Genomic DNA, 57671 nt, shown 5'->3' on the forward strand with positions numbered 1-57671 from the left:
CATAATCGTTTGAATCCGCACCAATTCCCATTTTGCGACGTGTACTTGAGAATCTGCTATCGGCTGCTACTAAAAGGCGAGAAGTGAGTTTTGTCCCATCTTCGAGTGTAACTACAGCTCCTTCGTAGTTAACCTTTACGTCTGCAACGCCTACTCCAAAACGCATCTCAACATTATCCTGCTCAAGAACGGCTTCGTATGAGGCTTTGCGTATGTGATTATTAGAAATAAAAAATCCTAACCCCTCACCAGTGTCGAGAGATTTTTTATCTTCAAAGTGTAATGTGTAGTCTGAAGTACCGTTAAAAACTTTAGCATCATACAAAGGATAAATATGTTCTGGCTTAACTCTACCCCAAATACCTAGTTTTTTCATTGAACTTCGGGATGCATGTGTCAATGCAATTTCACGTGCATCAAACTTTGGATTAGCGATAGATTCCTGGGAGTTTTTTTCAATTAGTAAAATCTTCAGGTTGCTAGCACTTAGAGTTCTACAAAATGCTAGACCTGCAGGTCCAGCTCCCACGACAATAATATCTGCATCCATCGCCATAACATTCCCCGTGTGATGAATAATGTTAAATTAAGAATTTTCATCTCATTGTAACAAAAGAGCTCTCATGTTTATAGACACGCATTGCCACCTTGACGCTTTGGATTTTAAGCAAGATTTACAAAATGTGATTTCTAGGGCACAAGATAATGGGGTTTTAAAAATAATTATCCCTGCCATAAACACTAGTAATTACGCCATTGTTGAGGAAATTGCTAGTGGCTTTGAGGGTGGATATTTTTGTCTAGGTATGCATCCTATGTACCTAGAGGGTGCTAGTATTAATGACCTGCAGTTTCTTGAGAAAATTTTGCGAGAAAATAAAAACCCTAAATTAATAGGAATAGGTGAAATTGGACTAGATTATTTTGTTGATTCACTCCAAGCTCCAGAGCAAATTGAAAAGCAAGAATTTTACTTTGTTGAACAGTTAAAACTTGCAAAAAAATTTAAACTTCCTGTAGTTTTACATGTTCGTAAGTCGGTAGATAGGGTGTATAAATTTCTTAATCAGATTGGGGGCCTTAAAGGGATAGCACACGCATTCAATGGAAGTGAACAGCAAGCAAAAAAGTTTATAGACTTGGGATTTTGTCTTGGCTTTGGGGGCAATATTACATATGAACGTGCCCTTCAGATTAGACGATTGGCTAAATTGGTACCTATTGAAAATATTGTTTTAGAAACAGATTCACCAGATATAGCACCTAGTTGGATTTATAAACAAAGAAATGAACCTTATCATTTGAGACAAATAGCTCAAGTACTTGCAGACTTAAGAGAAATTAATTTGGAAGAACTTGCTGAAGTAACTTCCGCTAACGCTGCGAGAATATTTAATTGCCCTCAATTCCAATACTATGCTCATTAGCTTCAATATTAGCATTTGTTATAGTCCAGCAATTAAGGGCATTGCCATCAAGTGAATGGTTTTACGTCGTAACGTTAATGCCATTTCTATGGCCTTATAAAACACCACTAAAAATCATTTATGCTTGTTTTTATTTAAGCTTTGTGTATTCAAGTTATCAAGCATATGACCGACTTCAGTCACAACTGCCATCTGCACTTGAAAGGAAAACAGTAGAGACTAAGTTCTTAGTCACAAGTATTTCTACTGAAACCGAATCTAATATACAGTTTGATGCCACAATTCTTGATGTAGGCGATTTAAAGATACCTAAAAAATTAAGGGTATATTGGAATATAACTAAAGGTTTTAATCTATATAAATTTGGACCGAAAATAAACCCATTGCCAAAGATAGAACCAGGTCAGATATGGTACGCAAATCTAAAATTACAATCGCCCTCAGGGCTAATGAATCCTGGAGGTTTCGATACACAGACCTATATGTTTCGTAAGGGCTATCGAGTAACTGGATCTATAAAAGGGCATCCGCAATTAATAAGTAGTAAAAACTTTAATTACACTACGCGGATAGAATTTATAAGGCACAAAGTTAGAGAGAGGCTTCTGTCATATGTAAATGATAAAAAATACGGAGGCATAATAATCGCTTTGGTAATGGGCGACCAGTCTGCTATACCTCAGAGTTATTGGCAACTATTTAATCGCACGGGAATTACGCATTTAGTTTCTATAAGCGGTTCTCACATCACCATGCTCTCAACTTTAGCGACTTTAGCTGTTTTATCGCTCGGCTCAAGAGTTCGACGAAAGGGTAAATTGTTAAATGATAAATTTAGCATTCAAAATTTAGGTTTGTTTGTAGGACTTGTAGTTGCCTTTGCTTACTGTCAGATGGCTGGATGGGGTGTGCCAGCCCAAAGAACATTTTTGATGTTGTTGGTAGTATTTCTATTCAAAATTTTCAATTTAAAAGCTACGTTTATTCAAAATTATTTACTTGTGGCTGTTGTGATTTTGATTTTTGATCCCTGGGCCATACATAGCGTTGGATTTTATCTGTCCTTTGCTGCTGTAGCCGTTCTTCAATACATTTTAAATTTTTATAAAGAGCTTCAATATGGTGATATGAGTAAGTGGAAAAAACTTAAATCGGCCATTTTTGAATGGACTAAATTACAACTGGGTATTACTTTTGCCATAACACCTTTTTTAATAATTTTTTTCAATCAAATTTCAATTGTCTCTCCCTTTGTCAATGCATACGCAATATTTCTTATAGGATCGATTATCACACCTGCATGCCTTCTGTTGGCAATGTTTACCTTTATCAACCCCTACCACGGGTTAAATCAACATTTTGCAGACTCCATTCATTGGTTGCTATATAAAGTTATGAAATTGACTGAATATATAAACGAATTCAGTTGGGCTAGCATTGATATTGCACACAGTCCCTTTATATGGTTGTCAGTTTTAGGAGTTGTTCTTTTTCTTGTAATCAAAAACAAAATTTTTAAGTTAATTGGTTTGGTTATGATTTTGCCTTCTGTGTTTGGCAGTGCATCATTGCCACAAAAAGGGGATTGGAAATTAATTGCATTTGATGTTGGACAAGGTGGAGGGGTTTTAATTTTTACAAAAAACAAAACTCTTTTGTTTGATACGGGCGTTAGAGTTTCTCCGAATAAAGAGGGCTTTAGCAGTGTTTTTTCTTCTAGTTTTAGATATTTAGGAGTTCACAAATTAGATTATTTAGTTGTGTCTCACGGAGATATAGACCATACAGGAGGTATGGCAGAACTAATACATAATGTAAAAGTCGGTCGGATGTTTGCCTCATTTAAAGTGGATAAATATATTGATTATGAGGAGCGTGAAACGGGAAAATTTTATAAGAGTAAAAATGAAAACCTACAATACGACGTTTGTCGAACTGGTGTTAGTTTTACAGCAGATGGAGTTAAATTCACTTTTTTATATCCTAAGAATAGGGAGCATTGGCCTATTAAGTCTAAAAATGAAGACAGTTGTGTATTGCTTGTGGAAGGGAGGAATCATTCAGCTCTTTTGACAGGTGATATTTTGGAAAAGCAGGAATTAGGGATATTGCCACAATTGAAGAATAAAAAAATTGATTTAATTATGGCTGCACATCATGGATCAAAATCTTCTTCTAACCAACAATTTGTGAACTTAACAAGACCTAAGATTGTTATTGCTCAGGCAGGATATATGAATATGTACGGTCATCCTCACAAAATTGTTAAAGATAGATGGACCGAGCGAGGTAGCGAATTTTTAGTAACCTTTAATCAAGGGGCTATTGAGGTTACGTCTGATACATATGGATTAAAATGGAAGTCGTATAAAAACAAAATAAAAAAATATTGGCATAGATTGAATAAATAAAAATACAAGGAGAATATATGCTAAATGTAGATCTACACTGTCATTCGACTGCATCTGACGGATCTTATTCTCCAGATGAATTAGCCGTAATTGCTAAATCGAAGAATGTAGATATATGGAGCCTAACTGATCATGATGTACTTTCAGGTCAAGAGAGAGCCTCAAAAAAAGCACAGGAATTAGGTATTAAATATGTTTCTGGTGTTGAGATTTCCGCTACATGGGCTGGGAAAACAGTTCATATAGTTGGACTAAATTTTGATATTCATAATATAGAGATATATCAAGGGCTTGAAAGCATAAGACGAGGTCGAGTAATACGTGCACAAGAGATGGCTTCTAAATTTGATGCACTTGGTATAAGTGGAACTTTTGAGGGTGCTATGAGATATTCTGATAAAGAGGAAAATTTATCTAGAACTCATTTTGCAAGATATTTAGTTGATGCTGGTGTGTGCTCACAGTTGCAAGAAGTTTTTGACCGTTACTTAACTCCAGGTAAGCCTGCATATGTAGCTGGAAATTGGGCTACTCTTGAAGATGCTGTTTCATGGATTGTTTCTGCCGGAGGTGTGCCTGTTATAGCCCATCCTGGGAGATATAAGTACTCAACTGATGAGTTTGTGAAATTTTTTAATCAATTTAAAGATTTTGGCGGGATGGCAATAGAGGTTGTGACGGGATCGCATTTTCCATCGCAATATGTAGAATACGAATTCATTGCCAAAAAATATGGGTTTTGGGCTTCTTGTGGATCTGATTTTCATGGGTTGGAAAAAGACAATATGCAACTAGGTGAAGTGCCTGCATTGCCAAAGGGCTTGGATCCTGTATGGGAGCATTTTAATGAGTAGAGCATTTGTTAAGGAAGATGCAAAAAAAGAAGAAGAATTAAATTTAGAGCCTGAGATTCCAAAGGGCATAAAAAACTATATGACTGTGACTGGATATAACAGTTTAAGAAAGGAATTATCGGATTTAGTCACTGTTGAAAGACCTGAAGTTGTCCAGGTTGTCTCATGGGCGGCTTCAAATGGGGATCGTTCTGAAAATGGTGATTATATATACGGGAAAAAAAGACTGCGAGAAATTGATAGACGCATCCGCTTTTTAACAAAACGTTTAGAAATAGCTGAAGTTATCGACCCATCCCAACAACCCAACAAGGACCGAGTGTATTTTGGAGCTACAGTAACTTACTTAAATCCAAATAATGATGAAGTTACTGTAACCATAGTTGGTATAGATGAGGCGGATCCATTAAATGGCAAAATAAGCTGGATTTCCCCAGTAGCCAAAGCCCTTATTAAGTCAGAAGAGGGGCAAATTGTCACTCTTAAAACACCAAACGGCAAGCAGGAAATCGAAGTTCTTGAAATAGTCTATCCAGACTAAAGTTGGGCAGAGTGTTCTAGTAGAAAACTTGATTCACCTTTAATTCCAAGATGTTGCTTAAGAGCTGGTAAATTTATTTCTAAGGAATTTAGAAGTGTGTATGGAGGGTTGATTACGAATACACCACTTCCATATAGTCCATATCCATCTTTTGGTGGTTTAGAGATTGTGAGTTGTGCATTAATCCATTTGGTTTCTGGCAAATTTTTTAAATGCCTTAACATATCATGAACCTCAGCTCTTTGAACTAATGGATACCAAATAAGATAGCAACCTGTTTTAAATCTTTTTAAGGATTCTTTTATGCTCCGTATAACCGATTTATAGTCGGTTTTGTCTTCATAAGACGGGTCTATCAGGACTATTGCTCTTTTTGTTGATGGTGGCAATAATCCTATAAGCCCCTGAAATCCATTTAAAAAATTAATCTGAATTTGCCTTTTAAGTTGGAGTTCATCAAAACTTAAATTATTTTTTAGAATATCTATCTCTGTAGGGTGCAATTCAAACAACTTTAGTTTATCGGTGTCTCTTATAAATTCTAAAGCAATCCATGGAGAACCTGGATAGGCGGTAAGTGATTCTGGACCTTTATTTGGTTCTACTTCATTAAAGTCTTTTATGTACTGGACATACTCTTTAAGTTCATACGGTAGATTTGCATTCCATAAAGCTTTAATACCAGTAACATACTCAGCCTTTGTGTTTGCCCATTCACTTGTTAAGTCATAAATGCCTGCACCAGCATGAGTATCTATAACCCAGTAGGGTGAATCTTTTTTATTAAAGTAATTGATAATATGAATAAGAGTGAAATGCTTAAGAACATCTGCATGGTTGCCTGCATGAAAAGCATGTCTGTAACTAAACATTGAAGTGCTCTATTGGACGGAAACCTCTATTATAAATCTGTTAAAATTTTCCTCTTATTTAAAACAATCTTATATGAGCATATATGTTAGAGTTTTTTCGCAAACATTCTAAATGGGTCCTATTCATAATAATAATTCTTATAGTTCCATCGTTTGTTTTCTTTGGAACGTCTAAATATTCAGGTATGAGTATTAGCGAAAAACCCCTAGTTAAGGTTAATAAAGAAAAAATTACTGAGAGACAGTTTAATAAATCTTGGACTGAGAGGCTAAATTCTTTACGTGACCAATTGGGTAATAATTTCAAAGTATCTGAAATTGATACGCCTGCAAATCGTAATCTTTGGTTAAATAAAATCGTAGATGACATTTTAATTACTCAAACTGCCAATAAAAATAAATTTTTCGGTTCTGATTCTATGGTCAGAAGTGCAATTGCTTTGGATCCTAAATTTGCGGTTGATGGAAAATTCTCAATGGAGAATTACAATGCATTTCTTACTAGTGCTAATATAACTTCTCAAGAGTATGAAAATTATCTAAGAGCAAACACTGGTATTAATTTGGTGGTTGAACCATTAATTAATAGCACCCTAGTGCCTCTTACAACTTTGGAGGAATTAAAAAAACACGTTACTAAAACTAGAGAAGTTCAAACAAAGATTTTTGCTAATGAAGATTTTATAAACGCAGTTTCTGTTGATGAGAAAGAGTTAGAGGATTGGTATAAGAAAAATTCAGAAGAAAAATATCGTGTCCCTGAGTATGTAAATGTTGAATATTTCTTACTAAATCAGAAAGCTGCTGTTGATCTTGTACCTCAGCCAAATGAAGATGCACTCAAAAGTTACTATGAAAATAATAAAAATAGATTCTCCACAGAAGAGAGAAGATTTGTAAGGCATATTCAGCTTGATTCAGAAGAGAGGGCTAAAGCCATCTATGAGGAACTAAAGACAACTCCAAACAAATTTGAGGAGTTTGTTTTATCCGACTCTCTTGATGCAGGTACAAAAAATAATAAAGGTGAATTAGGTTTTCTTAAAAAATCGGATATTCCTGGTATCGAAAATACTGTTTTTGCATTGGATAAGCCTGGCATAACAGGTCCTGTTAAATTAGGAAATTCATTTCATATATTCGATGTAGTTCAAATCGAAAAAGCGAAAGTTAAATCCTTCGAGGAACTTAAAGATACATTAGTTAATGAAGTAAAACTTCAAATAGCTTCTGATAAGTTTGCAGAACTTTCTACAAATCTTACTAATTTAGTGCATGACAGAAGTGATGATCTAAAAACTATCGCTGAAGACTTGCAGTTACAAGTTAGTCAAGTATTTGGTCTTTCTAAAAGCGGTTTAATTTCAGATGTTCCAAATCAAATGGTCCTTAGCGATGAATTAAAGAAAATTTTTAACTCTCCAAGAGTTATAGATACAGCTTATAGTTCTGAAGTTTATAACCAAGGACAAAACTCTGGTGTCATTGAAATTTCACCTTCAGAATTTTTAGTATTCAAAATTTTAGATAAGGTTGAATCAAAAGTACCAGAGTTAAAAGCGGTTAAAGCTAAAGTTACACGAGATTATCAGCTTGAAAAAGGGGCAGAACTAGCTAAAAAAGCAGGTGATGAGTTTATAAATATTTATAAAAATAATCCCTCAGAAGCACCTAAAGCATCAGATGGAAGTTCATTGCTAAGAGATCCTATTGAAACAAGTATATTTGCTAGCAATCTTCCAGAAAATTTGATGAGAGATGTTATGGCTATTCCTAACGATAAACTACCTACCTATGTAGCTGGAGAAGTACCAGATGGATATGCTGTAGTGAGGGTTATTAAGGATGCAATACCAGATGAACGTATGGTCAGGGTGTTTGAGCAACAATTTCCAATAATTGTTAAAAATGGTGTTTCCGCTCAAGTTGGTGATTCATATAAAGCTTCACTTAGAAAAACTAACAAAGTAATTTTTACTGATGTTGCACAAAAGACTATAGAAGCACCAACTAAATAAAAAAGTCTAGACTTTTTAATAACTTACTTATAAAATATACGTTTTTTAAAATAAAAAATATTAAGGATTAAGGGTTTTTGAAAGGTGCTACCATTAGTGCCTCCCGTATCTATGAAGGTAAAATTATGCCAAAAATGAAAACTAAAAAAAGCGCATCCAAGCGCTTTATTGTTCGCGGTAGCGGCTCAATTAAGCGTGGTCAGGCTTTTAAGCGCCACATCCTTACTAAAAAAACTACTAAAAATAAACGTCATCTTCGTGGAGCAACTCAGGTTCATGAGTCTGATGTTGCATCAGTTCGCGCTATGATGCCTTTCGCTTAATAGGAGATATATATGCCACGCGTAAAACGCGGTGTTACCGCACGTGCTCGTCACAAAAAAATAATTAAATTAGCAAAAGGTTTTCGTGGTCGTCGCGGAAACGTGTTCCGTGTAGCTAAGCAAGCTGTTATGCGTGCAGGTCAGTACGCATATCGTGACCGTAGAAACAAAAAGCGCTCATTCCGCTCTTTATGGATTGCCCGTATTAACGCAGCAGTTCGTGAGCAGGGCATGACATACAGTGCCTTCATAGCAGGTCTTAAAAAAGCAGCTATTTCCTTAGACAGAAAAGTTTTAGCTGATATGGCAGTAAACGATAAACCAGGCTTTGCTGTAATTGTGAAGCAAGCAAAAGTAGCCCTAGGTGCTTAACCTAAGCTTTCCCTTTGCTTTTCTTACACGGGGCTCTTTTTTGGGCTCCGTTTGTTTTTAAAACTACTTGATTTCCCTCATGCCTATAGATTTAGATGAATTAGTTAGAAAGGCTTCAATTGATTTTAAAGAAGCTAAAACGCCTGCATCACTAGAAGATAAAAAAGCTATATATCTCGGTAAAAATGGGTCAATCACTCTTCTTATGAAGAGTTTAGCTTCATTGCCACCAGAACAGAAAAAGACAGAGGGTGCTCGATTTTCAAAAGCTAAAAATGAAATAGAGACACTTCTAAGGGCTAGAAGAGATGAATTTTCTGAGATGGCATTGCAGGAAAAACTTTCAGCTGAAAAAATAGACATTACATTGCCAGGCAGGGGTAGGGGCTTAGGTGGAATTCATCCAGTTATAAAAACTTGGAAGAGGGTGGAAGACATATTTAAATCCATAGGATTTGATATTGCAGATGGTCCAGAGATTGAGGATGATTGGACTAATTTCACTTCACTTAATAATCCAGAGAACCATCCTGCTCGCTCCATGCAGGACACTTTTTATATTGATAAAAAGGATGCAAAAGGGCTTCCATATCTTCTTAGAACTCATACTAGTCCAATGCAAGTACGTTATGCACGTGCTCATAAACCTCCAATTAAAGTTATTGCTCCTGGTAGGACGTATAGAGTTGATTCGGATGCTACTCATTCCCCGATGTTTCATCAAGTAGAGGGTCTTTGGATTGCACAAGATATATCATTTGCACATCTTAAGGGTGTGTACACAAATTTTCTGCAAGAATTTTTTGAGACTAAGGATCTTACTGTTAGATTTAGACCATCCTTTTTTCCATTTACGGAACCGTCAGCAGAAGTTGATATGATGTTCACTTCGGGACCTAATAAGGGCAGGTGGTTAGAGATTAGTGGGTCAGGTCAGGTGCATCCTACAGTAATTAAAAATTTTGGTTTAGATCCAGAAAAATATATAGGGTTTGCCTTTGGATCTGGACTTGAAAGATTAACCATGCTTAGATATGGTGTTGATGACCTTAGATTGTTCTATGAGGGCGACTTAAGGTTTCTTAAACAATTTCACTCTTAGGATACAGATATGCTAGTTTTAGATTCATGGCTGCGAGAATTTGTAAATCCCCCAGTCTCAACTGAGGAATTGGCAGAATCCTTGACTATGGCTGGGCTTGAAGTTGAAAGCATTCAGAAAGTAGCTCCTGAATTTAGTGGAGTTGTTATAGCTGAAATTGTAAGTATTGTCCAGCATCCAAATGCCGATAAGCTAAGAATATGTCAGGTGGACTACGGAAAAGGTGAAACCATACAAATTGTTTGTGGTGCTCCTAATGCTAAAGAGGGTATAAAGGTGCCTTTGGCTACTATTGGTGCTGTATTGCCTGGTGATTTCAAAATTTCTAAAAGCAAACTTAGAGGTGAAGAGTCATTTGGTATGCTTTGCTCCGCTAAAGAGTTGGGTATAAGTGCTGATGCTAGCGGATTATTGGTATTGGACGAGAATCTAAGGACTGGTACTGATATTCGTGAAGCCCTGAATTTGGATGATGTAGTTTACGAAATTAAACTCACGCCTAATAGGGCTGATTGTCTTTCTGTATATGGAGTAGCTAGAGAGGTTTCAGCACTTTTTAAATTACCTTTAGAGCAAAATTCTACTTCAGAGAGTATTGCCACAAATACAAATATCAAAGTACCTAAAGTTAATATTAAATCTTCAGATTTATGCGGTAGATTTACTGCAAGAGTAATTACAGGGGTTGATGCAAAGTGTAGTACTCCTAAATGGATGGTTGATAGACTTGAAAGGTCTGGTCAGAGAAGCGTATCAGTTCTGGTTGACATTTCAAATTACGTCATGCTAGAACTTGGTAGGCCTACGCATATATTTGATTTGGATAAGATTCATGGAGATTTGACCGTATCTTGGGGTGCAGAGGGGCAGAAACTTAAACTGTTAAATGAAACTGATGTTGAATTGAGTTCTGATCTTGGTGTTATTTATTCGGATGCGGGTCCAGAGTGTCTTGCTGGTATTATGGGTGGGCATCAAACTGCTGTTGATCTTAATACAAAAAATATTTTTATTGAGGCAGCGTTTTGGTATCCCGATGCTATTGCAGGAAGGGCTAGAAAATTAAAAATTCCTTCTGAAGCAAGTCATAGATTTGAAAGGGGCGTAGACTATCAATCAAATATTGAGCATATTAACTACATAACAAAATTAATAATCGATATTTGTGGTGGCGAAGCTAGTGAAATTGATGATCAAAAAGTAAATCTACCAGCCCAAAAAACTGTTGATATGAGATTGAGTCGTTGTCAGAAAGTGTTGGGAGTACCTGTAACTTCCACTCAAGTTGAAGAAGTATTCAAAGGCTTAGGATTTGAATTTGATATTTCAGATTCTGAAGCTGACACTACATTTAAAGTGGTTTCTCCGTCATACAGATTTGATATTGAAATTGAAGAAGATTTAATCGAGGAAGTGGCTCGTATCTATGGGTACGACAATATTCCTGCCCTGTCACCTAAATCTGAAGCTGTGATGCACTTTTTAAGTGAATCAAAATTTGACTCTCATCAAATCAGAGAACTTATGGTGACTGAGGGCTTTCAAGAGGTAGTTAACTATAGCTTTGTAGATGCTAAATGGGAGGAGGATTTTTTAAAGAATCCTAATCCTGTAAAACTATTAAATCCTATTGCCTCAAATCTATCTGTTATGAGATCTAGTCTTATCTTAAGTCTAGTGAATAATATTGTCTACAACTCTAAAAGAAAGCAATCTTCCATAAAGTTATTTGAGATAGCCCGCGTTTTTGCCCATGATGAGGTTGTTCAAGATTCAGAGTTTGAAGTTAAGGGTATTTCCCAGTGTTTGAAACTTGCAGGAGCAGTTTGGGGCTTAGCCTTACCAACTCAATGGGGTATAAAAACCAGACCAGTAGATTTTTTCGATCTTAAAAAAGTAGTGGAAAATATTGTGTCAGACTATGAGGAGTTGAAGTTTAAGTCCTATTCTTCTGACTATGCTCATGTTGCATTGCATCCTGGTAGAAGTGCCTCCATTTTTTATAAAGGTTTGGAAGTGGGCTTTATAGGTGAGTTACATCCTAAATTAACTCAAATATTTTCATTAAACAGTTCACCAATTGTTTTTGAAATTGATTTAGAAGCTGTTAAAGAAAGATCCTTACCAAAAACAAAATCCCTATCAAAACAACAAATCTCTGAGAGGGACTTAGCTATATGGATAGCAAGTAATTTAGAATACGCACAAGTGGCAGATCACCTAAGTGCATTAGTTAATTTAGATGATGAACTCTCAGTAATAAGGAATTTTTATTTATTTGATGTTTGGACTGATGAGCAAAATCCAGAAGAAAAAAGCATTGCCATCAAATTTATTTTTCAAGGAAATGAAAGCAGTTTAGAAGATGCTCAAGTAGAATCAGCTATGGATAAGATATTGAGCAATTTAACTTCTAAATTTAATGCACGTTTGCGCTGATTGAGGAAAAAATGAATAACACAAACTTTGATTTACAAGAAGCGGATTCTGCGGACTTTGAGGAATTAGCGGATTCTGCAGGATTAGATGATTCAAAAACTAAAACACTTACAAAAGCTGAACTTGCGGAGATGCTTTTTGAATCTGTAGGTTTAAATAAGCGCGAGGCTAAAGAAATTGTTGACCAGTTTTTTAACCAAATTAGAGATGCCTTAGCTAATGGCGAACATGTTAAGCTATCAGGATTTGGTAATTTTCAAGTAAGAGACAAAGCTGCTAGACCTGGCAGAAATCCTAAGACTGGGGAAGTTATACCTATCGAAGCACGTCGAGTAGTTACATTTCATGCTAGTCAAAAACTTAAAAATGCTGTAGGCGAAACCTAATTCGAATTAGTGTAAAATTGCTTTTAATAGACTTTAAATGGCGGTTTTTTTGCGCCTACACTTTTAACTGATGATACAAACAGAAATATTACCTACAGACTCATTGCCAGCCATACCAGCAAAGCGATATTTCGGTATAGGCGAAGTCTCTGAACTTTGTAATGTTAAACCACATGTTATAAGGTATTGGGAGAAGGAATTCACTCAGCTTAATCCAGTTAAGCGTAGGGGTAATCGTAGGTATTATCAGCATCACGAGGTATTGTTGATTCGTAGAATTCGTGAGCTTTTATATGATCAGGGATTTACGATAAGTGGAGCACGCAATCGTTTGGCAGAGGGTAGAGATAATTCACTTATGCCAGGATCAGATGCCGCAGTTAGATTTAGTGCTAAAGAAATTGCATCTTTAAAGTCCTCACTAAATCAGATTCTAAAAGATATTGATAAACTCCTTAAATAAGGTGCTCTTATGGAAAATCTAAAAAAACTAGTTAAACCTATAGCGGTGTTTGATGCTGGTATTGGTAGTTATGCATGGGCTAGGGCCATAAGAGAAAAATTTCCTAAACAGGATATTATTTATTTTGCGGATAGGGCTAATTTTCCCTATGCATGGAAAACTAAAGATGAGCTTAAAGCTTGTATTAAGGGGGCTATAGAGCGCTTAGCTGATATGGGTGCTTGTTTGGTTGTTGTGACTTCTAATGCTCCCTCTATTACAGTTGTCAGTGAAATTAAGGAAGAGTGCTCTGTACCAGTAGTGGGTTCAATACCTCCTATTGCCTCTGGTGTGGCTACGTCCAAAACTGGAGAGATTATCAATCTAGGCGTTAAGATTTTGTCATCTTTACCTGAATTTCGTTTTTTTGTCGAATCTATATCGGATGATGCGAAAGTTCATTTGGTTAATGCTGAAGATCTAGTAACTACAGTTGAAAGTGGTCAATTTATCACTGAACATGAAAAAACTGTAGAGCAAGTCAAAAAGTTTATGGATGATGTGCGTCAAAAATATCCAAATGCGGATGTGTGTACACTTTCATCTACACATCTAACTTGGATTGTGGATATATTCCAAAAGGCAGCACCTGATATGCAATTCATAAATCCAGTTGACCGCACACTTAAAAAAATCGAGCCCTATACATCGGAAGGCTCGGGTACTACATTAAGTTATGCGACTTCAAGCGAAGAGTATCCACTGATTGGTCTTCAGCTTATGTTTGACAAATTAGGTATACCTATTAAGTTAGTAGAAGTTCCTGCTATCTGATTCTGCTATCTAATCTTACTGTCTGAACTAACTATCTGATTCTGCTATCTGAAATCATCAGGTATATACAAAATACTTTTGTTTGCTTGAGTTAGCTCAGTAATACCGCAAAATCCCATAGTCACGCTTAACTCTTTTTGCATAATATCTAGGGATTTCAAAACGCCGTCATATCCATAGGCTCCTAGGCCATAAATATATGGTCGACCTACCATAACGCCATCAGCTCCCATGGCGTAAGCACGCAATATGTCCTGTCCTGAACGTATCCCACCATCAAGCCAAACCTCACAATTGCTAGAAATTTTATCTACAGCCTCTAATATGGGTAGCAATGCTTTAATACTAGATAGTGCACCATCCAATTGACGTCCACCATGATTTGATACAACAAAAGCATCAGCTCCAGAGTTACATGCTTCGATTGCATCATCTGGGTCCATAATTCCTTTAAGAATAATTTTTTTGCCCCATTGGCTAGCAATCCAATCTAAGTCTTTCCAGTTTAATGAAGCATCAAACTGCCTTGCGGTCCATTCGGATAGTGCAGTGACATTTTCCATACCCTTAACATGACCTACAAGATTGCCGTAGAATCTTCTTTTTGTATGAAGCATCCCCCAACACCAATCTGGCTTTAAAGCTAGGTTTAAAAGATTAGTAATTGTAGGTTTAGGTGGGACGGTCATACCGTTTTTAACTTCGTTATGCCTTTGACCAAGAACTTGTAGATCAAGTGTTACAACTAAAGCGGAGCAGGCTTCCTTAGCTCTTTGAATCAAATCAGCCATAAACCCTCGATCTTTCATCATGTACAACTGAAACCAAAAGGGTTTTTTAGTGTTCTGGGCTACATCCTCTATAGAAGCACAACTTACAGTCGATAAAGTAAAAGGAACTCCAAATTTTTCAGCAGCTTGTGCAGATAAAATTTCACCATCGGCCCTCTGCATGCCACAAATTCCAACAGGAGCTAGTGCAAGTGGCATCGCATACTCATCACCTAATAAAGTCGCCCTAGTGGAACGATTTTCAATATCTACAGCTACTTTTTGTCTAAATTTAATTTTGTTTAAATCGCTTTCATTTGCTCTATAGGTTGATTCAGTATAGGAGCCATGATCAGCATACTGAAAGAACATTTTAGGGACTTTAATTTTAGCTACTTTTCTTAAGTCAGAAATACTTGTTATTTTTTTTAAATAGTCCATTTCTTGAAGGTTTAATAATACTAGGTTATAAGGATATTATTGAATATACAATTTATGTTGTTGTAAAGTTTTAATTTAACTTTTAATTTTTATACTGAGAGAACTTAATGTCAAGATATTTCGAAGATAATTCCCTCTCTATTGGGAATACACCGCTTATTAAGCTAAATCGTATTCTTAAAGGTGCTCATGCTGAAGTTTTAGTAAAAATAGAAGGTCGTAATCCAGGATATTCTGTAAAAGATCGTATTGCATACGCAATGATAGATGCAGCGATAAAAGATGGATCATTAAAAAATGAATCTTCATATAAGGAAATTGTTGAACCTACTAGCGGTAATACTGGTATAGGGTTGGCATTTGTAGCAGCATCAAAAGGTATAAAAATTACATTAGTTATGCCTGATACTATGAGTATTGAACGCAGAAAACTTTTAGTTGCATACGGAGCTAATATTATTTTGACAGAAGGCTCAAAGGGTATGAGCGGAGCCATTGCCAAAGCAAAAGAAATTTATGAATCTGACCCAAGTCGATACATTATTCTTCAGCAATTTGAAAATCCTGCTAATCCTGCGATTCACGAAAAAACAACTGGACCTGAAATTTGGAATGCTACTGCTGGTGAAGTTGATATATTTGTAGCAGGTGTAGGTACAGGTGGCACAATAACGGGAGTTAGCCGTTATTTCAAAAAGCAAAAAGGCAAAGCCCTGGTTTCCATAGCGGTTGAACCTAGTGCAAGTCCAGTAATTACACAAACTCTAACTGGTCAGGAAGTTAAAGCTGGACCTCATAAAATTCAAGGTATTGGTCCAGGATTTGTACCTAAAAACTTAGACCTAGGCTTGATTGATAGCGTAGCACAAGTTACTAACGAAGAAGCGATTGAATATGCCCGTAGATTGGCTAAAGAAGAGGGTATATTAACTGGTATTTCTGGGGGTGCCGCTGCAGCAGCCGCTATCGCATTAGCCTTTGATAAATCAAACGCAGGTAAAACTATAGTGGCCATCCTACCTGATTCAGGAGAGCGCTACTTAAGTACAGTCTTATTTGAGGGTATGTTTGATGAACAAGGGATAGCAATTTCAAATAATTAATACCATCCCTTAAATGTAGCCTATGTGAGTAACATAGGCTTTTTAATTAGCTGGGGTTGAAGTGGCACTGGTTATGGGTGCTACGTTTGAACTATTGTTTACTTGATTTTGTGGCAATGTATTAGAATTTGCACAAGTGAAGGTCATAAAATACCCATCATCTTTTGAGCCACTTCCGACGGGGTTCAGTTTCTTAACATTAACAACTCGAAGTGGCGCACAAATCCTTTTTGCACTGACCATGCATCCCTCCCAATTAGGTTGTGAATTAGGTCCAGCTGAACACTTTAAGCCATAATTCTCTTTATTGCTTAAATCAATACCAGTTCCAACTTGACATGCTGTTAAAAATCCAGCCAAGGCAATAATATAAATTTTTCTCATTAAACACACCTTAATTACATTTTTTAACAGACTTATTATAAGTGACTTATTTGTCCACCCCCCTATAAATCCCCTAGATTTATGTTCACAATAGTAAAAAAGGTTTTTCAATGAATATAGATCAACTAAAAAACAAATTAACCCAAAATCAATACAAAGCTGCGACCAGTAATTCGCAAAATATATTGGTATTAGCAGGTGCTGGCACAGGAAAAACAAGCACCATAATAGGAAGAGTTTCTTATTTGGCAATGCATCTGGGTATACCGCCAGAGCAAATACTTATGCTTGCTTTCGGAAAGGATGCTGCTAAAGAAATGCAGGAGAGGCTTGAAAGTGTAGATGCTCTTAAAAGCGTTGAAGTTAGGACATTTCACAGTTTGGGGTTAAATATAGTCTCTAAAGTAGAAAAGAAAATGCCCAAACTTACTAGTTTAAGTGAAGATCAAAATTTAGAAAAATACATAGAGACTATATGTACTTCTGACAGTAATAAACTTTATGAATACTTCACATTTTATGAAAATGATCTAAGCGTAAGTAATTCAAATATAACAATTTGGCGCTCACTTAGAGATGATTTTTTTGATCATCCCATAGCCCTGATAACCGCAAATATACTCTTTATGCGGGGTATTGATTACATATCGAATTGTTTATATGAAAAGGACATATATCTAATTAAAAAATACCAACCCTACGAAGTTGCCTTCTACTTACCAAAATATAAATGCTATCTAGGAATTTACGACACTGCAGAGCAAATAAATATACACAATGATTTTGGGACTAAATATATAAATTTGAATTCCATATTCGAATCACTAGATGTGTTTGAATATTCAGAACTCTCTCAATACGCAGATAAATTTAATAGATTGTGTTCATCACATCACTGGGGAAAAGAAAAGATTTTTAACATAAATAGCAAGGGTCGAATAAAAGATTTATCAAAACTCCTTTTAGATGTGTTTTTATTTGTGAAATCAAACCCCGATGCAGACTTTACTAGATGGCAATATAAGAAAAAATTTCTAGGTCTTTGGGCAAAAGAAATACTACATAAATATAACGAAGACTTAACTTATGCCCAAGAAATTGATTACGATAGGATGATAGTCAAATCTACTCAATACGTAGCAGAGAAAAAGTTTACTCATAATTGGAAGTGCATTTTAGTAGATGAATTTCAAGATATATCCAAATCACGTTTTGAATTATTGCAAGAACTTGTGAAGCAAGAAACAGATATAGGCTTATTTTGCGTAGGAGATGACTGGCAAACTATATATCAATTTGCAGGTAGTGAACTTAAATATATTAGAAATTTAGATCAATATGTGCAAGACTTAGAGATAATTCCTTTAGATAGAACTTTCAGGTTTCACAATGCACTTGCAAGTATAAGTTCAAAATTTGTTCAAAAAAATCCCAACCAATATAAGAAATCAATTAAAAGTCTTAGAGAGTATGATAGGGTATGTGTAAGTTTATTAGAGTATGAAATTGACTTGTGGTATGTGCTTAACCTTATAAACAAAAATCTAAGCCAAACTAAAACATGTCTGATATTAAGTAGGTTTAATTATCAGTTACCATTGCCAACTAAAATTGATTATCTAAATTCAAGTTTTAATAATCTTGAGATTAAAGCATCGACCATTCATAAATCCAAGGGTAGGGAAGCTGATTTTGTGATTATTCTAAATGTTGAAAGTGGTGAGATGGGCTTGCCTTCAGAAAAGGAAAGTGAAATTGAGCTCTATGCATCAGAAGAAAATTTTCCGCATGCCCAAGAAAGAAGAGTATTTTATGTAGCCCTTACTAGGGCTCGAGAGCATGTATTTATTTACTATTCAAAGGAGAAGCTCTCTTTATTTATAGAAGAACTTCTTTTGGAAGAAAAGTATGTGAAACCTTGGAATGAATCTGAGGTTTCACAATTGCTTACTGACCGTACAGGTGATTAGGCGGGTAGATACCTCGGTCCTAGTAAATATCGTTAGTTTACTGACCGTACAGGTGATTAGGCGGAGGAACATCCTTTGGTACTGCTGGGCGCTCATCTTTCATAGCACATGCAGATAGACACATAAATAATGCTATGAAGCTTAATTTCCTAAACATGAATTATCCTTGATTAATCTTATCTTTAATAATTGCTGATACACGTGACATATCAGCCCTCCCAGCAAGCTTAGGTTTTAATATGCCCATAGCCTTACCCATAGCTGGATTACCGCTAACACCCTCGGCCTTAAGTTGATTTACGACTTCTTCAACTAAGGATTGGATTTCTTCATCTGATGCTTGCTCAGGTAAAAATTCGCTTAAAACCGCTAATTCTGCTTTTTCCGATTCAGCGGATTCAGCACGTCCAGCTTGCTCGAAAGCAGCTATGGATTCACGTCTTTGCTTAATTTGTTTTTCAATAATGGCAACAATCTGGTCATCAGTTAGCTCAATTCTCTCATCGACTTCTTTTTGCTTTATGGCAGCTGAAAGAAACCTTAATGTAGAAAGTCTGTCTGTTTGTTTTGCTAGCATCGCTTCTTTAATACTGCTAGAGATGCGTGATTTTAGGGACATAATTAGACCTAATTTTGAGTAAAATTACATTTTAACAAAAAGAAATTTGGCAATGTTTCCCTCTAAGCAGCTCCTTTCTACTCCTGATGATTTAGAACAACCTTCTCAACTGTTTATTTTAGGTTTTCCAGATTTAGAAAATTTGCGAATGATGGAAGTAGTTTCTAATGCTTATAGAGAAGTATTTCCACAGGCTCAAATGTTTGGCATTGGCATACCAAGCGAAGAAGTAATCACAGAAACTTCAAAAATTGAAGAATTTGTTAGAAACCACAAAGTAAACCTTATCGAAACGATTAGACATATCCAAAAAGATACTAATACAGATGCTCAATTCACGGCACTAGTAGGTAGTGGTCCAATCGGCTCTGTTAATTTATCTTTATTGGGTCTTAGTTCACCCATAGCGGGCAGGGTAATTACTTTTAATTCTTATTTGCCTATTGAATCTGTAGGAAACAACATAAGCTTAGATTACACGGCACATCTTATATATACCGAAACTGAGTGTGAGTTTGGTAGGGAGAGGATTGAAAGCGATTTTAAATTTATAAAGGATTTAGGAGCCGATATAACTTTAGATTTGCTTGGCGGTCATGAAGACCCTATAGATACCTCAATAAACCGCCTAAAAACTTGTATACCACTAAAAATAATCAACCAAATTAATCAATAACTAAAATATAGGCGGAAATTCGTTTTGTACTATATGTCTGACACGTATCGCATCTGAGAATCTTGTAGTTCCGCCCTTAGCGTTCATAAGAACAACAGCCATATCTTTACCTTTAATTTTGGTAATCATAACGATACAACGTCCAGCTTCTTTGATATATCCAGTTTTAGAAATATGAATATCCCACTCATTATTTCTAATAAGTCTATTTGAATTTTTATAATCCTGTACTTTACCGCCATTTGTGGTCACACTGTAACCGTCACTTGTCGATAATTGATGTATGAGAGGTTCTTTATAAACCGCAGCCAGTAAAGTCGCTAAATCCTGTGCAGACGATACATTCATAGGAGATAAACCAGTAGGCTCTACATAACGTGTTCTAGTCATACCTAGACTTCTAGCAGTCGCATTCATTTCTTTTACAAATGCTTCTAAACCACCTGGGTAGTGACGACCAAGTGCATTTGCCGCTCTATTTTCCGATGACATAAGAGCAAGTAATAAAGCTTCTTTGCGTGTTAGTTGAGTTCCGATTGTTAATCGTGAACCTGTCCCTTTAAGATGATCAACATCCTCCTCGGATATAGTTATGATTTCATCCAAAGGTTGACCGCTTTTAATAACTACATAAGCAGTCATAAGTTTAGAAATTGAAGCTATGGGTTGCACTACGTTTATGTTTTTTTGATATTGAATTTGTCTATCATCTAGAGACATCACTAATGCAATCTCTGAATTAATAACATCACCATTATCTGCAAATCCAACGATTTCTACATCTGATAATGAGTTTTTCAATTCTTCATTTGGCAAAGAATTATTTAAATTAGTAGTGGCAATAAGTGCTGGCTTAATTGATGATTTTGATACTAATTTTCTAGGTGTTTTAGGTTTTACTCTTGTACCAGCCACAACTTTAGATTTTTTAGTTTTGGTTTTCGTGGCAATGGATTTTTTTGAATTTTTACTAGATTTAGATTTACTTCTAGCTACTTGAGCTTTAGACGTTGACTTTGATGTTTTGTATATTACAGTTTTTTTAGTTGTCTTTTTTATAGTTTTAGACGTTTTTTGCTTTGTGGCAGCATGAACTTCCTGATTAAAGGAAGATGAAATAAAAAATACCAAAGCAAAACTTAAAATTGCTGATTTTAAAAATCCAATCACTATAGCTCCCGACCCCGATTTGTTTTAATAATTATACATAAAAATTAATGAGTTACGTAAATTATGTATAAAAAACTTTAACTTCGCAAGTCCATTAAATAACTATTTAAAAATTCTATAAATTAATTGAATTTAAAACTTGTAAAATATAGGTTTTTAAGCCCAAAAACGGATTAAAGAAGTGTCAACTCATTACTACATTGAGGGTTCATCAGCCCTATCTCAATTCCAATCAGAAAAGATTATAGAAAAACTAAAAAAACTTAATGTTCCTGTTTCTAATCTATATGCTCAATATGTGCATTTTGTATTTAGTGAACGAGAATTAGATCCAAGTGAACAACATAAACTTAAATCTCTATTAACTTACGGCAAAGAATTCTTAACTGATCAAGCCCAAGAAAATTCTCTTATTTTGCATGTGGTTCCTCGAATTGGGACTATTTCTCCTTGGGCCTCTAAAAGTACAGATATTGCCAAAAATTGTGGTTTATCGAAGGTTAACAGAATAGAGCGTGGGATTAAATTTTATTTTGTTTGCGAGCGTGGGCTACTTGGATTAAAAAAACTAAGTGATACTCAAATCTCAAGTATTGCACAAGTCATCCATGACAGGATGACTGAGCAAGTGTTTGAGGATGGCTTTGATCCGCAGATATTGAATAATGAATTACCTCCCAAAGCTCTCAATTACATAGATATAAGAACAAACGGAGAAAACGCACTGCTAGAAGCTAATGATTCTTTAGGTTTGGCATTAAGTAAAGTTGAGATTGAATATTTGCTTAAATCTTTTAATGAGATTGGTCGCAATCCAACTGATGTGGAACTGATGATGTTTGCACAGGCAAATAGTGAACACTGCAGGCATAAGATTTTTAATGCATCGTGGACCATAGACGGAGAATCAAAAGAAAAGTCGCTTTTCAGTATGATTCGAGACACCCATAAAGCTCATCCCGATGGTATGATAGTTGCTTATTCGGATAATGCCGCTATTTTTAGCGGTCATGAAATCTCTCGCTTTTTCCCAGATTCTGATAGCAATTTTAAGTACAAATCACAAAATCGTTTAACTCACACCCTAATTAAAGTTGAGACACACAATCACCCAACTGCAATAGCTCCATTTCAGGGTGCATCTACAGGTGCTGGTGGTGAAATTCGTGATGAAGGGGCAACTGGAAGGGGTGGTAAACCTAAAGCAGGACTTGTTGGATTTACAGTATCAAATTTACATCTAAATGATTTAGATGAGATATGGGAGAAAGACTCACATGCGATGCCAGATCGCATTGCCAACCCAAAGGAGATTATGACTCAGGGTCCAATAGGAGCGGCAAATTTTAATAATGAATTTGGCCGCCCAAATCTTACGGGGTACTTCAGGGTTTATGAGCAAACAGTTGATGGTGTTAGATGGGGATATCATAAGCCCATCATGATTGCTGGTGGGCTAGGTTCTATTGATGACTCATTAACCCACAAAAAAGTTTTTTCTGATGGAACCTTATTGATACAACTTGGTGGTCCTGGCTTTCGTATTGGTATGGGGGGCGGTGCCGCATCGAGCATGGGTGTTGGCTCTAATTCGGAATCTTTAGATTTTGATTCAGTTCAGCGCGGAAACCCAGAAATTCAGAGACGAGCACAAGAAGTTATAGATACTTGTTGGAGGATGCTTGATAAAAACCCGATACTTTCTATTCATGACGTAGGCGCAGGTGGATTGTCAAATGCATTTCCCGAGATGGTACACGATGCAGATATGGGAGCGTTATTTGATTTAAATAAAATTAATCTTGAAGAGTCTGGCATGTCTCCTGCGGAAGTTTGGTGTAATGAATCGCAAGAGAGGTATGTGCTTGCTATAGCACCTGAAAGTCTGGAAGCTTTTAGTGAAATTTGTGCACGTGAAAGATGTCCATTTAGCGTTGTTGGTATTGCTAAAGACGATAAGGATTTGCGTGTTACTGATGCTCCAAATGATGATGCTGTAAGTTTACCTATGGATGTAATTTTGGGGTCTCTTCCAAAAGTGCATAAGCAAGTGACTACATTGGAGTTTACTTCTGTTCCGCTCGATTATGTAGAGGCTAGTATTGAGGATCTAGCTTTAAAAGTCATGCGACACCCCACCGTTGCAAGCAAACTGTTTTTAATTACGATTGGAGACAGAAGTGTGGGCGGTCTAACTGCACGAGATCAGATGGTTGGTCCTTGGCAGGTGCCAGTGGCTGATTGCTCTGTAACATTAGATGATTATGAGGGCTATTCAGGAGAGGCAATGTCTATGGGAGAACGTTCTCCACTTGCAATTATAAATCCCGCATCCGCCTCGAGAATGGCTATAACTGAAGCTATCACAAACATTGCCAGTGCAGATATTAAAAGAATTGAAGACATTAAACTATCAGCTAATTGGATGGCATCTTCAGGTTCTGATGGTCAGGATGTTGCATTATATAAAGCTGTTGAGGCATGTAGTAAATTTTGTATAGATTTGGGATTATCAATTCCTGTTGGAAAAGATTCACTTTCCATGAAAACAAAAGTGGCTGATGGGGGAGATGAGCAACTTGTAATTTCTCCTGTCTCGTTAATCGTAAGTGCATTTGCAAATGTTGATGATGTTCGTAAATCTTTGACACCTCAGTTAATGCAGGGTAAGGAAGATAGCTCCGTTCTAATACTAATAGACTTAGGAGAAGGTCGACAAAGGCTTGCTGGCTCTGTACTGTCGCACGTTTTAAATCAATATGGCGACCAAACACCTGACTTAGATAATCCAGAGTTACTCAAAGCCTTTTTTAATGCTATTAGATTTTTATCAGCTCAGAATTTAATTCAAAGCTACCATGACAGGTCTGATGGAGGTTTGTTTGCAACCGTTGCTGAGATGGCATTTGCTGGTCATGTAGGTGTCTCTATAAATGTGGATATGCTTGTATATGATGAGCAAAGTAGTGACTTTGGTGATTACAAAATTAGACCTGATCAAGTGGAAATTCAGCGCAATGAAAGTACGATACGTGCTTTGTTTAACGAGGAGGCTGGTGCCGTAATTCAGGTTGCTAGAGCAAATAGAGATAAAGTTTTAAATATTCTTAAAGACTTTGGATTATCAAAGGTCACCTATGTAGTAGGTTCTTTAAATAGTACTGACACTATTGAAATATTACGTGATGCTAAAACTGTAGCCTCTTTTGAGCGATCTCTACTAGGTAAAGAATGGTCTAAAGTAGGTTATAACATTTCGAAAAATAGAGAAAATCCTAAAACTTCTTTAGCTGAATTTAAGCGTTGGGATGATCTAAAAGATCCCGGTATGCAACCAAAAGTTGACTTTAATCCGCAAGAGGATATATGTGCACCATTTGTTGGAAAAGGCTCAAAACCCTCTATTGCAGTACTCAGAGAGCAAGGATGTAACAGTCATATCGAAATGGCCTGGGCTTTTGATAAAGCTGGTTTTCAAGCACATGATGTGCACATGACAGATTTGCTATCGGGTCGTAGAAAACTGTCTGATTTTCAGGCCATAGTTGCAGTGGGTGGATTTAGTTATGGAGATGTACTTGGAGCTGGCCAAGGATGGGCAAAGACGATATTGTTTAATGAAATTTTAGCCACTCAATTTACTGAGTTTTTTGATAGTCAAAATACTATCGCACTTGGTGTATGTAACGGGTGTCAAATGATGGCTCACCTTGCTGGTTCTGGCATGATAAAAGGGGCGGAGCATTGGCCTGCATTCACTAATAATGTTTCTTCTAAGTTTGAGGCACGTTTATGTATGGTTGAGGTCATGGAATCGCCTTCTATCTTCTTCAAAGGGATGGAAGGTATGCAAGCACCAGTCGTAGTTTCACATGGTGAAGGCTATGCTAACTTTGGCTCTCAAGGTGATAAAGGCTTGGTCAATAGAGCATTGCGATACGTAAATAATGTTGGGCAACCTACGGAATCGTATCCTTTTAATCCGAATGGTAGTATAGATGGGATTACTGGGGTTACTAGTGTTGATGGACGTTTTATGATTATGATGCCACATCCAGAACGTGTCACGAGAAATGCCATGATGTCGTGGCATCCAGAAAACTGGGGACCTAAGGATACAGGCGGGGATTACTCTCCTTGGATGCGCATGTTTATGAATGCACGTGTGTTTTTTAATTAAAAATTTTATAATCTATCTTTGTGTAGGAGTAATTCATGCGATTAACCAAAAAAGCACTCACATTTGATGATGTACTATTGGTACCTGCTTATTCAAATATCCTCCCAAAGGATACTAGTCTTAAAACAAAACTAACTCGTAATATAAATCTTAATATCCCTATTGTTTCTGCCGCTATGGATACGGTGACGGAATCAAGTCTAGCCATTGCTATGGCACAAGAAGGTGGGATTGGAATTATCCATAAAAACATGACTGCAGATCAGCAAGCCAAAGAAGTGTCTCGCGTAAAGAGGCATGAATTTGGTATTGTTATAGATCCAGTTACGGTGTCTCCTCAAACCACTGTACGTGAAGCGATAGAACTTCAAAAATCTCATGGTTTCTCTGGTTTGCCAGTAGTAGAAGACGGTAAGTTAGTCGGTATAGTTACGAATCGTGATTTGCGATTTGAGGATAGATATTCTGAGCTAATTGCAAATGTCATGACTCCTAAAGATAGACTAGTAACCATGAAAGAGTCACAAACTTTAGAAGATGCACAAGCTCTTATGCATAAACATAGACTTGAGCGAGTTCTAATCGTTAATGATAATTTTGAGTTGCGCGGTCTCGCTACTGTAAAAGATATAGTTAAAAATCATGAACATCCAGTGGCTAATAAGGATTCGAAAGGTCAATTGCGTGTTGGTGCTGCTGTTGGAGTTGGTGCTGGGACTGAAGAACGAGTAGAGAAATTGGTGGTAGCTGGAGTGGATGTAATTGTAGTCGATACAGCCCACGGTCACTCACAGGGTGTTATTGATCGTATTAAATGGGTGAAACAAAATTATCCTCAAATTGATGTGATAGGCGGAAATATAGCGACCGCAGCCGCTGCTCTTGCACTTGTAGAAGCTGGTGCTGATGGCGTTAAAGTTGGAATCGGTCCAGGTTCTATTTGTACTACACGCATTGTTGCTGGAGTGGGGGTTCCTCAGATTACTGCCATTCATGATGTGTCTTCTGCCCTTGAGGGGACTGGTGTACCTATGATAGCTGACGGTGGAATTAGGTATTCTGGTGACGTATCCAAAGCATTAGCAGCTGGTGCACATGCTTGCATGATGGGTAGTATGTTTGCTGGTACTGAGGAGGCCCCAGGCGAAGTTATCCTATTTCAAGGTCGTTCTTATAAATCCTATCGCGGTATGGGTTCTCTCGGTGCTATGGAAAAAGGTTCTGCTGACCGTTATTTCCAAGAGTCGGGATCTGGTACGGAAAAATTAGTTCCTGAAGGGATTGAAGGTCGAGTTCCTTATAAAGGTAGTGTTTTAGCGATTATTTATCAATTGATAGGCGGGATTAGAGCCTCTATGGGGTACTGCGGTTGTCCTACTATTGAAGATATGCGTACTAAAGCTGAGTTCGTTGAGATTACATCTGCGGGTATGCGAGAGTCCCACGTACATGATGTTCAAATTACGAAGGAATCTCCTAATTATCGTCAAGGATAATTAAGTTAAAAAAGGTGTCATATGAAGGTGGGGATGCTGAATCTTGAGAGAGGCATTGCCCCTTTATTTTTTAGGGTGAAATCGATCTGCACGAGGTTTTGTTAAAAGAGGTGTGAAACGATATAAAAAAAGCCCAAAAGCGATAATCCAAAACAGAGCTGCCGTGTGCCAAAAAGCTATAATCACATTACTTGGATAGAGACCAGCCATGCGGATTACAAAAGCGATGAGTACACAAATATACATCCACACCATCCATTTATCCGCTCTTAGAGCTTGTCCAGTGTGACCGAGCGAAGTTCGAGTTATCATACCGATAATCATTACGGCAAACCCTCCCATACCTATGATATGCAGGTGGAATGCGGGTTTTGAAAGCATAAACGTTAAATCGTTCTGAGATCCCCATCCTTCGATAAGTGCGACATATGATGGCGAAAGCAGAAAATAAATGCCCGAAAAAATAAGCCCCACACCCAAGAAAAAATATGAAATATAGAGAACCCACAGCAGAGGAATATGTATAACTTTATGAGGTTTCCATTGCAAAAGTTGATAAATTGATATGATGCCCGTTGCGATTAAACATAACGCTGCAATGATATGTAAATCTAGCAAGGAAGCCATGAAAGTTATAACCATAAGCGACAACTGCATGGATCCTGACTTTTGATGATTTGGAATTTCGATGCTAGCTCCACGTGATGCAAAAAATGGCAATACCCTCCGAGCTATCAGCAAAGCTATATACGCCATGCCTATAAAACCAAAATCCACATATCGCGAAACACCCAAATAATCACCTTCTAGAACTGAATATAAATAGCCTAGATCTAGAAAAGCGAGTATTAAAAGCACAAATGGCAGAATGTAATTACGTTTATTTTTTGTACTCCATAGGACGGACCACAGTCTGTAAGCTGACAAGGCGAAAAATGAAAACTCAGTTATCATGCCGATTTTGAAGGCAATAATACTCGGAACAACCAGTAAAATTCGTGAAATCCACCAGAGCAAAACTATGTACATTAATATGGAACCTTGTGCAGGGGTTCGACCTGTCCAAGTGGCACTTGCTGTAAGTAGGAATGCTACGGCAATCGTAATTACAAAACCCCACAACATTTCGTGAGCATGCCAATAGCTAGCAGTCATCGGTCCTTTAAGAGATGCTGGTACGTAAATCCAAAGAATAATAGAAACAATAGTCCAAATTGCAGCCGATAAATAAAGCGGACGAAAGCCTAATGAAAAAAGGGCTTTTAGGCTAGGTTTATCTGATTGTGATTCGCTTGTATTTTGAATATTAATTAACATAGGCTTTCGGTATCAGTTGCGTAACGATTTGGTTGCAGATAAAAATAATTCTCAATAATAGCAAAGCTACTTTTAAAAAATAATAATGACACTAGAATTTAAGTGGGTAAAATCATGTTAGCCTATGCAGTAATCTCTTATAATTTTGAAATATTTAATACTTAGGTTATTTAAATGCACCAAAAAATTCTTATTCTTGATTTTGGCTCTCAAGTTACACAACTAATTGCAAGACGTGTTCGCGAGACGGGCGTATACTGCGAAATTCACGCAGGTGATGTATCTGCTGAGTTCTTACGTGAAGAGCAAGCAAAGGGCTTAAAGGGAATTATTCTTTCAGGTAGCCACTCATCGGTTTATGGAGAAGAATCGGATAAGGTAAGTGATGAAGTTTTCAATTTAGGTGTGCCTGTTTTAGGAATTTGTTATGGCATGCAGCTTATGGCTACACAACTTGGTGGACGGGTAACATGGGCAAGTCATCGTGAGTTTGGGCATGCGGAGATTGAGTTACATGGCCATTCTCAATGGTTCGAAGGCTTAAAAGATGGTGAAGTGGCAGGGGATAAGTCTCGCCCTACGTTGCATGTATGGATGAGTCATGGCGATCAAGTAGAAATTATGCCGGCTGGGTTCGTTTGCATTGCCTCCACAGGTAGTTGTCCTATCGCTGCTATGGCAGATGAGAGTCGTGGATTCTATGCAGTTCAATTTCACCCTGAAGTAACTCATACTAAGCAAGGGGCTGAGCTTTTGCGTCGCTTTGTTTGCGATATATGCGGATGTGAGGGCGATTGGAATATGCCTGATTACATTGATGAGGCTGTGGCTTATATCAAAAAGACTGTGGGCGAAGATGAAGTTATATTGGGTCTCTCAGGAGGGGTAGATTCATCAGTTGCTGCGGCTTTAATTCACCGTGCTATAGGCGATAAGTTGACTTGTGTTTTTGTTGACCATGGATTGCTTCGCGAGCATGAAGGCGATCAAGTAATGCAAGCTTTGAATGAAAACCTAGGCGTTAAAATTATCCGTGTAGATGCTACCAATCAGTTTTTAGGCAAACTTGAAGGTGTGTCCGATCCAGAGCAAAAACGTAAGATTATAGGACGTGAGTTTGTTGAAGTTTTCCAAGCAGAAGCTGCAAAACTTCCAAATGCTAAGTGGCTAGCTCAAGGCACTATCTACCCTGATGTGATTGAATCTGCTGGTTCCAAAACAGGTAAGGCCGTAACCATTAAATCGCATCATAATGTGGGCGGATTGCCAGAGACATTAAATTTAAAATTACTTGAACCATTGCGTGAATTGTTCAAAGATGAAGTGCGTAAACTTGGGCTGGCTCTAGGTATTCCACAATCATTAATCTTTAGACATCCATTTCCAGGCCCAGGGCTTGGGGTACGTATTTTAGGTGAAATTAAGCCTGAGTATGTTGGCTTAATTCAAAAAGCTGACACAATTTTTATGCAAGAGTTGCATAATTTTATTGACGAAGAGACGGGTAAGTCTTGGTATGACCTGACTTCGCAAGCATTTACAGTGTTTTTGCCTGTTAAAAGTGTAGGAGTTATGGGAGATGGTCGCACTTACGATTATGTAGTTGCTTTGCGTGCAGTGCAGACATCTGACTTTATGACGGCTGATTGGGCACCACTACCATACGCATTACTTGCGAAAGTGTCTTCACGCATAATTAATGAGGTTCGGGGGATTAATAGGGTGACTTATGATATTAGCTCTAAACCCCCAAGTACTATAGAGTGGGAGTAAGGGGGCTTCGTTTGTCTTCGGGGCTGACAATGCCCCTCTGACTCACTCCGCCTGGGGACCATGTTGTTAGTGTGTTGTTGGTTCGTCAGGTTGTGGTGTATTGAACCTGGGGTAGAAGGGGTGTAGTGAACATTAGATGCATTCGTAATCGTGACAGGGAATGACCCTATTACTCACTCTAAGCATTTTTAATAGACATAAATTTTAAAATTGAATTTATTCATTTTTATACGAGTAATAATTTCCGTCTGCAAATTGTCTAAAAAACATTTTTTCACTTTCTTTATACTTCATTTTCATAAATCTAAATTGTGTATTAGCTAGGGATTTATTTAGAATTCATTTCCCGACATTTGAATTGTCATAATCTATGTATGCAATTAAATCATCTCTCATAACTTCGATTTTTTCAATTTTCTTTATAGGGTTTGCCAGCACATATATCAAAAACAAAATCTCCAAAATATTCACCTAAATGAGCATCTACACCCTCATTAAGAGCAACTTTTGTATAACCTTTCCTTTTAGGCGGTACTGCCTTAAGAATTCCTAATTTAAGCAATTCACGTTGACCTTCATTTTTTGATAAATTTATTAGTTAGAGGAGAGCATATGTCTTCAGTTTTTTTAAGTATTTGTTAAAGGTGGTCGGTAATTGAGAAATAACCCCTCTTAGAATCAGCAATCGAAAATTGACCCCTTCGTACTATAGGGGAAATACAGTTTCTCAATACTTGAACACACCCGATAAATGATACGTAATCATTTTCGTTGCCCTTTTTCGTATCATTTGCAACGAATAAAATATGATTTTGCAACGCAAAAATGTTACGTAAACGTTTCCGTTGCAATTTTTCGTTCTAATTGAAACGCCTTATCATGGAGGGGAATCAATTTAGTTATGAGGACATGCCTTCAAAGGATCAAAATTTAACTTTTAACGAATTAGAGAAATATTTAATTAAAAAACTATCGATTGAAGATCTGGATCAGGATATTCTTAAGACTTTGGGTTTGTTAGAGGCAAAAATTGGTTTTAATCATGCAGCTCAACTATTTGCAGATAAAAACAGTTTTAAATTAGTAGATTTAGTTAGATATGGCGTTGATATAAATGAGTTTAAAGAAAGGTTAACGGTTGAAAATGAGTCTATTCTTATTGCTTATGCCAAATCACTTGAAATGTATAGAAGGTATTATCAAGTTGAAAGAATTGAGGGGGATGAAAGGCAGAAAATTGAACTTATTCCTGAAAATGCATTTAGAGAGGCTATCGCTAATGCATTAGTTCATAGAGATTGGAGCATTAATTCTTTTATAAAAGTCGAGATGTTTGAAAATTATATAGATATCTCGTCGCCAGGTGTATTGCCAAAGGGTATAAGTGAAGAGGAATATATTAACGGTAAATTTTAATTACTCAGAAATGAAAAAGTCGGTACTTTATTTTATAGGCTTGGGATTATTGAAAAGTTTGGAACTGGAATTAAGAGGATCAAACATCAATATAAAGGCAAGTTGAAAAAGCCCATTTTTAAAGTTGGTCCTAATTCGATATATGTGCGACTACCAGTTTTGATTGATGATATGGATGATTTGAGCAAGAACTCCTCAATAATCTATCAGAAAATGCCGAAATCAGTAGAAATGAGTAGGGATGCTATTGAAAAGATAACAGGATTCGATAAAAGTAAGGTTCTTAGAGGTTTAGAGCAGTTAATCGCCGACAATCTAGTATCTAGGGTAGGTAGGGGTAGAGGTGTGCGATACATTAAATACTGAGCCTTTCATAGATTATTGAAATTTAAAATACAATTTAAAAAATTACTTTTCTCGACGCACTATGAATAGAATTACAAAATCACTCCTTATTGGCTTGGTTACGATAATTTCTGCTTGTTCTGATGAAAAATCTTCTACAAAACAGAAAGCATCAACTGAGAGTACCGCTCAATCTTCAGACTCGTCCAAGGCTACAGAAAATAAATTGCAGACTAAATTTGTGACTATTGCCACAGGTGGGGCTTCGGGGCCTACCAATATATATGCGACGACATTGGCAAATGAATATGCAAGAGTGTATGGAGTGAATTCTAAAACTCAGACGACGGGTGCATCGATAGAGAATCTCAATTTATTCAAACTTAAGAAGGTTGAGATGGCGTTTCTGATGTCGGATACTTTGATTGAGGCGGTTGAGGGGAAGCGCAATTTTTCAGAGCCTATTAAGTCGATACGGCAAATTGCGACGCTTTATCCAAATTTTGTGCATATTGTGGTGAGGGCTGATTCTGATATTAAGGAAGTGTCAGACCTTAGAGGAAAGCGTGTATCGGTGGGTGCTCAGAATTCTGCAACTGAAATGAACACTCGTGCGATTTTGAAGTTTTTCGATATTTCATATGATGATATTTATGAGGATTATTTAGGTTATGCAGAATCGGCTGAAGCATTGCGAGCAGGGCGTGTGGACGCGGCTTTTTTAACTACAGGGATTCCGAATTCTTCATTGATGGATTTGAATCAGACGATGCCGTTTAGATTGTTAGCATTGCCACCAGAGAAGGTGGAAGAAATTGTTAAGGAAGAGACATACTTTCAAAAGAATACGATACCTGCAGGCACCTATGGATCGAGCCCAGATGTGCCAACGATTGCGATTTTAAATGCGATGATTGTTCAGGAATCGCTTAGCGAAGATGATGTGTATAAACTTACGAAAACGTTTTTTGAGAGCCTTCCAAAGCTTCGAGCTTCGCATCAATCCATCAAGGATGTAAATGTTATGGATGCACAAAAAGGACACGTAGCACCGATGCATCCAGGAGCTAAGCGTTACTATGATGAAGTAAATGCGAGGGGCTCTGCTGAAGGAGGTGACTCTGGGGGTGCTTCGGGAGGTGCTACTTCGTATGTGCCTGGAAGTACCCCTGCGGAGGTGCCAGGAAGCACCTCTTCGGAGGCGACTAGGTCTTAAATGCGACTAGGTCTTAAACTGGATAGGATTTATAGATCCAGAACACTCCTATGTAGGAAACTGGGTATAAGACGTAACTTAGTATCCCAGACGTACCTTAGTATCACGTAGCAACTTAGAAAAACTACTGCAGTTCTTTTAACTTATTACAACTATCTTGATCATCTAAATCACAAGCTTTTTTGTACCACATCTTTGCAGTGTCTATATCTTTCTTAACGCCCCTGCCAGCTTCATAAAGTAGCCCAATATTATACATAGCAGCAAGATCTCCTTGATTAGCAGCTGCCTTATACCAATTCATGGCGGCGTCAAAATCTTGCTTTGTGCCAGTCCCCGTATCATACAGAAACCCCAAATTTGTCTGAGCAGCTCTGTAACCATGATTAGCAGCTTTAGAATACAATTCAAATGCCTTCTCGGGATTTTTTTCTACTCCCTTCCCGAATTCGTAAGCCTCGCCCAACTTAAATTGTGAGCGTGCATCGCCTTCAGCAGCATTTTGTTCCAAAGTGGCAATATCCAAGTCCTCAGCCCAACTTAGATTGGAAAATGCCAAAGCAATTGTGGTAGCAAATATAATTTTTTTAATCATCACTTTCTCTCCTTTAGTGAATTTTTAATTTTAATCACCTCAGGTTACAGGTTTCGTACTAGTAGTTGATTTTCAGTTTTTTGTTATTTCAAGGGATTTACAATGTGGTATGTGTGTTAGTACTAACAGTAGTGAAGATGAAGGGTGTTTCAATTGGTTAGATTGGTTTACTTGAGATGATTGTAGTCTGCGACAGGTGATTGGAGTTTAATCAAGGTCAAACTTAAACTTGAGATAATTTTATTGTTTAGTTCAATTTTGGACTACCGTTGACAAAGATCTTAAATTGATGAAATCAAGTAATAAAATTAAGCAATGCTGTCGACAATTTAAATTTGTTAAGTTTATATAATTTATTTGTACAAATTGAATATAAATAAAATTTTAAATAATATTCAAAGACACCTTAATATTCTTCTGAGTTTTTGAAATGAAAAATGTACTTGACGCCATAGACAAATTCAATACCGAAAGGAATTGGAAAAAATTTCACTCTCCTGAAAATCTTGCTAAATCAATTTCAATCGAAGCAGCAGAATTATTAGAGATTTTCCAATGGAATACTAAAGATATTGACAAAGAGCATTTAAAAGAGGAACTAGCTGATGTTCTTATTTATTGTTTAGATATGACATTAAGTTTAAATATCGATCCCGAAAGAATAATATTAGATAAATTAAATAAAAATTCAATCAAATACCCCTTAGAGGATGTTCACCTATGATTGTTTATACAGCAGATAAAAATAAATTCCGTTAGGATATTTTAAATGGCAAGCTTATATCAAGTATTCAAAGTGCACTTAAGAATAATGGGATAGGTTATGGGTCTTCTGAAATTTGTTCATGGAATTCTTCATTAAGTTATATGGATAGGGTAATTGAAGATAAAGATATTCCGAATAACGCTGGTGTAGCTATTGAATACGTTATTCCTGGAAATTCCAAAAGATTGGACTTTCTTATTTCTGGATATGACCAAACAAATGAGTCTAATTTAGTAATTATTGAGCTCAAACAGTGGCAAAAAGCAAATGTAGATCCTAACAAGAAGGATGTAATTACTACATACGTTGGTGGTGGAGAAAGACAGGTAGCACACCCTTCATATCAAGCTTACAGTTATGGAAGATTGCTTTATGATTTTTGCGAAGTTGTTAGAAACAAACCAGTAAATATAAAAACTTGTGCTTTTCTACATAATTACCTGCTTGAAGAAGATGACCCTATTATAAATCCAAAATATTCAGATGTAATAAAATCATCTCCTTTATACGGTTCTCAAGATGCTCAGAATTTAAGAAACTTTATAAAAGATAGTATAAAAAAAGGAGATGATATACAAATAATACATGATATTGATTCTGGAAAAATACGTCCTTCAAAATCTCTTCAAGATTCTATTTCGAGTATGCTTGATGGTAATGAGGAATTTGTTCTAATTGATGAACAAAAAGTTGTTTTTGAAAGAGCAATCAACTTAGCTGAAAAATGTATTGAAGATGGAAAAAAAAGAACTTTAATTGTTCAGGGAGGTCCTGGGACTGGAAAATCAGTAGTAGCTATAAGATTATTGGCTGAGCTCATTAAAAAAGAACTTAATACGAGATACATTACTAAGACTTCTGCTACAAGAAATGTATACCAATCAAAATTAATGGGTTCTAACAAAGACATTGGTGTTATAAATTTGTTCGTGTCTTCTGAAACATTTCACAGTAAAGTTAAAGATTTTTTGGATGTTGCAATAGTTGATGAATCACACAGGTTGGTATTGAGGTCTGGGTATTATCAAAACATGGGTGAGAATCAAGTTCAAGAAATTATCAGAGCATCAAAATTTAGTGTGTTTTTTATAGACGAAAATCAAATTGTTCATGCTAAAGATGTCGGGACAATTGAAGAAATAAAAGCCTCATGCCAAAGAGAAAAATCAGATATTTATTATGATGAATTACCAACTCAATTTAGGTGTAATGGATCTGATGGCTATTTGTCATGGTTGGATGATTTATTGCAGATTAAGAAAACTGCAAATCCACTTTTTGAAGCTGATTACAACTATGATTTTGATGTTGTTGATAGTCCAAGTGAATTATTTGAATGGGTAAAACAAAAAAACGAAGGAAGAAACCGTTCAAGGTTGCTTGCAGGTTATTGCTGGGAATGGAATTCAAAGTCAGATTATAGGGTTAACGATATTAATATTAATGATTTCTCCATGCAGTGGAACTTTAAAAATACCAAAACATGGGCTATAGACTTTGATTCTATAAATCAAATTGGATGTGTACATACCTCACAGGGGTTGGAATTCGATTACGTTGGAGTGATTATTGGAGATGATTTAAGATTTGAAGATAATGTTGTTAAAACAGATTTTAAAAAGAGAGCTAAGTCTGATAGATCGCTTTATGGGTTAAAAACAAAAGCTCACGAGGAAATCAGAAATTTAACTTTTGGTGAGGCTTCAAAAAAAATAGATTTAATTATTAGAAATACTTATAGAACTCTTATGACGAGGGGGATGAAAGGTTGCAGGGTCTACTGCACTAACAAAAATCTTGCTCAATACTTTAAATTAAGGTTGGGTAAATATAAAGCCACGAGCCAAGATGTTTATGAAACACTCAAAGTGGCTGAATCTAAAACTTCAACATATATTATTGATGAGTAACTAAGCTCAAACGATAAGGAGAAGTGGTAGTTCACCACTTCGGAGCCACTACTTTCTTTTCCTCATTCTTCTTCCGCCTCAACAGTCCCCAAAAATAACTCAAAATGTCGTTTGATGACTTCGCTTTTGACAGGTTTGGTGAATAGGTTTGAGGTTATTGCTACCGCCATTTCTAGTAGCCATGATGTAATTAGTGAATCGTGGCCAAGGGCTAGTGCTGTACCTTCTAATTTATTTATTTTGAGGTATATGTAATAGATTCGGCTATAAAAATTCCGCTTAGGATTCCTGCGAAAGGATCGTGTAATAATAATGACAGAGGCAAAAGGTTCTGTAAATAAACGGGTTTTAGGTCTTTTACCAAAGTTAAAAACTAAAAAATTAATAGTTTGTGTACTCTTTAGAGCTACAGTATGAAGTTAGTTGTTGTAAACATTACATAAGCAATAGGAGGTTTTTATAAATGTCTACGATGAAAAAGGACACTATTGAAGCAAAATGATTTTCAATCCAAATATATACTCAGGACTTTAAAAATGACTTTATAAGTCTTACAGATATAGCAAAGTATAGAAATAGTGATGATCCACGATTTGTTATTCAAAACTGGATGAGAAATAGAAATACATTAGAGTTTATAGGATTGTGGGAAGTTCTTAATAACGAAAATTTTAACCGTGTGCAATTCGACACGTTTAGAAATGAATCAGGACTTAACAGATTTACGATGACTCCACAAAAATGGATAGATTCTACTAAAGCAATTGGAATTATCGCTAAGGCAGGAAGATATGGTGGCACATATGCCCATTATGATATAGCTATGGAATTTGCATCATGGCTATCTCCTGAATTTAAGCTATGTATTATTCAAGACTATAAGAGGCTTAAATCAGATGAAAATTCAAGATTATCTCTTGGTTGGAATCTTAATCGAGAAATATCAAAGATTAACTACAAAATTCATACACATGCCATCAAGGAATATCTACCATCCGATTTGACAAGTGAACAATTATCCTATAAGTAAGCAAGTGAGGGAGATATATTAAATGTTGCCCTATTCAATAAAAGGGCAAAACAGTGGCGAGAAGAAAATCCAGAACTAAAAGGGAATATGCGAGATTATGCAAGCCTGAATGAGTTATTGGTACTTGCCAATATGGAAAGCTACAATGCTGTTTTAATTAGTAAAGGTATGAGGCAAAAGGATAGAATGATAGAACTTAGAAAATTTGCCAGAGCACAACTTCTATCCTTAGAAAAACTAAACTATACAGGACTTAAAAGTTTAGAGGGTAAGACTAAGAGATAAATGTGAATAAACTATGAGATGGCTACCCCAAATATGGCTTTCCACTTTATAAAGCCGCCCCCTCGGAGGGGTTCTCTGCTTTCTCAAGGAGGTTCCACTTCTCCCGCCTCAACAGTCCCCAAAAAATCACTCAAAATGTCTTTGGATCACTTCATCGTTTACGGGTTTGGTGAATAGGCTTACGGTTATTGCTACCGCCATTCCTAGTAGCCATGATGTTATTAGTGAATCGAGTCCAAGAGCAAGTGTTGTGCCATCTAATTTGTTTATTTTGAGGTATATGTAATAGATTTCTGCAACGAATATTCCGCTTAGGATTCCTGCGGTGGTTGTGTGTTTCCAGTACATTCCTAATATTACGGCGATTGCCCAGACGCCCATCCCTCCAAATGCAAATCTGACTATTTCAAATATGCTTGATGGTTTGCATATACCAATTGTTATTCCACTTAGTCCTATTAGTATAGTGATTATTCTTGAAAGCTTAAGAATCCTTTCGTTAGTAGATTTGGGGTTGATTATGTTTTGATAAATATCTCTTGTGATGCTTCCTGTGGCTACCACCATAAGTGCTGAGACAGTTGACATGCCAGCAGATACTATGCCTGCGATTAATATTGAGGAGATGATACTTGAGAAGTTTTGTTGAATCAAAATGGGGACGATGAAATCGGCTTCATTGCCACGTAGGCCTGTTATTGAAATGGAGGCATTGACTCCTGACCATTCAATAAGGGTAGCGGATATAAACATCCCAATTGTTCCAAGCAGTATTGCTTTAAACATAACTGCGTAATTTTTCATAGTGAAAAATTTAGTAAATAGTGTGGGTTGTGCGATGCTAAAAAAGCTCCATAAAAGTATCATCGAAACGTAGACACCGTAACCGTATCCGCCTTCGGCACCTGGGTGCGAAAGTAGTTTGCTATTTGTTTCTAGCATTGATTTCGTGATGTTTTCTAAGCCACCGCCAATTCTAATAGACATGATAAAAGTTGCGATAGCAGTGATAACCATGAGCAACCCTTGTAAAACGTCGGTTAGCATCGCTCCTCTCATACCGCTAAACATGCAGTAGAGGATGACTATTGTGCCTGTAAGTACTACGCCCGTCCACTCAGGGAATCCTGTAAATGTTTTAAAAATAACCCCAGCTCCAACCATCTGTGCACCCATAACAGCCACGAGGAAAACAACTATCATTAGTGCATGAGAAATGCGGACTACGTTAGATTGAAATCTGTCTGCTAGATAGTCTGTCATAGTGAGGAACTGATTCTTTTTAGAGAGTTTCAATATTTTCATACCGACAACAAGTGCTGGAATAATCATAGAAAATGCAATGCCTGGTACTGATATACTTAGTCCTGCAAATCCCTCTCTATAAGCGATTGCAGGTACACCCATAAAAGTGCTGAAGCTATATTGAGTGGCGAAATAGGCCACGCCCGAAACTATAGCACCAGCTCTGCCTCCCATGATTAGATACTCTTTTAAATCTTTAGTTTGCTTTGCAGCTATATAACCTATGAAGGCTAGAAGCAGGAAATAGACTGCCATAATCAAGAAAAATGAAAGTGGCATAGGGTTGATGAGGGACTCAATCATTGCCACTTACCTCATCATTTTGGCCGAATTTTTTTAGAAATTTACTTGCGTATAGTGCTATGAGTAAGATTACGAATGTGCCATAAATTAACCATCCATATACGAATGTAGGGACACCGAACCAACCTGGGTTGTATTTTGTGCTGTAAAAGAAGGGGAAGGGAAGCATTATAAAAATATAAGCAATCCCAAAGATAATTTTCCAGGTTCTATTGAATTTATCTATTTTTTTCATTTTTCTTATTAGCAAAATAAATTCTTCGAAGTATATTTGATTTGTATGGGGGTAAACCTAGCAATTTGTATCTACTATTTTCAGATTCTTAAGTTTCGTGTAGATATAAGACTAATCTGTGATTAATAGAGAGTGATGAAATTAAATTAAGAAATAAATTTTTACATTAAGTAGAACCTCGATTTTTTGGGGTTCCAAAGTTTCTAAATACTTTAAAATCTCGTCCTATCAATCTTGAAAAAGAGGGGTAGGCTTTTTTGTTAACTAGAAATTATTTTTTTACTTCTTAATTTTTTTTAACTTAATTGAATGAATAAATTTCTTAATTTCATTGAAAGAACTGGTAATAAACTACCTCATCCATTTTTCCTCTTCGTCTATTTATCAATTTTTGTAATTATTACGACGGCATTTATGGCTCAGATGGATGCCTCAGCCGTAAATCCAAAGACTAATGCGGTAGTTGCTATAAAAAGCCTTCTGTCGGATTCGGGCATTCAATTTATGTTTACAAGTATGGTTGAGAATTTCGTGAAATTCCCACCTCTTGGTATCATTATTATTGCTATGTTCGGATTCGGTTTGGCCGATCGAGTAGGGTTACTTCCTATTTTGATACACAGTATTTTTAGTTGCGTTCCAAAACGTCTCTTAACATTTACTGTATTCGTGATTGGTATTTCAAGCAATATTGCACCTGATGCAAATATTATTTTGGTGCCACTTGTTGCTATGATTTATCACTCCTTGGGTCGTCATCCCATTGCTGGTGCGGCGGCTGCATACGGAGCCTCTGGTGCTGGTTATGATGTGAGTGTGCTCATTACGACAAGTGATATAGGCTTTGCAGGTATCACTACAGAAGCCTCCCGTTTTATCGACCCTAATTTTTACGTAAGTCCTATTGATAACTATTTTTTTGCAGTTTCGTCTGTAGTTCTTTTGGCTATCATTGGTACTATTCTTATCGATAAATTTATAGAGCCTCGTTTGAATCGCACCCTTAAAATTGATTCAAATATTCATATCACGCCCGTGATAGCATTAAGTGATCTTGAAAAGAAGGGGCTTCGCAAAACAATGTGGGCTGCCTTAATCTATATCGCAATTATGGTGGCAATACTCCTGCCTTCGACATCCCCTTTACGTAATCCCGACGGTGGTCTTGTTCCATCGCCATTTCTTAAGTCATTCGTACCGATACTTTTTGGGTTTTTCATGACCGTTGGTATCACTTTCGGTAGGACAGTTGGTCGCATTAAGAAAAGTGCAGACATACCAGCCCTTATGGTAGATGCCGTAAAAGAGATGGCAGTTACACTTGTCTTGTTTTTTATTATTGCTCAATTTATCGCTTACTTTAAGTGGTCCAATCTTGGGCAATATATTGCAATTCAAGGGTCTATATTCCTCGAGGAGGCTGGGTTTACGGGCTTTTCAATGATGATTGCTTTTATTTTGATGAGTGCACTATTGAATATTTTCATAAGTAGTGGCTCAGCTCAGTGGTCACTTATGGCTCCCATCTTTGTCCCAATGTTAATGTTAGTAGACTATCACCCCGCATTTACATTGGCCATGTACAAAATCGGCGACTCTTCTACAAACATTATCTCGCCTATGAGTCCTTATTTCTCTGTATGCCTCGTATACATGCAAAGATATAAAAAGGATCTTGGGATGGGTTCTTTGCTATCTATTATGCTTCCAATTACTATAGCATTTCTCTTCTTTTGGACTATACTGATTCTAGCTTGGGTTGGGCTAGGATGGGAGTTAGGTCCAGGTATATTGCCCCATTTATAGCTAGTGTTTCCCCTGAGTTTTCAGGGATATTATTGCTACTGTAAAACAAGTATTATTTATTTTATTTTGGAGATTTATTTGAGAATAAATTTAAAAATAGCATTTTCAATTCTTTCTACTTCATTTATGCTTACGTCTGTTGCGTATTCTGCTGTTATCCCAGTTGGTACTGAACTTGCGGATAAGCAAGAAATTACTATTAATAACGGGAATGAGCCTACGAGTATCGACCCTCATAAAATTGAAGGATATCCTGAAGCTGAAGTTGTGTATCAGCTTTTTGAAGGTCTTGTGACAAAGGATGAAGAGGGTAAAGCAATCCCTGGCATTGCAGAGTCATGGAAAAGTTCAGAGGATTTCAAAACATGGACTTTTACTTTGCGTGAGGGTGCGAAGTGGTCTAATGATGAACCTGTTACCTCTTATGATTTTGAGTTTTCATTTAGAAGGCTTGCAGATCCTAAAACCGCCTCTCCCTATGCAAGTTATTTAGAGTATTTGCAAATTCAAAATGCAAAAGATGTTATTGCTGCAAGAAAGCCTGTTACTGAGCTTGGTGTTCGTGCGGTAGATGATAGGACTTTGGAATTTACATTAAGCAGTCCAATTCCTTATCTTGTAGATATGATGACGCATTTTGCTGTATTGCCAGTTAATAAATCATTTGTAGAAAAGTACTCTGATGATTGGGTTAAGCAAAAGGATTTCCCTGTAAATGGGGCTTATGCATTAGCTGATCATGTAGTAAATGAAAAGATGGTTTTTGTACGTAATAAAAAATATTGGAACGATAAAGAAACTGTTATTGAAAAGGCAACTTTTTTGCCGATTGAAAGTGCAAATACTGATGTTTTGCGTTATCGTGCAGGCGACCTTCAGATTACTAATTATCAAATTCCGCCAGAGCAGTTCAAGACACTTAAAAGAGAACTTCCTAATGAGTTAAGAATTGTCCGTATGCTTGGTACTTATATGTATCAAATTAATAATTCCAAGTCTCCTTTGACTGATGTACGCATACGTAAGGCTTTGAATTTATCCTTAGACCGAAATATCCTAACAGATAAGGTACTTGCTCAAGGGCAGACTCCAACGTATGTGTTTACACCGCCTTATATTACGGACGGAGAGTTAATTAAGCAACCTGAGTATTCTAAACAGGATATGGCTAGTAGAAATGCTGAAGCTGTGAAATTACTTAATGAGGCTGGTTACAGCAAGTCAAATCCATTGAAGTTAACCGTTCTTTATTTCACAAACGATGAAAACAAGAAAATTGCTGTTGCGGTTCAATCTATTTGGAAGAAAAACACTGATGGTATTTTGGATATTAAATTACAAAGTCAAGAGTGGAAGACGTATTTAAATACTTTGCGTGAGAAAAAATATGACATTGCCAGAGCGGGATGGACAGCTGATTATAATCAGGCGTCAACCTTTGGCAGTTATTTTCTTTCAGACTCTAGTAATAATACAGCTTTCTATATGAGTGAGGCTTATGATAGCAAGTTTAATGAGTCGTACAAGTCAAGCACTGCGAAGGGGAGGGCTGAAGCTTATGCTGCCGCTGAGGCACAGCTGGCTGAAGATTATGGGACAATTCCATTTTTTAATCGAGTAAATATCCGTCTTGTTAAACCAACTGTAGGTGGTTACACAGGAAAGGATCCTCAGGACGTATTGTTCTTACGCAACTTTTATATTAAAAAGTAGTCGCTCATTGGGATTAAACTAAATATAGGGAGATTATATTTAGGAGGATCCCAAATGAAAAAATTACTCGTAGTAGTTGATTTTCAGAAGGACTTTGTGGATGGTGCTCTTGGATTTGAAGGGGCTTCCATCCTAGAGCCAGTTATCGTCAATAAAATAAAAGAGTATGAAGCTGCTGGATACGATATTGTATTTACTCTTGATACGCATGGGGCAAATTATTTAGAAACAATGGAAGGTAAGTGGTTGCCCGTGCCTCATGTTATTAAGGGTTCTGAGGGTCATCAGATTTATGGACGAGTTCGAGAATTATCTAAAAAGCACACCTGTATCGAAAAGCCAGCATTTGGGTCCTTGTGTTTGGTTGACTATATACAAGAACACGGGTTTTACGATGAGATTGAGTTATGTGGACTTGTGAGTACTATTTGCGTTTTTTGTAATGCAATTATTGTTAAAGCGGCAAGTCCTGAAAGTAGAATTTTTATTGATTCTAAGGCTACTGATTCTTTTGATAAGGAGATGCAAGTGAAGTGTTATGATTTATTACGCCATAATCATATTGAAGTTGTGTAACTCTTAATGGGTGCTTTATCGATGAAGATTTGTAGGGGCTTTTTTCTTAATTTCTAAGTGTTTTTTACACGTAATTTATTGTTTTTATAAATATTTCTTTATAATTTTTTCGCTTATAGTTCTTTGGAGAATTAATGCTAAAACTTTCACCTATCCAACTTCGTGTGTTTCTACTTACATTCTTCATTGCGTTTTTCGACGGATATGATACGGCTGCGATTGGGTATATTGCACCTAGCTTATTGGCAGAATGGGGATTAGCAAAATCTGCTTTGGCACCAGTTTTAAGTGCGGCTTTGTTTGGGCTTGCTTTGGGTGCGGTGTCTTTTGGACCTGTAGCTGACCGTTTTGGACGCAAAATTACCTTAATTGTTTCTGTAGCTATTTTTGCTATAGGGGCTATTGTTTCTTCTTACGCAGGATCATTGAGAGAACTTGAGATTTTGCGATTTATCACAGGTATAGGTTTAGGGGCTGCTATGCCTAATGCAGTAACGATCCTATCTGAGTATGCACCATCAGAAAAACGATCTTTTATCGTAAACACCATGTTTTGTGGGTTTCCACTTGGTATTGCGATTGGAGGGTTTATTGCTGCATGGCTAATTCCGAATTATGGATGGCAGTCTACATTGTTGTTCGGAGGGGTATTGCCACTTATACTTGTTTTCTTGATGACGTTTTTACTTCCTGAATCACATGATTTTATGCGTATACGTGAGCAAAAAGACATTGAAGTTCGGGGTGTGCGTGTGGTTTTATCTCCTGAATATATAGCTGGATCTATTCTTTTATGGATTACTTACTTTATGGGACTTGTTCTGTTCTATGGGGTGATTAACTGGATGCCTACACTATTTCATGAGATCAATATGTCTCAAGGTACTGCTTCTATTGTTACGGGTTTGTTTGCTATAGGTACTTTGGGGGCTATTGGAAGCGGGTGGCTTATGGATAAATGGAACCCAGCACGTTTGATTTCTATTCTATGTTTGCTTGCATGCATTGGAGTGGCTTTAATTGGTGCTGTGGTTGAGCAGAACCTATGGGTGTTAATAGTTGTGATTTTAATATCCGGTGTGTTTATGAATACGGCTCAGAGCTCATTGCCAGCATATGCTGCGGGGTTTTTTCCGACAGAAGGGCGTACTACAGGTGTTTCTTGGATGCTTGGGATAGGTAGATTCGGCGGTATTGCAGGCTCGTTCTTAGTTGCTCAGTTGGTTGATTGGGATTTTTCCGTATCGCATATTTTTTATGTTCTTGCTATACCAGCATTAATTCAGGCTATTTGTTTGTGGCTTAAAGATATGTTATATCGATAGGGAAAGATGCTTCATGTGTGATGAAGAAGATTTTTATAAATTAGCTGCTCATGAATTGTATTATGCCCAAAAGGTTTCTAGAACAATAGATTCATAAGTACGACATATTTGCTTGATTGGGATGCATTAGGGGAATACAGAAGTGAAAGCATTGCCTTCTTGCGTGAAGCACCAGTCCACATAATAAGTTAAAACTTTACTATACTCATTAACGCTCGATTGGGCTGGGTGCAAGAGCTGGATATTTAGTATATATTCTAGCAAATACGGGTATATAAATGATAAATGCTAGTGATATGCATATGGCTGGTAGATACCATGCTAAAAATGTGTAATTTAAGGACCATCTATTGCTAATTATTCCAGCAAATGCTCTGCTTAAAGTTGCAAGCAAAATAAAAAATAAACTTATTCTACTTGTATTTGGATATGGTAAATCAAGGCTACTATGTACAGTACCAGCAATACTAAAAGCTTGCATAACCATCATCAAGAAACCTCCAATCATTATTAAATGAAAGGGATAAATGGTGTTTCCATCACCAAGTAATACCGTATAACCCTGCCAGCAATACCCGATGCCAATACACAAAAGTGTGACATAGTACCATCGTACGAATGGCTGTTTTAAAAGAACAAAATAATGCCAATCTCTAAGCCTTCCAATAATTGCTAGTCCAATTGCAAGGCTTATCCATGCAATCGTCATTGGATTTTCTCCAGCTAGATTACTCACTATATATAAATAGAGACATATAACTGATATGTTTCGATAAAAAGGATTTGGGACGAAATTGCAATGTGATAGTTTTGATAATTCTAATGCCTTACTACCAAGTGCCTTTCCTATTCTAAAGATAACTAAAGATACTGCAATAATGTATGAATGTGCTAATTGTTTAATTATTAGAATACTTGGTTCAAAAGCGTAAAAAGCATTCAAAAAACATAAAACTATTAATAAGACGATAATATTAATGTGTCTATTGTCTTTTGCCTTGATACTTAAATTTATAGAAAATAAAGTAAAAAGCAACCAAAAAATCGATGCAAAAATCGCACTGATGCTAGTGTCGATAAAAGCACATAGGATTATTAATAACCAGACAATTAGGCTTAAGAGGCATATTTTGCTGAGGTCCTTAGTATAGTGTGTCCACTCAGGTACTGCAGTAAATAAAAATCCACCAAAAGCAGCCGTACCAAAAACGTTTATAAATCCCCAACTGTGAAATGAGATAGGATCAGAAATCCATAACCAGAAGCCTTCTCCAATCATTAGCCAAGTACAAGAAATAGGAATGATGATAAAACTAGCTACTAGAAAATAAAATCGGAAAGGGTTACGAATCCAATCTTTCAAAATGCTAATCATGATAAGCACTCCAAAAACTTTCTTTTAAGTATTTATTAATAAAGCTTTCGTCTCTTTGAGAATATGGTGTTTCGATATTAAGAATTTGCCTACATGATGTTGGCTTATCTTTTAATAAGTAAATAGTATTTGCTAATTTAAGAGATTCAAATCTGTCATGCGAAACCATTACGATTGCACAGTCATCTTTAACATACTCATGCAAAAACTCATACAACTCTAGTTTTAGCTCGTAGTCTAAAGCGGTAAAAGGTTCATCTAAAAGAAGTAGATCTGGATTACCTATAAGTGCTCTGGCAATGGATGTGCGTTGCTTCATTCCACCAGATAATTCAGAAGGATATTTTTCTAAATCTTTCTGAGTAAGATGTAATTTTCTAAGTAGTGCTTTGGCACGTTCTATATTCTGTGGATCTTTTGGGTTTTTCGTGACTAAGAGTACATTATCAAGCACTGTTCTCCATTGGAGTAATCTATGTTCTTGAAATAGGTAAGAGCATACTTTTGTATTTCTATAAATGTGTCCACTATCGCAATCAATTAGACCTGCAATAATACGTAAAATAGTGGTTTTTCCGCAGCCCGAAGGTCCATACAGACAGGCAATTTCACCTTTTTTTATTTTCATTGAAAATAGATTTATTACTTCCTGACCCATTAGGCTATGATTTAGATTTTTTATTTCAAGTTTAAATTTTTCACAAGTACTTGATGATGGTTTCATCATTTCTCCCAAGGCATCAATAAGATGCGAAGCGGTTCAACTATTAGGTACTCAATAATAAAAATCATTGCTAGAATTAAAATAACAAAAGCCAGGACAGTTTGAGTTTCAAGCATGGCACGAGCACTTGCAATCTGAGCTCCAATGCCCTGGTTTGCTCCTAAAAGCTCCGCCATAATCGTAATCTTAATCCCCATACCAACAGCTACAGTAATTGCAGGAAGAACAAAATTTAGAAGATGAGGAATATAAAGATTTTTTATTGTTCTGTAACAGGGTATTTTGTAAACCTGAAACATCTCTTTTAGATTGTTATCCAGTGTCATCATCCCACGCATGGCGGAGGCAAACGTTAGAGGGATAACCGTAACTATTGTAGTGAAAATAGTACTTGTGGAACCTAATCCAAACCAAAACAATGCTAATACAACCCATATAATAGGTGGCATACCAAGCAATATGCTTATTACTGGTTTAAACATTATCGCTATGGTTTTGTACGATCCAGCAATAAGTCCAAGTGTCATTCCGATAAAGATTGATGCTGTTATTCCAATAATCGATCTAAAAATAGTTATGTGTACATCATGAACTGAATAGTTTTTAACAATTTCTATAGCTTCTCGAAAAACCGAAAGGGGTTCTGGTAGTACTAAGTCACCTAAAGCAATTGATGCTATTTGCCATAAAGCACAAAATAGAGCAATTATCGCTGCGGAACTAAAAGCACTCCATAAGAAAAACAATATTTCAGATAATCTACCTCTTTTAATAGGACGACCGTCTTCGAGAATCATTTTTTGCTAAATAGAAAATAGACTCTCTGATGGCATTTGACCTCCAAGAATTTTTGGATTTAATTTATATAATTCTTCAAAAAAAACCATAATATCTTTGCTGATAGTTTCGGCTTTTATAGCCACTAAGTTTGCGTATGGCAATGCTCTTTTAATTGCAGGACTTGGAATTTTTAATAAAGAAGACCCTATTGATATAGCCTCACTCTTATGATCTTCTGATTGTGCCCAAATCACGGCTTTTTCTATGTCACTTTGAAGTGTATTTACAAATTCTGGATATGATTTGTAAAAGGATTCTGTAACCATTAATCCTGCTTGTGGGATGCCTCCACTAACTCCCATAGTTTGTGTCCAAAGTTTATTTATATCTAGAACTCTAGAAACATCACTACCGCCCTTAACGGTAGCCATACTAGCTAAGGGTTCGGGTAATATAGCAAAATCTACTATTTCCTTTAAAAATAGACTCATAGCTTCAGGAGGGGTGCTAGTGTAGGTGATTTCAATGGAATTAAGGTCAATATTCAATTTTGAGCATAATGCTTGGAAAATTAGATCAGGCATATCATTTTTGAAAGGAATAACTAGCTTTTTTCCTTCAATTTCAGATAAGTTATTTAAATTGCCACCTCGTCCAACAATTTGCACAAGACCAAAAGTCATAATATTTATTAATTTAACGGGAATTCCTCTATTTGAGAAATTAGCTGCCACATAACTTGGAACAATACTTAAATTAATTGATTGATTAACAATTCCTGCTCTAAGTACATCAACAGTTCTCCAAATTTCGGCTTCTATCTCATATTTATCTTTTAAATCCCCATATTTTTGTACCACACCAAGCAACAGGGTAGGCATAGCAGGGGGGCCGTAGAGAGTTGTCTGTCCCAATGCTGGATTTTTTATAGCTTGTGCTAAAACTTCAGGATTCTTAACCATAAAAGGTATGAGTGATAGCATTTTTAACATTGAGCGTCGATTCATATTCATCTCTCCCTATTGATAATGATTATTATTTTCAATTTCTCTTGTTTCAAAGTCAAATAATTTACAAAAAAATCACACAAACCCATAAAACCTTTAGGGTTTTATTTGAGTTGATGAATAGCCAATCTTGAATGTGAATCCAAAAATTGCACAGATTAATGACACGAAGTTAATTGAAAATGATAATAATTATCATTTACTATGTAATGAATCGTAACTTATTTTACTCACTCTTAAAAATGAAAATAAAACAAAGAAAATTATCGGTACTTTATCTTTTGATATCTAATATAACTTTTGTTAACCCTATAGTTGCTCAAGAAAAAGATGTCGCACTAAAAAACGTAGAAGTCATAGCTGATCCCATAACTGTGGATGAAAGAGGAAAGTTCGACGAATTTAACAAAAGCGTGTCTAACCTTTATATGACTAGAGGAGAAATAGAAAATTATCGAGTTAATGCAACTGGTGATCTATTAAAAGGATTAAATGGTGTTTATAACATGTCCACACGTACAGCTGGATCAGCTATTTCACCAAATATTCGTGGGGTTGCAGGAAAGGGTAGAATTCCAGTAACTATAGATGGTACAGAACAAACAGTTGATGTGTGGCTAAATAACTATGGGATTGCTGATAGAAACTATATAGATCCTTCAATGATAAGAAGTATTGCCGTAGAAAAAAGTCCTGGCTTAACTAGAGGTCTAAAGACAGGCGTTGGGGGTGGTATATCATTTAGAACTATAGAAGCTGATGATATTATCAAGGGTAATAAAAATTGGGGATTTCAATTTTCTTTAGAAGGTGCAAATAACGCCAATCAACCTAGAACTAGACTAGAGGAGATGCTTGGAAAAGACTATAGAACACTAGGTGCTGTTTCTGGTGGTGTTTTCCTCCCAGATGCAGATAACTTGCATGCAATTATCCCCGTTGTTATTGATTCTGAGGGTAATGAAGTCTTTCAGCCAAATAAGAAAGAAAATGATAAATTATTTAAATTTAAAAATGACTATAACCTTTTTGTTGCAGGTGCTTTTAAGAACAAAATGTTTGATGTGCTTGCAGCTTATGGATATAGAGAAAAAGGGAACTACTTCTCTGGTAGAAAAGGAGGTGATAGATATTTAAATAATCCACTATATAACTGGGAACCAGAAAAACCAATTGAAACTAAGCTTTCTTCAACATTTATACCAAACATAGCTAAACAGTTTAAACCTGGTCTTGAAGTGCTAAATTCTAATACATCAACTGAAAGTTTATTAATTAAAAATAATTGGTATCTACCAAACGATCAAAAATTGGGTTTTCAATTCATGAGAACTGACGTTAAGTTTGGTGAGATAAATCCTATTTATTCAATGTGGATACTCAATTACACTGAGCAAGATGATTACACATTTAAAGGGGGTGATGCACCTTTTCAAGTGCAAAATTTGGTTTCTGATGTAAAAACAGATTTGTATAAACTGAGTTATTCATGGAAGCCTCAAAATAATCCATATATAGACCTTAAAGCTAATTTGTGGCGGTTAAAAACTAAAAGTAATCGCCATCAAAGCGGAGGGTTTTCTTTAGCTACTGGTATTATGGATTCAGAGTGGGATTTTTGGTACACATGTCATATCAAAAAAAAAGAAGAAGTGGTTATATGGGGCAATTATTCTAAGTGTTCTGACGAGATTCCAAATTATCCAGATATAAACGAAAATACCACCGTAGATGAAATGTTAAAAAGAAACCCAAATGTAAATGGAAAATTTAACGTTTTATCTGGGGCCAAACAGCACACAGAAGTTACTAGAAATGGATTTGATATAAGTAACGTTGCGACTTTTAATGATAAGTTACAACTGCTCGTGGGAGTAGATTATCAAAGAGAATATGTCGATGAAAAAAATAACATAGTAAATAGCGGTGACATGTTTAATGTTGTTGGCATGATAACCTCTTTAACTAAATTGGGTGGTCCTAGAGAAGGAAAAAGAAGTGAATGGGGCGTTAATCTTGCATTAAATTACAAACCTATTGAAAGATTAAAAATTGAAGCTGGTGTTCGAATTCATGGATACGAGGCCGAAGATATTACCTTAAAAAAAGAAAGAGAAAAAAGAAATCCTTTATACGCTATCACCCCTGGGCAATATGAGAAAAATGATGAAGGTACAGATTGGAAAAGAGATGAAAATGGTAATCCTATTGCTACATTCCCTATAAACCAAATTCTAAACCACGTGGTAATTCCATATTATGAGTTGGTCACTTCAAAAGAAGAACACGACGAAATTAAGGCACTGATAAAGGAAAATTATAAATATGTAGATGTGCCTTTAAATACTTCAGAAGCAAAACAAGGGTATGAAAGATATATTGAAAGGGCTAAAAACTTTTATAGAAAATACGGACACGATTTTGCCGAGGTTGTTCCATATTCTAATAATTTTAAGAAAAAAAATAAAGACGAAGATTCAATATATTATAGATTTGATGAGGATAATTACGTATTTTATAAAACTAAATACACAGTCTTTGATATTAAAAATAATTTACCGCAATTAAGACCAGGTTTTAACAATTATATTGCCTTTTCGGATTCTAAACTTAATGAGGAAGTGAGTAATTTAAGTTGGATTGACGGGGAATTTCGAAGGTATTATGGAGAATTTGCTAATACAAAATTTCTAAATAGTTTAGAAGGCAAACACTGGTGGAGGTTTTACCAAGCTATTTATGACAGTTATTCGTATGGTGATATTGCTTACGATTTAAGTGAGAAGTCTGCAGGAAAAAAAAGATTTATATCAAGAGATGGTATAGATGAAGAATCTGAATTCTCTGGATCACTAGAACGTTATAACAAACGTGGAGAACATTATTATTGTGTTGGGACTAGAGAAACGGATTTTTCGGGTTATGCTTGTCCTGGGGCAAAATTTACATATGTGACAAAAATCAATCCCGATGATTATGAAACATTATTTGCACCGCCAGGTAAATGGAAGGGGACCGCAATCTCTCCTATGATTGCATTGACTTTTGATACAACTGACAGATTTAAGCTCTTTACTAGATATTCCATTTCTCACAGATTTCCAAGTTTATATGAAATTTCTGGGACATCTTTCGTAGGATATATTGATAATAATATAACTGATATTAACATGAGATTGGATCCAGAAAAGAGCATCAACTACGAATTTGGTGCCTCGTACGACTTTTCTAATCTATCACCCTCACTAAGACAAGCCGATATTAGGCTTACCTACTTTAGTAATACTATTGAAAATGTAATAGATACTCTTGAGAATCGTAGGGTTGTTCAATTTGAAAAAAAAATAACTAAAGGCTTCGAATTGTTGACTAGATTTGATGCTGGTACTGTTTTTGGTTCTTTAGGTTTAAGTTATAGAACTAAGCAATTGATGTGTGACTCTAAGGTATCTCTTTTAATTAATATGCAAGGTAAAGTACCCGAATGTTTTGAAGGAGGTTTTGGTGCAACGAAATTCTATCAAGCATTGCAACCCAAATACTCATTAAATTTTGAAGTAGGAACTAGATTATTTAAAGAGAAACTTGAAATGGGTTTGCGTGGTATATATCACAGCAATGTTGACTTAAGAAAATATGACGATTTTGTCAAATCTACAGGTATAGATGTATATAACTGGAGTCAGAGACCATATCACTGGAAATCAGAATTAACAATGGATTTTTACGCTAAATACAAGCCAATTGAAAATTTAGAGTTGAATCTTGGTGTAACTAATATTACGGATAGATACTATTTGGATCCTATGTCTACGGTTCCAGTACCTGGTCCTGGAAGAACATTTAAACTTGGCCTAAAAGCTAGGTTTTAATGTAGGGCGTTTTGCCAATTTTTGTTTTTTTATAAGGATATTTTTATGAAAAATTTATTAAAATTTTTATTAGTAGCTTCTGCTACTTATTCTTCAATTACGTATGCAGGTGTATTAGGAAATTCCAATGATCGCAGTAAAATTAAACCTGGACCTTCAACTGCAAAACCTTTTGGTGCTGGTAAACCTGGTATCCAAATAAAAGGAACCAACATATCAATTAATCTTGAGGATGGTCCAATTAAACACATAGGCAAAAAATATAATCAAACACCTATAATTAGTGGTCCTAACGCTGCTACTACTGATGTTAAGCTTACGGCCTCTGATGTTATCCCTGTAATAGGTTGGTTTATCAAGGATCCTTTAGGGCAAGTTTGGTTTGAAAAGCCAGCAGATAAAGATACTGAGTTTTACAGTGTACGTCAAATAGCTGATCCTAAAGTGACATTTGCACCAAAATTTGGTGGTCTAGTAATAGGTAAGGTCCCAAATCTTCCAAGTGATACGAGTGTATATTTTGGCGAATGGGGTCCACGTTCTGGTACACCTACTCAAGGTTCAAGTACAGACCTTAATCTTAATAATGAAGATCATACTGTATGGTATGTAGGTAAAGATGAAACAGGTAAAACTACTGGTCTAGCAACTGCAAAATATGATGTCCTTGGGGTAAATCAACATACTCCTGGTAAAGATGATTTCTACAGAGGAGAGATAACCGCTAATTTTGGTAATGGTTCCACTGGTTCAATGTCTGGAAAATTAACAAGGGCAGGATCGCCTGATGTTGATTTTACTGGAGTTCAAATCGATAATTCAAAAGGTACCTTCAATAATGGAGTATCTAAAGTAGAAGGTCGCTTTTACGGCAAAGGTGCTTCTGCTATGGCTGGTTTTGCCACAATGAATACGACCACTAATGTAGATGACGTTGCGTTTGGTGGGACTAAAAAATAAGTTAGTTAACCTATGATTGGTAGCATTCCATAGATTTGGGATGCTACTTTTATTATGTGATTTGTTTCAATGAAATCCAAGTTTTTTCTTTACTGTACTTTATATGTAATCAGTATAAATTGCCAATCAATTGAAACTCACAACGAGATTTCAAATGATTTTAACGTCCAAACTAAAAACTTTATATCCAATACAAATGAAAATTCGCTTTTGGATACATCATTGATTTCTCAAACACAAAACGCAACCTATATAACAATTAATGGTTCTACTTACTTAGTTCCACATACCGAACATGATTTAAGATTAGCTATTTATCATGCGATTAATGCAAATCTTTGGGGCGATTTATCGGAATTAATAGAAATATATCAGACATTGCCAAACCATCAGAAACAACTGGTTTATATGGCACAGGGGTTGTTGGAACGTAGCCGGGGATATATTAATAAAGCCTTAACTCATATGCAAAGGGCATATGATATTAATAAGGAGGATTTGAGGGTTCAACTTGAGTTAGCAAGACTTTATTTTGAAGACTACAACAATAGACAATCTAAGAAAATATTTAATTCATTAGCTCAAAGTTATGAATTACCGAATTATACGAAGGGGTTGATTAATGAATACCAATCAGCCATTAATTCCCAGTATAAATGGCAAGGTAATATTGGGTTGTCTATTGGTTATGATTCTAATATTAACCAAGGTAATGGTATAAGACAGTGTGTGTTTAATTTTATGGACACCTGTGTTATTTATAGAAATTTACCTCCCCCCATAGGTTCATCATATTTGGGTTTAAATTTTGACTTATCCAAAAGATATGCCTTGTCTGATAATAATGACTTGGAAATATCAGCAAGATTTCAGGGAGCTAAGTATTCTAAGACAGATTCTAAAGCCTTATTTTTAACGGACTATAGTAATTTCTCTTCCTCTGCAAAAATATCTTATATTTATAGGGACAGCGTTAAGAAAATAATGCTTTATCCAGAATTTGAAATATTGCACAAAAACAAATCTACTTATTATCAATCGCCAAGCATTAATTTAAATACTGAAATTCAATTATCACGTCGTTTAAATCTGAACAGCAATTTCTCTTTTAAATGGATTAATTACGAGGGAGAAAACAAAAAGTATTTTGAAGATTATAAACAAGTTAATGTGGGATTAGGGCTTGTATTTGAACCTAGTAAAAATACATTTCTTTATACAAATTTTGATTTTTATCGTAATCTTTATTTAACTAATTATTCCAGCAGTAAAGAGCAATCTATAAGAATCGGAGCTTATAAATACTTATCATCAGGTGTCTATTTGCATGCATTGGCTATGTATCGAGACACTAAAAATGATGTGGCAAATTTTCTGTCAATTGAACCAAGACATGATAATACTAAAATTGCAATCTTAAGTATAGGTTTGCCTAAAATTTCATTTAAAGGTGTAGTGCCAGAATTAAGGTTTAAATACATACAAAATAAAAGCAATATTGATTTTTATATCTATACGCAAAGGGAAATTAGTTTAAATTTAAACTATAGTTTTTAAATAAAACTAAATAAATTAGTTACATATATTTGTATGTTTAATACGTAAAAAGGAATATTTAAAAAATTGGGTGACATCATAATTCACCCAATTCACACTACGTGTTTCACACATAAATAGTATCTAGTAAACAAATTCTTCAGTCAATTTAGATTTAACTATAAGATTGTTATAGCTTGGCGATGAGGAAATTAAGTCATCATGTTTGCCTATACGTTCTACATTGCCATCATTGATAACTACGATTTTGTCGACATTTTGTATGGATTTTAGTCTGTGTGAGATTATTAATACAGTCTTATTTTCTATAAGTTTATTTAGAGATTCTTGGATTTTCTTTTCATTGTCCACATCAAGACTTGATGCAATTTCATCTAAAAGCAATATAGGTGCATTTTTCAAAAATGCCCTTGCTATGGATAGTCGTTGTCTTTCGCCTCCAGATAGTTCGGCACCATTTTCTCCAATTTTAGTGTTAAATCCATCTGGTAGTTTTTCAATAAAATCCATGCAATTAGCTAATTGTGCTGCTTTTATAACTTCTTCATCACTAGCATCAATTTTGCCTATGCGAATATTGTCCATTACCGATAAATCAAATAAGGTAACGTCTTGAAATACCATAGATATATAGTTAAATAATGACTGAGTAGAAATTTCTTTTATATTTACGCCACCTACAAGAATTTCGCCACTATTGTGGTCATAAAGTCTAGAAATGATTCTAAATATACTGGTTTTACCTGATCCACTTGTACCTACAAGTGCGGTAACTTCGTTTTGTTTTGCGGTAAAGGATATGTTATCTAGAACTTTAGTATCTTCACTATAGGAGAAGGAAACGTTTTTAAATTCAATATCAAACGTTTTTAATTCAATATCATTGCCAGTTTGATGAGGGATGTTTTGGATTTCTTTAATCCTCTCAATAGAAGATGAAATATGAAAGGTTTCAAGTATTCCTTCTTTGGATACTGCAACTAAATCTCGCATTTTAATTGCAAGTAAAAGATAACCAAGTAGATATAGAATATTAATTTGACCGTTTATCAGATGATTAATACCTATTACTAATACAAGGCCAATAGAAGTTATAGAAAGAAAATCTGATAATGAAACAATAAGAATGACTAGACTTTCATTTGAAAGTCGGATATTTTCACTGGATTCTAATAATCCATTAATCTTCCTTTTGTTTTCGTTTTGGAGATTAAAACTTGCGATTTCTTTTTGAAGTTCTATAGATTCTTGATAGGAGTCTGATATATCTCTTAATGTGCTAAATAGTAGTACGCTTCGTGTTTTGAAATTTTTCTTAGAGATAAAAAGTAATATTACACTTAGGATTGTAGGAACCATAACAGCCAACCCTAATATAAGATTACCTAATATCGATAAAATTAAAATAATAGGGAAGAATATAGTCATTGCAAGCATTTTAGGGATGGAATGACTTAAAGCATGTTCAATAGCTGCTACATCTGTCATGATTGTTTGAGCGAGATCCGATAGATTATGTTTAGAAAAATATGACAAAGGTAATTTTCTAAGGGTGTCCGCTATATTTAATCTCAGACTAGCACTTTCCTTGTATGTAGCATTAAATGATCGCGTATATTCTAGCTTTAACAAATACCACATCACTATAAGTGTAATTATGGATATAGATATATATAAGAGTGGGTTTTTAATATTTTGAAGTAACAGTTCATCCATCAAGAACAATAAGAGAGTAGGGGGAACCATATTTATAAAATATACCCATAAACTTGAAAGGGTTGCTTTTATAGTGTCCCTAGCACCGTTATCTGTAAGGGCAAATAGGTCTTTAACATAGTTTTTCATTATTTAACCCTCCATTTGTTCGCACTACTATATAGGTTTTGAAGGAAATTGTATTTACTATCTTTTTCTGAAAGTTTATTATGGTTTCCTGTTTCGATTATTTTTCCATTTTCTAAAACGATAATTTCATCAACAGATTTAATGCTTGAGAGTCTGTGGGCAATCATAATTACAGTTTTATCTTTCATAAGATTTTTATATGCTATCTGTAACTCGTGTTCGTTATCCGCATCAATACTTGCACAAGCTTCATCAAGTATGACGATTTTTGCTTTTTTAAGTATTGCACGTGCAATAGATATTCGTTGAATTTCTCCACCAGATAAATACACCCCTTTGGCCCCTATGATTGTGTTTTCTCTTTGGATGAATTTATCGAGAATTACATCGCAACCTGCTTGGCTAAGGGCTTGCATTACTTCTTCATGTGATGCGTTTTTATCTGCAAGCGCCACGTTATCGTAAATTGAAATTTTAAAAAGCTTACTATTTTGAAATACAAAAGTGATAGCGTTAGCAATAGCTTCTTTTGTGTAGGATTCAAGAGGTTTTCCGCCTATTTTTATAACACCACTGTCGACTTTATAAAACCCTGACAGTAGTTTTGCTATCGTTGATTTACCAGAGCCAGAATGTCCAATTAATGCGTATTTTTTTCCTTCTTCAAATTTAAAAGATAAATTTTCAATAACTTTATTTTCGTTATAAGAAAAACTTACGTCTTGCATTTCAATATCGTAATTTGAAAATTCGGTCTCTATACCGTAAGTAAGTTTGTCACTATTCATACCTACAAATAGATTTT

At 35.9% G+C, this 57671-nt stretch carries 48 protein-coding genes (2 of these 48 only partly in view); 32 read left to right on the top strand and 16 right to left on the bottom strand.

The genetic code is table 11. The annotated features are described in order from the left end of the window. Nucleotides 1-550: the beginning of a 5-demethoxyubiquinol-8 5-hydroxylase UbiM gene (ubiM, locus tag KUI_RS03235; protein ID WP_225972109.1), read on the bottom strand. Its footprint begins 629 nt before the window's first position; 550 of the gene's 1179 nt are visible here — the first part of the coding sequence; its start codon is at nucleotides 548-550; its stop codon lies off the left edge, out of view. A gap of 73 nt (nucleotides 551-623) precedes the next feature. On the opposite strand from ubiM, the gene KUI_RS03240 reads away from it, so the two are divergent. From KUI_RS03240 to greB, 4 genes are read left to right on the top strand one after another with little or no spacing between them, the layout of a single operon-like run. Beyond that, nucleotides 624-1427, top strand: coding sequence for a TatD family hydrolase (locus KUI_RS03240; RefSeq protein ID WP_013522411.1), 804 nt, complete (start codon nucleotides 624-626; stop codon nucleotides 1425-1427). Then, complete coding sequence (locus tag KUI_RS03245) at nucleotides 1397-3838, top strand: DNA internalization-related competence protein ComEC/Rec2 (RefSeq protein WP_014840296.1); 2442 nt, start codon at nucleotides 1397-1399, stop codon at nucleotides 3836-3838. The genes KUI_RS03240 and KUI_RS03245 overlap by 31 nt, the downstream gene beginning before the upstream one ends. Nucleotides 3839-3855: 17 nt before the next feature. Then, on the top strand, nucleotides 3856-4692 hold the full coding sequence (locus KUI_RS03250; protein ID WP_013522413.1) for a PHP domain-containing protein: 837 nt from the start codon (nucleotides 3856-3858) through the stop codon (nucleotides 4690-4692). Next, nucleotides 4685-5233 (top strand): transcription elongation factor GreB, encoded by a 549-nt coding sequence (gene greB / locus KUI_RS03255; protein ID WP_013522414.1) that lies wholly within the window; start codon nucleotides 4685-4687, stop codon nucleotides 5231-5233. The genes KUI_RS03250 and greB overlap by 8 nt, the downstream gene beginning before the upstream one ends. Here the strand turns inward: greB and KUI_RS03260 are convergent. Beyond that, nucleotides 5230-6105, bottom strand: a complete 876-nt coding sequence (locus tag KUI_RS03260) for a 23S rRNA (adenine(2030)-N(6))-methyltransferase RlmJ (protein ID WP_014840297.1) — start codon at nucleotides 6103-6105, stop codon at nucleotides 5230-5232. The two genes, greB and KUI_RS03260, sit on opposite strands and share 4 nt — an antisense overlap. A gap of 83 nt (nucleotides 6106-6188) precedes the next feature. Here KUI_RS03260 and KUI_RS03265 point away from each other — a divergent pair, with 83 nt between their 5' ends. The 8 genes from KUI_RS03265 to KUI_RS03300 all read left to right on the top strand — a co-directional run bounded on the left by KUI_RS03265 (nucleotide 6189) and on the right by KUI_RS03300 (nucleotide 14021). Continuing rightward, complete coding sequence (locus tag KUI_RS03265; RefSeq protein WP_013522416.1) at nucleotides 6189-8123, top strand: SurA N-terminal domain-containing protein; 1935 nt, start codon at nucleotides 6189-6191, stop codon at nucleotides 8121-8123. A 125-nt stretch (nucleotides 8124-8248) separates the two neighbouring features. Then, entirely contained in the window at nucleotides 8249-8446 is a 198-nt protein-coding gene (gene rpmI, locus KUI_RS03270) for a 50S ribosomal protein L35 (RefSeq protein WP_014840298.1), read from the top strand. 12 nt (nucleotides 8447-8458) lie between these two features. Beyond that, a complete protein-coding gene (gene rplT, locus KUI_RS03275) occupies nucleotides 8459-8818 on the top strand; it encodes a 50S ribosomal protein L20 (RefSeq protein WP_013522418.1) in 360 nt (119 codons plus the stop codon). Between the two features lie 79 nt (nucleotides 8819-8897). Beyond that, nucleotides 8898-9920, top strand: a complete 1023-nt coding sequence (pheS, locus tag KUI_RS03280) for a phenylalanine--tRNA ligase subunit alpha (protein WP_013522419.1) — start codon at nucleotides 8898-8900, stop codon at nucleotides 9918-9920. Nucleotides 9921-9929: 9 nt separating this feature from the next. After that, complete coding sequence (gene pheT / locus KUI_RS03285) at nucleotides 9930-12359, top strand: phenylalanine--tRNA ligase subunit beta (protein WP_014840299.1); 2430 nt, start codon at nucleotides 9930-9932, stop codon at nucleotides 12357-12359. 11 nt (nucleotides 12360-12370) lie between these two features. After that, a complete protein-coding gene (locus KUI_RS03290; RefSeq protein ID WP_013522421.1) occupies nucleotides 12371-12745 on the top strand; it encodes an integration host factor subunit alpha in 375 nt (124 codons plus the stop codon). Nucleotides 12746-12815: 70 nt separating this feature from the next. Next, entirely contained in the window at nucleotides 12816-13208 is a 393-nt protein-coding gene (locus tag KUI_RS03295) for a MerR family transcriptional regulator (protein WP_014840300.1), read from the top strand. Between the two features lie 9 nt (nucleotides 13209-13217). Continuing rightward, nucleotides 13218-14021: a glutamate racemase gene (locus KUI_RS03300; RefSeq protein WP_014840301.1), complete on the top strand. Its 804-nt coding sequence runs from the start codon at nucleotides 13218-13220 to the stop codon at nucleotides 14019-14021. Nucleotides 14022-14065: 44 nt separating this feature from the next. Here KUI_RS03300 and KUI_RS03305 read toward each other — a convergent pair whose 3' ends face one another. Next, nucleotides 14066-15232, bottom strand: coding sequence for an alpha-hydroxy acid oxidase (locus tag KUI_RS03305; RefSeq protein WP_013522424.1), 1167 nt, complete (start codon nucleotides 15230-15232; stop codon nucleotides 14066-14068). A gap of 107 nt (nucleotides 15233-15339) precedes the next feature. On the opposite strand from KUI_RS03305, the gene cysK reads away from it, so the two are divergent. Beyond that, complete coding sequence (gene cysK, locus KUI_RS03310; protein WP_014840302.1) at nucleotides 15340-16335, top strand: cysteine synthase A; 996 nt, start codon at nucleotides 15340-15342, stop codon at nucleotides 16333-16335. Between the two features lie 42 nt (nucleotides 16336-16377). On the opposite strand, the gene KUI_RS03315 is transcribed toward cysK, so the two are convergent. Further along, nucleotides 16378-16719 carry a hypothetical protein gene (locus tag KUI_RS03315; RefSeq protein ID WP_013522426.1) on the bottom strand — a complete coding sequence of 114 codons (342 nt, stop codon included), beginning with the start codon at nucleotides 16717-16719 and terminating at the stop codon, nucleotides 16378-16380. Between the two features lie 110 nt (nucleotides 16720-16829). On the opposite strand from KUI_RS03315, the gene KUI_RS03320 reads away from it, so the two are divergent. Next, nucleotides 16830-18689 carry a UvrD-helicase domain-containing protein gene (locus KUI_RS03320; protein WP_014840303.1) on the top strand — a complete coding sequence of 620 codons (1860 nt, stop codon included), beginning with the start codon at nucleotides 16830-16832 and terminating at the stop codon, nucleotides 18687-18689. A 160-nt stretch (nucleotides 18690-18849) separates the two neighbouring features. Here KUI_RS03320 and KUI_RS03325 read toward each other — a convergent pair whose 3' ends face one another. Beyond that, complete coding sequence (locus KUI_RS03325) at nucleotides 18850-19308, bottom strand: GatB/YqeY domain-containing protein (RefSeq protein WP_013522429.1); 459 nt, start codon at nucleotides 19306-19308, stop codon at nucleotides 18850-18852. Between the two features lie 52 nt (nucleotides 19309-19360). Here KUI_RS03325 and KUI_RS03330 point away from each other — a divergent pair, with 52 nt between their 5' ends. After that, complete coding sequence (locus tag KUI_RS03330) at nucleotides 19361-19984, top strand: alpha/beta hydrolase family protein (protein WP_013522430.1); 624 nt, start codon at nucleotides 19361-19363, stop codon at nucleotides 19982-19984. Here the strand turns inward: KUI_RS03330 and KUI_RS03335 are convergent, their stop codons facing one another. After that, complete coding sequence (locus KUI_RS03335) at nucleotides 19985-21154, bottom strand: serine hydrolase (protein WP_014840304.1); 1170 nt, start codon at nucleotides 21152-21154, stop codon at nucleotides 19985-19987. A 181-nt stretch (nucleotides 21155-21335) separates the two neighbouring features. Here KUI_RS03335 and purL point away from each other — a divergent pair, with 181 nt between their 5' ends. Continuing rightward, nucleotides 21336-25334 carry a phosphoribosylformylglycinamidine synthase gene (purL, locus tag KUI_RS03340; RefSeq protein WP_014840305.1) on the top strand — a complete coding sequence of 1333 codons (3999 nt, stop codon included), beginning with the start codon at nucleotides 21336-21338 and terminating at the stop codon, nucleotides 25332-25334. Between the two features lie 35 nt (nucleotides 25335-25369). Beyond that, nucleotides 25370-26830: an IMP dehydrogenase gene (gene guaB / locus KUI_RS03345; RefSeq protein ID WP_013522433.1), complete on the top strand. Its 1461-nt coding sequence runs from the start codon at nucleotides 25370-25372 to the stop codon at nucleotides 26828-26830. A gap of 63 nt (nucleotides 26831-26893) precedes the next feature. On the opposite strand, the gene KUI_RS03350 is transcribed toward guaB, so the two are convergent. Next, entirely contained in the window at nucleotides 26894-28147 is a 1254-nt protein-coding gene (locus KUI_RS03350) for an NnrS family protein (protein WP_014840306.1), read from the bottom strand. 174 nt (nucleotides 28148-28321) lie between these two features. Here KUI_RS03350 and guaA point away from each other — a divergent pair, with 174 nt between their 5' ends. After that, on the top strand, nucleotides 28322-29920 hold the full coding sequence (guaA, locus tag KUI_RS03355; protein WP_014840307.1) for a glutamine-hydrolyzing GMP synthase: 1599 nt from the start codon (nucleotides 28322-28324) through the stop codon (nucleotides 29918-29920). A gap of 409 nt (nucleotides 29921-30329) precedes the next feature. Here guaA and KUI_RS08290 read toward each other — a convergent pair whose 3' ends face one another. Beyond that, nucleotides 30330-30482, bottom strand: a complete 153-nt coding sequence (locus KUI_RS08290; protein ID WP_013522437.1) for a hypothetical protein — start codon at nucleotides 30480-30482, stop codon at nucleotides 30330-30332. Nucleotides 30483-30799: 317 nt separating this feature from the next. Here KUI_RS08290 and KUI_RS08460 point away from each other — a divergent pair, with 317 nt between their 5' ends. From KUI_RS08460 to KUI_RS03365, 3 genes are all read left to right on the top strand, one after another. Further along, nucleotides 30800-31336: a putative DNA binding domain-containing protein gene (locus KUI_RS08460; protein WP_225972110.1), complete on the top strand. Its 537-nt coding sequence runs from the start codon at nucleotides 30800-30802 to the stop codon at nucleotides 31334-31336. Between the two features lie 102 nt (nucleotides 31337-31438). Then, complete coding sequence (locus KUI_RS08465; RefSeq protein ID WP_225972111.1) at nucleotides 31439-31702, top strand: hypothetical protein; 264 nt, start codon at nucleotides 31439-31441, stop codon at nucleotides 31700-31702. 61 nt (nucleotides 31703-31763) lie between these two features. Then, complete coding sequence (locus tag KUI_RS03365) at nucleotides 31764-32897, top strand: TAXI family TRAP transporter solute-binding subunit (protein WP_014840308.1); 1134 nt, start codon at nucleotides 31764-31766, stop codon at nucleotides 32895-32897. A 124-nt stretch (nucleotides 32898-33021) separates the two neighbouring features. Here KUI_RS03365 and KUI_RS03370 read toward each other — a convergent pair whose 3' ends face one another. Further along, the gene (locus tag KUI_RS03370; protein WP_014840309.1) at nucleotides 33022-33492 is read right to left on the bottom strand and encodes a tetratricopeptide repeat protein; all 471 of its coding nucleotides are present in this window, start codon (nucleotides 33490-33492) and stop codon (nucleotides 33022-33024) included. Nucleotides 33493-33922: 430 nt separating this feature from the next. On the opposite strand from KUI_RS03370, the gene KUI_RS03375 reads away from it, so the two are divergent. The 4 genes from KUI_RS03375 to KUI_RS08345 all read left to right on the top strand — a co-directional run bounded on the left by KUI_RS03375 (nucleotide 33923) and on the right by KUI_RS08345 (nucleotide 37483). Next, nucleotides 33923-34216, top strand: coding sequence for a nucleotide pyrophosphohydrolase (locus KUI_RS03375; protein ID WP_014840310.1), 294 nt, complete (start codon nucleotides 33923-33925; stop codon nucleotides 34214-34216). A gap of 143 nt (nucleotides 34217-34359) precedes the next feature. Next, nucleotides 34360-36168 (top strand): DUF2075 domain-containing protein, encoded by a 1809-nt coding sequence (locus tag KUI_RS03380; protein WP_014840311.1) that lies wholly within the window; start codon nucleotides 34360-34362, stop codon nucleotides 36166-36168. Between the two features lie 514 nt (nucleotides 36169-36682). Next, nucleotides 36683-37198 (top strand): KilA-N domain-containing protein, encoded by a 516-nt coding sequence (locus tag KUI_RS08340; protein ID WP_258521751.1) that lies wholly within the window; start codon nucleotides 36683-36685, stop codon nucleotides 37196-37198. A 132-nt stretch (nucleotides 37199-37330) separates the two neighbouring features. Then, nucleotides 37331-37483 (top strand): hypothetical protein, encoded by a 153-nt coding sequence (locus KUI_RS08345; protein WP_202946564.1) that lies wholly within the window; start codon nucleotides 37331-37333, stop codon nucleotides 37481-37483. 126 nt (nucleotides 37484-37609) lie between these two features. Here the strand turns inward: KUI_RS08345 and KUI_RS03390 are convergent, their stop codons facing one another. Further along, nucleotides 37610-39091 carry a sodium:solute symporter family protein gene (locus KUI_RS03390; protein WP_174263867.1) on the bottom strand — a complete coding sequence of 494 codons (1482 nt, stop codon included), beginning with the start codon at nucleotides 39089-39091 and terminating at the stop codon, nucleotides 37610-37612. 544 nt (nucleotides 39092-39635) lie between these two features. On the opposite strand from KUI_RS03390, the gene KUI_RS03400 reads away from it, so the two are divergent. The 4 genes from KUI_RS03400 to KUI_RS03415 all read left to right on the top strand — a co-directional run bounded on the left by KUI_RS03400 (nucleotide 39636) and on the right by KUI_RS03415 (nucleotide 44746). Beyond that, nucleotides 39636-41132, top strand: a complete 1497-nt coding sequence (locus KUI_RS03400; RefSeq protein ID WP_014840313.1) for an AbgT family transporter — start codon at nucleotides 39636-39638, stop codon at nucleotides 41130-41132. 78 nt (nucleotides 41133-41210) lie between these two features. Continuing rightward, nucleotides 41211-42845, top strand: a complete 1635-nt coding sequence (locus tag KUI_RS03405; protein ID WP_014840314.1) for an ABC transporter substrate-binding protein — start codon at nucleotides 41211-41213, stop codon at nucleotides 42843-42845. Between the two features lie 54 nt (nucleotides 42846-42899). Then, nucleotides 42900-43421: a cysteine hydrolase family protein gene (locus KUI_RS03410; protein ID WP_013522447.1), complete on the top strand. Its 522-nt coding sequence runs from the start codon at nucleotides 42900-42902 to the stop codon at nucleotides 43419-43421. Nucleotides 43422-43555: 134 nt separating this feature from the next. Then, nucleotides 43556-44746 carry an MFS transporter gene (locus KUI_RS03415; RefSeq protein ID WP_013522448.1) on the top strand — a complete coding sequence of 397 codons (1191 nt, stop codon included), beginning with the start codon at nucleotides 43556-43558 and terminating at the stop codon, nucleotides 44744-44746. A gap of 208 nt (nucleotides 44747-44954) precedes the next feature. Here KUI_RS03415 and KUI_RS03420 read toward each other — a convergent pair whose 3' ends face one another. The 4 genes from KUI_RS03420 to KUI_RS03435 are packed head-to-tail and all read right to left on the bottom strand — an operon-like array spanning nucleotide 44955 to nucleotide 48632. Continuing rightward, nucleotides 44955-46121 carry an NnrS family protein gene (locus tag KUI_RS03420; protein ID WP_013522449.1) on the bottom strand — a complete coding sequence of 389 codons (1167 nt, stop codon included), beginning with the start codon at nucleotides 46119-46121 and terminating at the stop codon, nucleotides 44955-44957. After that, complete coding sequence (locus KUI_RS03425) at nucleotides 46114-46845, bottom strand: ABC transporter ATP-binding protein (protein ID WP_014840315.1); 732 nt, start codon at nucleotides 46843-46845, stop codon at nucleotides 46114-46116. The genes KUI_RS03420 and KUI_RS03425 overlap by 8 nt, the downstream gene beginning before the upstream one ends. After that, entirely contained in the window at nucleotides 46845-47642 is a 798-nt protein-coding gene (locus tag KUI_RS03430; RefSeq protein WP_013522451.1) for an ABC transporter permease, read from the bottom strand. The genes KUI_RS03425 and KUI_RS03430 overlap by 1 nt, the downstream gene beginning before the upstream one ends. A gap of 6 nt (nucleotides 47643-47648) precedes the next feature. Continuing rightward, nucleotides 47649-48632, bottom strand: a complete 984-nt coding sequence (locus KUI_RS03435; protein ID WP_013522452.1) for an ABC transporter substrate-binding protein — start codon at nucleotides 48630-48632, stop codon at nucleotides 47649-47651. Nucleotides 48633-48874: 242 nt separating this feature from the next. Between KUI_RS03435 and KUI_RS03440 the strand changes: the two genes are divergently transcribed. The 3 genes from KUI_RS03440 (at nucleotide 48875) to KUI_RS03450 (ending at nucleotide 55021) form a co-directional block, all read left to right on the top strand. Next, nucleotides 48875-52504: a TonB-dependent receptor domain-containing protein gene (locus KUI_RS03440; RefSeq protein ID WP_014840317.1), complete on the top strand. Its 3630-nt coding sequence runs from the start codon at nucleotides 48875-48877 to the stop codon at nucleotides 52502-52504. Nucleotides 52505-52549: 45 nt separating this feature from the next. Further along, on the top strand, nucleotides 52550-53464 hold the full coding sequence (locus KUI_RS03445; RefSeq protein ID WP_225972112.1) for a Slam-dependent surface lipoprotein: 915 nt from the start codon (nucleotides 52550-52552) through the stop codon (nucleotides 53462-53464). Between the two features lie 222 nt (nucleotides 53465-53686). After that, nucleotides 53687-55021: a surface lipoprotein assembly modifier gene (locus KUI_RS03450; protein ID WP_225973601.1), complete on the top strand. Its 1335-nt coding sequence runs from the start codon at nucleotides 53687-53689 to the stop codon at nucleotides 55019-55021. A gap of 123 nt (nucleotides 55022-55144) precedes the next feature. On the opposite strand, the gene KUI_RS03455 is transcribed toward KUI_RS03450, so the two are convergent. Continuing rightward, nucleotides 55145-56866, bottom strand: a complete 1722-nt coding sequence (locus KUI_RS03455) for an ABC transporter ATP-binding protein (RefSeq protein WP_014840320.1) — start codon at nucleotides 56864-56866, stop codon at nucleotides 55145-55147. After that, nucleotides 56866-57671: the end of an ABC transporter ATP-binding protein gene (locus tag KUI_RS03460; RefSeq protein ID WP_013522458.1), read on the bottom strand. It continues 934 nt past the right edge of the window; 806 of the gene's 1740 nt are visible here — the last part of the coding sequence; its start codon lies off the right edge, out of view; the stop codon is at nucleotides 56866-56868. Before KUI_RS03460 ends, KUI_RS03455 begins: the two co-directional genes overlap by 1 nt.

Source organism: Taylorella equigenitalis ATCC 35865 (assembly GCF_000276685.1).
GTDB classification, from domain to species: domain Bacteria; phylum Pseudomonadota; class Gammaproteobacteria; order Burkholderiales; family Burkholderiaceae_B; genus Taylorella; species Taylorella equigenitalis.

Excerpts from the sequence above, each read along its gene's own strand:
- KUI_RS03240 (WP_013522411.1), top strand. The coding sequence starts at position 624 with ATGTTTATAGACACGCATTGCCACCTTGACGCTTTGGATTTTAAGCAA.
- KUI_RS03250 (WP_013522413.1), top strand. The coding sequence starts at position 3,856 with ATGCTAAATGTAGATCTACACTGTCATTCGACTGCATCTGACGGATCT.
- greB (WP_013522414.1), top strand. The coding sequence starts at position 4,685 with ATGAGTAGAGCATTTGTTAAGGAAGATGCAAAAAAAGAAGAAGAATTA.
- KUI_RS03260 (WP_014840297.1), bottom strand. The coding sequence starts at position 6,105 with ATGTTTAGTTACAGACATGCTTTTCATGCAGGCAACCATGCAGATGTT.
- KUI_RS03265 (WP_013522416.1), top strand. The coding sequence starts at position 6,189 with ATGTTAGAGTTTTTTCGCAAACATTCTAAATGGGTCCTATTCATAATA.
- rpmI (WP_014840298.1), top strand. The coding sequence starts at position 8,249 with ATGCCAAAAATGAAAACTAAAAAAAGCGCATCCAAGCGCTTTATTGTT.
- rplT (WP_013522418.1), top strand. The coding sequence starts at position 8,459 with ATGCCACGCGTAAAACGCGGTGTTACCGCACGTGCTCGTCACAAAAAA.
- pheS (WP_013522419.1), top strand. The coding sequence starts at position 8,898 with ATGCCTATAGATTTAGATGAATTAGTTAGAAAGGCTTCAATTGATTTT.
- pheT (WP_014840299.1), top strand. The coding sequence starts at position 9,930 with ATGCTAGTTTTAGATTCATGGCTGCGAGAATTTGTAAATCCCCCAGTC.
- KUI_RS03290 (WP_013522421.1), top strand. The coding sequence starts at position 12,371 with ATGAATAACACAAACTTTGATTTACAAGAAGCGGATTCTGCGGACTTT.
- KUI_RS03295 (WP_014840300.1), top strand. The coding sequence starts at position 12,816 with ATGATACAAACAGAAATATTACCTACAGACTCATTGCCAGCCATACCA.
- KUI_RS03300 (WP_014840301.1), top strand. The coding sequence starts at position 13,218 with ATGGAAAATCTAAAAAAACTAGTTAAACCTATAGCGGTGTTTGATGCT.
- KUI_RS03305 (WP_013522424.1), bottom strand. The coding sequence starts at position 15,232 with ATGGACTATTTAAAAAAAATAACAAGTATTTCTGACTTAAGAAAAGTA.
- cysK (WP_014840302.1), top strand. The coding sequence starts at position 15,340 with ATGTCAAGATATTTCGAAGATAATTCCCTCTCTATTGGGAATACACCG.
- KUI_RS03315 (WP_013522426.1), bottom strand. The coding sequence starts at position 16,719 with ATGAGAAAAATTTATATTATTGCCTTGGCTGGATTTTTAACAGCATGT.
- KUI_RS03320 (WP_014840303.1), top strand. The coding sequence starts at position 16,830 with ATGAATATAGATCAACTAAAAAACAAATTAACCCAAAATCAATACAAA.
- KUI_RS03325 (WP_013522429.1), bottom strand. The coding sequence starts at position 19,308 with ATGTCCCTAAAATCACGCATCTCTAGCAGTATTAAAGAAGCGATGCTA.
- KUI_RS03330 (WP_013522430.1), top strand. The coding sequence starts at position 19,361 with ATGTTTCCCTCTAAGCAGCTCCTTTCTACTCCTGATGATTTAGAACAA.
- guaB (WP_013522433.1), top strand. The coding sequence starts at position 25,370 with ATGCGATTAACCAAAAAAGCACTCACATTTGATGATGTACTATTGGTA.
- KUI_RS03350 (WP_014840306.1), bottom strand. The coding sequence starts at position 28,147 with ATGTTAATTAATATTCAAAATACAAGCGAATCACAATCAGATAAACCT.
- guaA (WP_014840307.1), top strand. The coding sequence starts at position 28,322 with ATGCACCAAAAAATTCTTATTCTTGATTTTGGCTCTCAAGTTACACAA.
- KUI_RS08460 (WP_225972110.1), top strand. The coding sequence starts at position 30,800 with ATGGAGGGGAATCAATTTAGTTATGAGGACATGCCTTCAAAGGATCAA.
- KUI_RS03365 (WP_014840308.1), top strand. The coding sequence starts at position 31,764 with ATGAATAGAATTACAAAATCACTCCTTATTGGCTTGGTTACGATAATT.
- KUI_RS03370 (WP_014840309.1), bottom strand. The coding sequence starts at position 33,492 with ATGATTAAAAAAATTATATTTGCTACCACAATTGCTTTGGCATTTTCC.
- KUI_RS03375 (WP_014840310.1), top strand. The coding sequence starts at position 33,923 with ATGAAAAATGTACTTGACGCCATAGACAAATTCAATACCGAAAGGAAT.
- KUI_RS03380 (WP_014840311.1), top strand. The coding sequence starts at position 34,360 with ATGGATAGGGTAATTGAAGATAAAGATATTCCGAATAACGCTGGTGTA.
- KUI_RS08345 (WP_202946564.1), top strand. The coding sequence starts at position 37,331 with ATGGAAAGCTACAATGCTGTTTTAATTAGTAAAGGTATGAGGCAAAAG.
- KUI_RS03390 (WP_174263867.1), bottom strand. The coding sequence starts at position 39,091 with ATGATTGAGTCCCTCATCAACCCTATGCCACTTTCATTTTTCTTGATT.
- KUI_RS03400 (WP_014840313.1), top strand. The coding sequence starts at position 39,636 with ATGAATAAATTTCTTAATTTCATTGAAAGAACTGGTAATAAACTACCT.
- KUI_RS03410 (WP_013522447.1), top strand. The coding sequence starts at position 42,900 with ATGAAAAAATTACTCGTAGTAGTTGATTTTCAGAAGGACTTTGTGGAT.
- KUI_RS03415 (WP_013522448.1), top strand. The coding sequence starts at position 43,556 with ATGCTAAAACTTTCACCTATCCAACTTCGTGTGTTTCTACTTACATTC.
- KUI_RS03420 (WP_013522449.1), bottom strand. The coding sequence starts at position 46,121 with ATGATTAGCATTTTGAAAGATTGGATTCGTAACCCTTTCCGATTTTAT.
- KUI_RS03425 (WP_014840315.1), bottom strand. The coding sequence starts at position 46,845 with ATGAAACCATCATCAAGTACTTGTGAAAAATTTAAACTTGAAATAAAA.
- KUI_RS03430 (WP_013522451.1), bottom strand. The coding sequence starts at position 47,642 with ATGATTCTCGAAGACGGTCGTCCTATTAAAAGAGGTAGATTATCTGAA.
- KUI_RS03435 (WP_013522452.1), bottom strand. The coding sequence starts at position 48,632 with ATGAATCGACGCTCAATGTTAAAAATGCTATCACTCATACCTTTTATG.
- KUI_RS03440 (WP_014840317.1), top strand. The coding sequence starts at position 48,875 with ATGAAAATAAAACAAAGAAAATTATCGGTACTTTATCTTTTGATATCT.
- KUI_RS03445 (WP_225972112.1), top strand. The coding sequence starts at position 52,550 with ATGAAAAATTTATTAAAATTTTTATTAGTAGCTTCTGCTACTTATTCT.
- KUI_RS03455 (WP_014840320.1), bottom strand. The coding sequence starts at position 56,866 with ATGAAAAACTATGTTAAAGACCTATTTGCCCTTACAGATAACGGTGCT.